A 57,671-nucleotide genomic window follows, 5' to 3' on the forward strand; every position below is an offset into this window, starting at 1 on the left:
TCACCAGCACCCGTATCGGGCCATGACGATTCGCCAGACGTTGCGCGGGTAAAGGCAGTGCCAGTACATCAGTGCGAACCGGATTTCCCACCACATCGGCGGCGGGAAACGCGCCCGGAAACGCCTGCAATACTTTCGTAGCGATTTTCGCCAGCCATTTATTGGTCAGCCCGGCAATACCGTTCTGCTCATGCAGCACCACCGGAATACCGCAGCTCCAGGCCGCTAAGCCGCCAGGACCGGAAACGTAGCCACCCATGCCCAGCACAACATCCGGCTGCCAGGCTTTCATGATGCGACGGGCCTGACGCCATGCATTAAAGATGCGCAGCGGTGCCAGCAGCAACGCCTTCATGCCTTTACCACGTAATCCGCTGATGCGGATGAAGTCGATGTCGATGCCGTGCTTTGGCACCAGATCGGCTTCCATACGGTCGGCAGTGCCTAACCAGCGGACCTGCCAGCCCTGTTCCATCAGATGATGGGCGACAGCCAGACCGGGAAAGACATGTCCGCCGGTTCCGCCTGCCATCACCATCAATCGCTTACCGCTCATCGACCACCTCGGGTAAACGCCTGCGCTTTCGCCAGGCGCGTTTCATAATCTATGCGTAATAAAAAGACGATGGCAGTCGACATAATGATCAGACTTGACCCACCGTAACTGATCAGCGGTAAGGTCAGACCTTTGGTCGGTAACATACCGGCTGCCGCACCGACGTTAACCAGCGCCTGGAAGCTAAACCAGACTCCGATTGAACAGGCTAAAAAGCCGGAAAAACGCTGATCCAGTTCCAGAGCACGACGGCCAATCGACATCGCACGAAAAGCGACGAAGAATACCATTAAAAGTGCCATTACCACACCGACGTAGCCGAGTTCTTCCCCGATGATGGCGAAAATAAAGTCGGTATGCGCTTCGGGCAGATATTCCAGCTTTTGCACGGAGTTACCGAGCCCCTGGCCCCAGAATTCCCCACGACCAAATGCCATCAGTGACTGGGTCAGCTGGTAGCCGCTACCAAAGGGATCTTCCCACGGGTTCCAGAACGAAGTCACACGGCGCATACGGTAGGGTTCTGCAATGATCAGCAGGATCACCGCAAAGATGCCGGAACCGATGATTGCCAGAAACTGCCACAATTTGGCCCCCGCCAGGAACAGCATCGCCAGGGTCGTCACAAACAGCACAACCACCGTACCGAGATCCGGCTGCGCCAGCAGTAACACGGCCAGCACCACCATCACGCCCATCGGCTTACAGAAGCCCCAGAAGTTGTTACGCACCTCTTCCACTTTGCGCACCAGATAACTGGCGAGATAGCAGAACAGAGAGAGCTTCGACAGCTCTGCAGGCTGAATACGCAGCGGACCCAGCGCGATCCAGCGCGATGCACCGTTAACCGAGCTACCGACTACCAGAACAATCAGCAGCATCGCGACCGTGACCATCAGCATCACGTTGCTGTAGCGCTGCCAGAAATCCATCGGCACCCGCAGCGTGACCAGCGCCATACATACAGCCAGCACGATGTAGAAGGCATCGCGCTTGGCAAAATAAAAGAGATCGTCATTCAGACGCTGACCCACCGGCATTGAAGCCGACGTCACCATCACGAAACCAATCACCGCCAGGCCCAGCGTCAGCCATAGCAGTGTGCGGTCATAGAGCACCAGCGAAGAGTCATCACTTTCGCGTGCGCCCATGACCCAGTCTTTCAGGCGTCCTGAGAAATATCCCGCCAGTCCGGCGCCAGGAATACGCATCAGCTCAGCTCCTTCGCCAGTTGCGCGAACTGCTCACCGCGCTGCTCAAAGTTACGGAACTGGTCAAGGCTGGCGCAGGCTGGCGACAGCAGAACCATATCGCCTGCTTTAACCTGCGGCGCAATCTGCTCCATCGCCTGGCGCATGGTCTCAGTGCGCACGGCGATCTCCGGACGCAGCGCCGCCAGCGCATCGCCATCGCGACCAAAGCAGTAAAGGCGCACATTGTCGCCCTGCAGCCAGGGGATCAGCGGCGTAAAGTCGGCCGACTTGCCATCACCGCCCATCAGCAGCCACAGCGTTCCCTTCACCTGCAGGCCATTCAGCGCTGCTTCGGTGCTGCCGACGTTGGTGGCTTTGGAGTCATTGATCCAGCGCACGCCCTGATGCTCATGAACCAGCTGGAAGCGATGCGCCAGACCGTTAAAGTGCGTTAAGGCGGCCAGACTGGAGGCGCGTGGCAGACCCACCGCATCGGCCAGCGCCAGCGCAGCCAGCGCATTGGTGTAGTTGTGCTGTCCCACCATCTTCATTTCAGCCGTGTTCAGGACCTTCTCGCCTTTCACCCGCAGCCAGATACTGCCCTGCTGCTTGTTAAGGTGGTAGTCCCCGAAATCGACACCAAAGCTGACGCAGCGGGTGTCCGCGCCGCGTACCGGCATCGTCAGGGCATCATCGGCGTTAACGATGCAGACCTGTGCATTCTCATAGACCCGCAGCTTAGCAGCGCGATACTGCTGCATACCCAGCGGATAGCGATCCATATGATCTTCGCTGACGTTAAGTATGGTTGCCGCCGCGGCTTTCAGACTGTGCGTGGTCTCCAGTTGGAAACTGGAGAGTTCCAGTACATAGAGTTGCGCCGGTGACTGCAGCAGACTCAGCGCGGGCAGACCAATATTGCCGCCGACGCCCACCTGCCAGCCTGCGGCTTTCGCCATTTCACCCACCAGCGTAGTCACCGTGCTTTTACCGTTGGAGCCGGTGATCGCCACGATCGGCGCCTGCGCCTCGCGGCAAAAGAGCTCAATGTCACCGACAATTTCAATGCCGGCTTCGACGGCTTCGCTGAGAATCGGATGCGCCAGCGCGACACCAGGGCTGGCAACAATCAGATCGGCCGCCAGCAGCCAGTCGCCGTTGATGCCGCCCAGATGGCGTTCAACCTGCCCGGGCAATTTATCCAGCCCCGGCGGCGAGACACGGGTGTCCATCACGCGAGGCGTTACGCCCTGCGCTAAAAAGAAATCAACACAGGAGAGCCCGGTGAGGCCCAGCCCGATGATGACGACTTTTCTACCCCGATAGTCAGCCATGATTAACGCACCTTCAGCGTGGCCAGGCCAATCAGCACCAGCATTAGCGAAATAATCCAGAAGCGCACAATGACGCGCGGTTCCGGCCAGCCCTTAAGTTCATAGTGGTGATGGATCGGCGCCATGCGGAAAATACGCTGGCCGCGCAACTTAAACGATCCCACCTGTAGGATCACCGACAGCGTTTCAACCACAAACACGCCACCCATGATCACCAGTAAAAATTCCTGACGCAGCAACACCGCAATGGTGCCCAGCGCGCCGCCCAGTGCCAGCGAACCCACGTCGCCCATAAAGACCTGAGCCGGATAGGTGTTGAACCACAGGAAGCCCAGCCCTGCCCCGACAATGGCGGTACAGACAATCACCAGCTCACCGGCGTGACGCAGATAGGGAATATGCAGATATTCAGCAAACTTCACGTTACCGGTGGCCCAGGCAACCAGCGCAAAGCCCGCGGCGACAAAGACGGTTGGCATAATCGCCAGCCCATCCAGGCCATCGGTCAGATTGACCGCATTACCCGTTCCGACAATCACAAAGTAAGCCAGCAGCACATAAAACAGACCTAGCTGCGGCATGATGTCTTTGAAAAAGGGCACGACCAGTTGGGTCGCGGGGGTATCTTTACCCGCCGCATAGAGCCCGAACGCGACGCCCAGCGAAATCACCGACATCCAGAAATATTTCCAGCGGGCGATCAGGCCTTTGGTGTCTTTGCGTACCACTTTGCGGTAGTCATCGACAAAGCCGATGATGCCAAAGCCGATTAACACGAACAGCACGCACCAGACATAGGGATTCGACGGATATGCCCACATCAGCACCGAAATGGTGATGGAGGTCAGAATCATGATGCCGCCCATGGTCGGCGTGCCGCGCTTACTGAAATGCGATTCCGGGCCATCGTTACGGACGACCTGGCCAATCTGTAATTTCTGCAGCCAGGCGATCAGGCGCGGCCCCATCCAGAGAGAGATGAATAACGCGGTCAGCAGGCTGACAATGGCGCGAAACGTCAGATAGGAAAAGACGTTAAATCCCGAATAAAAAGCGACCAGATGCTCGGCCAGCCAAACTAACATGTTCCTTTCTCCTTTAAGCTCTGTACTACCTGCTCCATGGCGGCACTACGTGAACCTTTTATCAGGACGGTAATTTCTGAGTGTTCGGACAACAATTGACGCAAACGTTCAGTCAGCGCAGTCTTATCGCTGAAATGTTCGCCAACTTCACTGCTTTCACTGATGAAATGGCTGAATTTTCCGGTGCTCAGCACGCGATCAATGCCTGCGTCACGTGCCGCTTGCCCCACTTCGCGGTGACAACTTTCGGTCTCTTCACCCAGTTCCGCCATATCACCCGTGACCAGCACCCGGTAACCCGGCATCTCTGACAGGACCTGAACAGCTGCTGTCATCGAACCGACGTTAGCGTTGTAGCTGTCATCCAGCAGCAGCTGATGCGCAGAGAGGCGAACCGGGAACAAACGACCTGGCACCGACTGCAGGTTTTTCAGCCCCTGCTGAACGGCGCTAAGCGGTGCATCCACTGACAGAGCCAGTGCCGCCGCCGCCAGGGCGTTGGCGATGTTATGCCGACCCGGCAATGGCAGCACGATCTCAGCTTCGCCACGCGGCGTTATCATCACAAAATGGGTACCATCCTGAGCAATGCGGATATCACGGGCGGAGAATTCACACTCTGCCGCCTGCGGTGAGAAACGCCACACGGTTTTATCCTGCAGCGTGCTCTGCCAGTTGGGCCAGTCATTGCTCTCTGCGTTCAGAATCGCAATGCCGTGAGCCGGTAAGCCCTGGAAAATCTCGCCCTTGGCCTTAGCGACACCGGCCAGCGAACCAAAGCCTTCCAGATGCGCCGCGGCCAGGTTATTCACCAGCGCGCTTTCCGGTTGAACCAGTCCGGTGGTGTAGGCGATTTCGCCCTGATGATTCGCACCGAGTTCGATGACCGCATACTGATGTTCTGCGGTCAGTCGCAACAGCGTCATCGGTACGCCATAATCGTTGTTGAGATTGCCTGCGGTGTAGAGCGTTTCGCCACACTCACGCAGAATCGCCGCCGTCATCTCTTTAACCGAGGTTTTGCCGGAGGAGCCGGTCAGCGCCACTACACGGGCGTTCGACTGCTGACGAACCCATGCGCCCAGCCTGCCAAAGGCGAGACGGGTATCTTCAACCACCACCTGTGGCACAGCGACAGGTAAATGCTTACTTACCAGTAGCGCCTGTGCGCCATTCGCAATGGCATCGCCGGCGAAGTCGTGCGCATCAAAGCGTTCGCCCACCAGCGCAACAAACAGGCTGCCCGCCGTGACTTTGCGGGTATCGGTGGTCACGTCACTCAGCGTTAAATCGCTGCCGTGCAGCGTGCCGCCGGTGATCTCTGCCAGGGTTTTTAATGAAACCGGAATCATGCAACGCCTCCCAGCAGTGCCGCAACGGTGGCACGATCGGAGTAGTCGAGACGGCGATTGCCGATGATCTGATAATCTTCATGGCCTTTGCCAGCCACCAGCACGATATCGTCGGGCTGCGCCTGCATAATAGTGTTAGTGACCGCCTGCGCACGACCAGAGACCACGCGGGCGCGGCCTGGGTCCAGCAAACCGGTCAGAATATCTTTTACAATCGCCTGCGGATCTTCGCTGCGCGGATTGTCATCCGTAATCACCACCACATCCGCATATTGCTCAGCAATCGCGCCCATTAACGGGCGTTTGCCTTTGTCACGGTCACCGCCGCAGCCAAACAGGCACCAGAGTTTTCCTTTGCAGTGCAGACGTGCCGCTTCCAGCGCTTTTTCCAGCGCATCCGGGGTGTGGGCATAATCCACGACAACCGTCGGTTTTCCTGCGGCGCTGAACACTTCCATACGCCCGTTGACCGGCTGCAACTGCGGTGCAACGCTGATTAGCGTCGCCAGCGGATAATCCAGTGACAGCAGCGTCGCCAGCGCCAGCATCAGATTGCTGACGTTGAAGGCACCCATCAGCGGACTGTCGATTTCGCCGTTGCCCCAGCTGGAGCTGAAACGAATATGTGCGCCGTTATCGTGGTAATCCACCGCATCGGCTTTAAGCCAGCGCCCGTGGCAGCCCGGCTGGAGGTTATCCTCCATGGTGACCGCAACGGCATCAGGTAAGCGCGCCAGCCAGCGACGACCGACTTCGTCATCCGCGTTAAGAATCGCCTGCCCGACCTGATGCTCAGAAAAGAGCAGCCATTTAGCTGACTCATAGCTCTGCATATCACCGTGGTAATCGAGGTGATCGCGGCTGAGATTGGTGAAGACCGCTGCGGCAAACGGCAGCGCAGCGACGCGATGCTGAACCAGTCCGTGTGACGAGACTTCCATTGCGGTCAGGGTCGCCCCTTTTTCAGCCAGATCGTGCAGCAGATGCTGAACATCAACCGCTGAACCCGTGGTATTTTCTGCCGCCGCTAAGTGACCTACCAGCCCATTTCCGACGGTGCCCATCACCGCGCTGGTCTCACCCAGTAGCGTCGCCCACTGCGCCAGCAACTGGGTGGTGGTGGTTTTACCGTTGGTGCCGGTGACGCCAATCAGCTTCTGTTTTTCGCCCGGCTGCTGATAAAAACGGCCTGCCAGGGCCGAAAGGCGCTGATGCAGCTGCGCCAGATAGATAACCGGTACGCCGTGCATTTCACGGATTTCGCCGTCGACCGCTTCACCCTCAGCTTCCGCCACCACAGCGGCAACGCCCTGCGCAATTGCCTGCGGAATGAAACGGCGTCCATCAACCTGATGGCCTGCAACAGCGACAAACAGATCGCCAGAAGCCGCAATGCGGCTATCCAGGGTCATGTCACGCAGTGGGCGCGCCGGCGCGCCTGGCACCCAGGGGCCGAGTAAATCGCGCAGGTTACGATCTGTCACTTGATTCCTCACTTCTGTTAGTCACCAGCTCATTCTTGTCATTGGTCGGTAACGCGTCCGGCTCGATGTTCATGGTACGCAGTACGCCACCCATGATGGCTCCAAATACCGGTGCAGAGACCGCACCGCCGTAATACTTGCCGGCCTGGGGATCGTTAATCACCACCACCAGCGCGAATCGGGGATGACTGGCAGGCGCGACGCCTGCGGTGTAGGCAATGTATTTATTGACGTAGCGTCCGTCCGGCCCGACCTTTTTCGCCGTACCGGTTTTTATCGCAATGCGATAACCCTTGATTGCCGCTTTGACGCCACCACCACCGGGCAGCGCCACGCTTTCCATCATGTGCATCACGGTTTTCACCAGTGACTCATCGAAAACGCGTTGTCCCGCGACGGGCGGATCCACTTTGGTGATCGACAGCGGGCGATTAATGCCATAGCTGCCAATCGTTGCGTAGACTCGCGCTAACTGTAACGGCGTTACCATTAGCCCGTAGCCGAAAGAGAAGGTGGCCCTCTCTATGTCAGACCACCGTTGTTTTTTAGGGTATAAGCCACTGCTTTCCCCGACCAGCCCCAAATTGGTCGGTTTGCCCAGTCCAAAGCGCGCGTAAGTTTCTACCAGCGCTGAGGAAGGCATCGCTAACGCCAGACGTGAAACACCGACGTTACTCGACTTCTGTAAAACCCCTGTCAGGGTCAATTCGTTGTAGCGCGCCACATCTTTGATCTCATGACCATTGACGCGGTACGGCACGGTATTCAGGACACTGTTCTCTCTCACCACACCACGCTGCAGCGCCGTCATCACCACCATCGGCTTCACGGTAGAGCCAGGTTCGAAAATGTCGGTGATGGCGCGGTTACGCATCAGATCTTTTGGCGTGTTGCCGAGATTGTTCGGGTTGTAAGCCGGGCTGTTGGCCATCGCCAGCACTTCACCGGTATTGACATCCACCAGCACCGCCGTACCCGATTCCGCTTTGTTAAAGGCAACGGCGTTATTCAGTTCACGGTAAACCAGCGCCTGTAATCGCTCATCGATGCTCAGCGTCAGGTTATGAGCGGCCCGGCTGTCCACCGAAGAGATATCCTCGATGACCCGACCATACCGATCTTTGCGCACCGTCCGCTCGCCGGGTGCACCGGTCAGCCACTTATCAAAGCTCTTCTCGATGCCTTCAATGCCCTGCCCGTCGATGTTAGTAAAGCCAATGAGATGGGAGGTGACCTGCCCGGCAGGATAGTAACGGCGCGACTCTTCGCGCAGATGAATACCGGGAAGTTTGAGTTTTTTAACGTAGTCACCGATAGCCGGATTGACCTGGCGCGCCAGATAGACAAAGCGGCCTTTGGGATTGGCATTCACGCGGGCGGCCAGCTGATCAAGGGGAATAGAGAGCGCATCGGAAAGCGCCTTCCAGCGGCTGTCCAGCGTCACGCCGCCACCGGCGTGCAGCTCTTTGGGATCGGCCCAGATAGCGTTGACCGGCACGCTGACTGCCAGCGGGCGTCCGGCGCGATCGCTGATCATACCGCGTGAGGTGGGCACCGCCTGAACACGCAGCGAGCGCAGATCGCCCTCTTTTACCAGCTTGCCAGGATTAATCACCTGCAGCCAGGCCACACGTGACAACAATCCACCCAGCGCCAGTAAAATACAGCCGCACAGCAACGCAAAACGCCAGCTTACAAAGCTGGCTTTATCTTCCGGTTTCTTCAATTTCAGCGTTCTGCCTGTGCCGCTCATTCGCTATCTGAGGTCCTTATTTCTGCACCACGATATTTTCTTGTGAAGGATCAACGTGCTGCAGTTGCAGCTTCTCGGTGGCGATGCGTTCAACACGGCTGTGATCGCCCAGTGCATTCTCTTCCAGGATCAGGTTGCGCCACTCGATATCGAGTGCGTCACGCTCCAGCACCAGCTGTTCGCGCTGCGCGGTTAACAGTCGTGTTTTATGGGTGGTAGTCACCACCAGCACGGCAGAAACCACCACAGCGATCAGCAACAGCACCGGAATCTTGCCTTTTCGCAGCAGATCCCCGCCGATAACGGCAGGCAGACTGTGACGCTCATTACCGATCATGCGTCGGTTTTCTCCGCGATACGTAATACCGAGCTGCGCGCACGTGGGTTCTCAGAGACTTCAGCATCACCCGGCGACATTTTGCCGAGCAACTTCAGTTCACGCCCACCCAGGGCACGCAGCTGATGTTCAGTCATGGGAATCCCAGGCGGCACCTGCGGCCCGCGACTCTGATCGCGCATAAAGCGCTTCACCAGCCGATCTTCCAGTGAATGGAAGCTGATAACAGAGAGGCGGCCCTGCGGGGCCAGCACTTCAACAGCGCCTTTCAGGGCAATATCGATCTCTTCCAGTTCGCTATTAATCCAGATACGAATCGCCTGGAAGCTGCGCGTAGCCGGATGCTTAAACTTATCTTTTACCGGCATGGCGATTGAGATCACCTCAGCCAGTTCCCGGGTCCGGGTCATCGGCTGTTCACGATTACGCTCGACAATGGCCCGGGCGATGCGTTTGGCGAATCGCTCTTCACCGTAGGTCTTCAGGACAAACGCGATATCCGCCTCTTCTGCGTGCAGCAACCATTCTGCGGCGGAGTGCCCGCGCGAAGGGTCCATTCGCATATCCAGCGGTCCGTCACGCATAAAGGAGAAGCCACGTTCGGCGTCATCCAGCTGCGGTGATGAAACCCCCAGGTCCAGCAAAATGCCGTCAATCTTTCCGACCAGATCCCGTTCAGAGACATACTCTGCCAGCGCAGAAAAAGGGCCATGAATAATTGAAAAACGCGGGTCGGTGATCTCTGCGGCAGCGGCGATAGCTTGCGGATCACGATCGATGGCGATCAGCTTTCCCTTCTCTCCCAGCTGCGAAAGAATCAGGCGTGAATGGCCACCACGACCAAAAGTGCCGTCGATGTAAATACCGTCTTCCCTGATATTGAGGCCGTTAACCGCCTCATCCAACAGCACGGTGGTATGTTTGAAATTTTCCTGCATAGCTATAGCGACAAGTCCTGCAACCGCTCAGATAAAGGCTCCTGAGCCGACTGTTCTGCGTCAATATCGTCCCTGACTTGTTGATACCAGGTCTGTTCATCCCACAGCTCAAACTTATTGAACTGTCCAACCAGCATCACTTCTTTGGTTAATTTTGCGTGCTGCCGAAGCGTATTCGCCAGCAGCAGGCGGCCTGCATTATCCATCTGACATTCACTGGCATGCCCCAGCAGCAAACGCTGCACGCGGCGCTCAAGTGGATTCATACTGGAAAGGCGTGCCAGCTTTTTTTCAATGATTTCCCATTCGGGCAGGGTATAAAGCAACAGGCATGGCTGGTGGAGGTCGATGGTACAGACCATCTGCCCCTGAGACTCCCCAATCAGCAAATCGCGATATCGCGTAGGTACGGCGAGCCGCCCTTTGCTGTCGAGATTGACTAACGTTGCTCCGCGGAACATGCCAGTCTCTTCTCCTCATCACCCGTTTACGCCACTTTATCCCACTTTTTACCACGAAACGAGTTTAAGGATCCCATGAAATCCTTGTCAAGCCGGAGCGGCAGGTGAATATCACTCTTTACAGAGTGAAGAATTAATCTCTGGCGACGATATAAACGAATAAAAGGGGAAAGTAAAAATTAAGCCGATGAATACCTGAATAAAAAAAACGACCCGGGAAAAAACGACTAAAAATGAAACAATGTAAAGGGCTAAATATTAATCGTGGTTTCTGAGACAGCGGCGGCATTTTAGGGGATTTCCGAAAGGAAGCCCAGCGGCTTCAGGCCAGACGGGAAAGTAAGTTTGTTGAAGTTGTAAGCAGATAATAAAAATAACCCTTTCTGCTTTGTTAGATTTGATGAGCAGAATTTACGCTTTTTTACGTCGACCTGTTTATTTAATCAGTTAAATCGTTAAATAAAATGGGCGGGCAGCGTAATACTGCCCGTGACTCATTTAACTTTTCGGCTTAATTGTCCGCGACGGTATAAATTACGGCGAATGCGGGTTAACCCGGGTTTTGGTTTTCTGGGTTCATCCAGCGAGGCTAAAACTAATTCCAGCACGCGCTCTGCCACGTCACGATGACGCTGACCTACCGCCAGCACCGGACACTCAAGAAAGTCCAGTAATTCGTGGTCGCCAAAGGTGGCGATGGCCAGCTCGGTCGGAAGCCGTCCGTCTCGTTTCAGCGTCACATCCATCACACCCTGCAGCAAGCCAAATGAGGTGGTAAAAAGCGCCTCCGGCATCGGGTGATCTTCAAGGTATTGTTCAAACAGTGCCGCGGCGGCTGTGCGTTCGAAGCTATTGCAGTAGATATAGTCAATCGGCCGGGGATCGTCTTTCCATGCATCGCGGAAACCCAGCTCGCGCAGGAAACTTACCGACAGCTCGGGTAACGCACCGAGGAACAGCACATTTTTGACCTCAAGCTGACGCAGTTCAGCCGCCAGCATATGGGCATCGTCCTGATCGGCACCCACTACGCTGGTGAAATGTTCACGATCCAGCGCGCGATCTAACGCAATAATCGGCAGGGGATCGTTGATCCAGCGCTGATAAAAGGGATGCTCTGGCGGTAACGAGGTAGAGACGATGATCGCATCGACCTGCCGCTGTAACAGATGCTCAATGCAGCGCATCTCGTTATCGGGCTGATCTTCAGAACAGGCGATCAGCAGCTGATAGCCGCGCTGACGGGCCTGCCGCTCAAGATAGTTCGCAATACGGGTATAACTGGTATTTTCCAGATCGGGGATCACTAACCCAATTGAGCGCGTACGCCCGGCGCGCAGCCCGGCAGCCACCGCATTGGGGTGATAATTATGCTCACGTACCACCGCCATGACTTTCTCAACGGTTTTGTCGCTGACACGATACTGCCGCGCTTTGCCATTGATCACATAACTGGCCGTGGTGCGCGACACGCCTGCCAAACGCGCAATTTCATCCAGTTTCACGATAACCCCACCATCAAATCCGCTTTTACGGCAGAAATAGCCGCAGTTAAGCTATGGATAACTCATGGCTATCATCTAACAGCAGAAAAGTGCGCGGAGCAACCGCTTTTCTGAATGTAACTCGCCTGGCGCATAAAAAATAAAAAAACCCGGCATTTCGCCGGGTTAGGTGAGGATTGATGATGACGCTGCGTGATTAACGCATGATACGATCGCCGCGTGAAACGCCGACGATACCGGAGCGTGCCACTTCAACAATTTCGGCAACATCGCGGACGGTACTCAGGAAGGCGTCCAGTTTGTCACTGGTGCCTGCCAGCTGAACCGTGTACAGCGTCGGCGTCACGTCGATGATCTGACCGCGGAAGATCTCGGCGTTACGCTTCACCTCTTCACGTCCGTAGCCGCTCGCCTGAATCTTCACCAGCATGATTTCGCGCTCAACATAGGCGCCCTGCCCCAGCTCGGTAACGCGCAGCACATCTACCAGCTTGTGCAGCTGCTTTTCAATCTGCTCCAGCACCTTCTGATCGCCCACCGTCTGAATGGTCATCCGCGACAGCGTAGGATCATCCGTTGGCGCCACGGTCAGGCTCTCAATGTTATAGCCGCGCTGCGAGAACAGGCCGACGACACGGGATAATGCGCCGGATTCGTTCTCCAGCAGAACTGATAAAATACGACGCATAATTATGTCCTCTCCGTTTTGCTCAACCACATCTCATCCATGCTGCCACCGCGAATCTGCATCGGGTAAACATGCTCGCTACCGTCAACGGTGACATCCACAAATACCAGACGTCCCTTCGCCAGGGTTTCCAGCGCCAGCGCCAGCTTCTCTTCCAGCTCAGCCGGGTGCTCAATCGCGATCCCGACGTGGCCGTAGGCTTCCGCCAGACGCACGAAGTCAGGCAGTGACTCCATATAAGACTGGGAGTGACGACCGGAGTAGATCATATCCTGCCACTGCTTCACCATGCCCAGCACCCGGTTATTCAGGTTCAGCACCAGCACCGGCAGATCGTACTGCAGCGCGGTGGAAAGCTCCTGAATGTTCATCTGGATACTGCCATCGCCCGTTACGCAGATGACTGTTTCATCCGGCAGCGCCATCTTCACACCCAGCGCAGCGGGCAGGCCAAAGCCCATGGTGCCCAGACCGCCGGAGTTGATCCAGCGGCGCGGTTTATCGAAAGGATAATAGAGCGCAGCAAACATCTGGTGCTGGCCCACATCCGATGTCACATACGCATCGCCTTTGGTCAGACGGCTGATGGTTTCAATCACCGCCTGCGGCTTGATTTTGTCGCTGGTGCGATCAAATTCCAGGCAGTGACGACTGCGCCAGCCCTCAATCTCCTGCCACCAGTCGTGCAGGCTCTCAGCGCGCTGGCTTTCGCTTTGCGCCAGTAACTCCAGCATCTGCTGCAGTACCTGCTTCGCATCACCGACAATCGGGATATCCGCCGCCACCGTCTTAGAGATAGAGGTCGGGTCGATATCGATATGCATCACCGTGGCGTTGGGACAATACTTCGCCAGGTTGTTGGTGGTGCGGTCATCAAAGCGCACACCGATACCAAAAATCAGGTCGGTGTTGTGCATGGTCATGTTGGCTTCGTACGTGCCGTGCATACCGAGCATGCCAACGCACTGACGATGAGTGCCAGGGAACGCGCCCAGGCCCATCAGCGAGGTCGTCACCGGAATGTTCAGGCTTTCGGCCAGCTTTAACAGTTCCGCTTCGCAGCCTGCGGTAATGGCACCACCACCGGCGTAGATCACCGGCTTCTTCGCGGCCAGCAACGTGGTCAGCGCACGCTTAATCTGACCTTTATGGCCCTGAATAGTCGGATTGTAGGAGCGCATGCTCACCGTATCCGGCCAGTGATAAGGTAACTTGTTGGCCGGATTCAGAATATCTTTCGGCAGATCGATCACCACCGGCCCCGGACGTCCGGTGGAAGCCAGCCAGAACGCCTTTTTCAACACGGTTGGGATCTCTTCGGTACTTTTCACCAGGAAGCTGTGCTTCACTACCGGACGAGAGATGCCGACCATGTCGCACTCCTGAAAGGCGTCATAGCCAATCAGCGACGAGGGAACCTGACCCGAGAGGATCACCAGCGGAATCGAGTCCATATAGGCGGTGGCGATACCGGTAATCGCATTAGTTGCGCCGGGTCCGGAGGTGACGAGCACCACGCCGACTTCACCGGTGGCGCGCGCCAGGCCGTCAGCCATGTGCACCGCACCCTGCTCATGACGCACCAGAATGTGATCGATACCCCCGACGGTTTGCAGCGCATCATAGATATCCAACACTGCGCCACCCGGATAACCGAATACCTGCTTAACGCCCTGATCGATTAACGAACGGACGACCATTTCGGCTCCTGACAACATCTCCATCTTCTGCCTCCAGGCTTGCGGACCCGGCTCTGTTAATACGCCCGTTAACGCGTACCACAAAGCCCCGGTGCCTGCTTTGCCAATCAAAATCTTATGTTTATGCATGACAGCGGAAACAACTGCCGCTGTCCGGTTACAGAGAAATCTGTTGAGTTTATTTTTCTGAGAGTAGGTCGATTACCATAACCGCAGTTAACCGGGCAGGCAAACCGCAAACCCACGTAAATTAAAAGGCAGGGGCGTAAAGGCTCTGCCCGATAAGAATTGGCTGCGCGGATTAAACTAATTACGCGGCAGAACCGCAGAGGAAAATGCTGATTAAGAAATTATTTTCAGCGTGATCTAAGAAATAACGAAAACTTATTACCCGACTGCCCTGGCCCACAATCGCCTGACACTTTTCTTTTCTGGCGTAATTAACCAGTAAATCGTTGAAGCGCATTCGATTATGCTAAAGAGCAGGTGATATATCCTGTATCCTCGTGAGGCACCCTTCCGATAAAGCCTTTGATTTTCAACACAATAAAATCAAACACCCGCAGAATCAGTGCTCATTCCCGGGTCGATTGCCTCCGCAGCCACTACGGCGCTGTTCATTACGCTGCCTGACCGTTAAATAACAGAATATCTTCCTCTGGCACCACTAAGAATACCCCTGCATTGAAGGTTGACATCCCTGAGTGATTCCAGTACCAATATGTACAGCACAACATTTTATAAGGTTTGAATCCATGTTTCGTTCTGTTCGCCTTCTCGGTCTACTACTAAACGCACTCAGCTTGCGCGGTAGACTTGTGGGCGGAATCAAACACTGATTCAAACCTGCTGAAAGTTAAAAACCCGCGCCTGTCGCGGGTTTTTTTATGCTCGTTGCCAGGCCAGAAAAAGCATAAGGATGATTACGATGAGCCAGCAAGTCATTATTTTCGATACCACTCTGCGCGACGGTGAGCAGGCATTACAGGCCAGCCTGAGTGTGAAAGAAAAATTGCAGATTGCTTTAGCGCTGGAGCGCATGGGCGTGGATGTGATGGAAGTCGGTTTCCCGGTCTCCTCACCGGGCGACTTTGAGTCTGTGCAGACCATTGCGCGCACCATTAAAAACAGTCGGGTTTGCGGTCTGGCACGCTGTGTGGAAAAAGATATTGATGCGGCGTACGAATCACTGCGCGTTGCCGAAGCCTTCCGTATTCATACCTTTATCGCTACCTCACCGATGCACATCGCCACCAAACTGCGCAGCACGCTGCCGGAAGTGATTGAGCGTGCGGTGCATATGGTGAAACGTGCGCGTAATTATACCAGCGACGTTGAGTTCTCCTGCGAAGATGGCGGCCGTACCCCGATTGATGACCTGTGCCGGATGGTAGAAGCCACGATTAACGCCGGTGCCACCACCATCAACATCCCGGATACCGTTGGCTACACCCTGCCAGGCGAGTATGCCCACATCATCGGCGAGCTGATGAATCGTGTTCCTAACATCGATAAAGCGATTATCTCTGTTCACACCCACGATGACCTGGGTATGGCAACCGGCAACGCCCTGGCTGCCGTACAGGCGGGCGCGCGTCAGGTTGAAGGAACGATGAATGGCCTGGGTGAACGTGCCGGTAACTGTGCGCTGGAAGAGGTGATCATGGCGATTAAAACCCGCCAGCAGATCATGAACGTGCATACCAATATCAATCATCAGGAAATCTACCGTACCAGCCAGATGGTCAGCCAGATCTGCAACATGCCGATCCCGGCGAACAAGGCAGTGGTCGGCTCTAACGCCTTCGCTCACTCCTCGGGTATTCATCAGGATGGCGTGCTGAAGAACCGCGAGAACTATGAAATCCTGACGCCGGAATCGATCGGCTTACACAAAATCCAGCTGAACCTGACCTCACGTTCTGGCCGCGCGGCGGTAAAACATCGTATGGAAGAGATGGGCTATGCCGAGCAGGATTACAATCTGGATACGCTGTATGACGCCTTCCTGAAACTGGCCGATAAAAAAGGTCAGGTTTTCGATTACGACCTGGAAGCGCTGGCCTTCATCAACAAGCAGAATGAAGAGCCGGAACATTTCCAGCTGCACGAATTTAACGTCCAGACCGGTTCCAGCATCACCGCCACCGCCTCTGTCAATCTGGGCTGCGGCGATGTCGCTAAATCGGATGCAGCCACCGGTAATGGCCCGGTTGACGCGGTCTACCAGGCGATTAACCGTATCACCCAGTTCGACGCTGAGCTGGTTAACTACAAGCTGACCGCGAAAGGCCACGGCGAGAATGCGCTGGGTCAGGTCGATATCGTCGTGAGCTACAACGGCCGCAAGTTCCACGGCATTGGTCTGGCGACCGATATTGTGGAGTCCTCCGCCAAAGCGATGGTCAACGCTCTGAACAATATCTGGCGTGCCCGTCAGGTTGAACAAGAATTGCAGCGCAAATTTAAAGATCAGAAGGAAACCGTATAACCATGTCCAGCTCATCTCATATCGCAGTTTTACCCGGTGATGGTATCGGCCCGGAAGTGATGGCGCAGGCTATGAAAGTGCTGGATGCCATTCGTCAGCGCTTTGATATCCAGATCACCACCCAGGAGTATGCGGTCGGCGGCATTGCTATCGATCAGCATGGTGAACCCCTGCCACCCGCAACGGTTGCAGGCTGCGAGCAGGCCGACGCGATTCTGTTTGGTTCCGTTGGCGGCCCGAAGTGGGAGCACTTACCGCCGGCATCACAGCCGGAGCGCGGTGCGCTGCTGCCGCTGCGCAAACATTTTAAGCTGTTCAGTAACCTGCGTCCGGCTGCACTCTACAGCGGACTGGAGGCGTTTTGCCCGCTGCGCGCCGACATTGCTGCCAAAGGCTTCGACATTCTGTGCGTGCGTGAACTGACCGGCGGCATCTACTTTGGTCAGCCGAAAGGACGTGAAGGCAGCGGCCCGGAAGAGCGTGCATTTGATACCGAGGTTTATCACCGTTTCGAAATTGAGCGCATCGCCCGCATCGCGTTTGAATCGGCGCGCAAACGCCGTAACAAAGTCACCTCGGTTGATAAAGCCAACGTGCTGCAGACCTCCGTGATGTGGCGTGAAATCGTCAACGAAGTGGCCAAAGAGTACCCGGACGTGCAGCTGAGCCACATCTATATCGACAACGCCACTATGCAGTTGATCAAAGACCCGTCGCAGTTTGACGTGCTGCTCTGCTCCAACCTGTTCGGTGACATTCTCTCTGATGAGTGCGCCATGATCACCGGCTCAATGGGGATGCTGCCTTCCGCCAGCCTGAATGAAGCGGGCTTTGGCCTGTTCGAACCCGCGGGTGGCTCGGCGCCGGATATCGCCGGTCAGAATATTGCCAACCCGGTCGCCCAGATCCTGTCGCTGTCGCTGCTGCTGCGTTACAGCCTGAATGCCGATGAGGCTGCCGACAGTATCGAACGCGCCATCAGCCGTGCGCTGGAACAGGGCTATCGCACCAAAGATTTAGCCGGTGATGGCCCAGCGGTCAGCACAGATGAGATGGGCGGCATCATTGCCCGCTTTATCGCCGAGGAAAAATAAAAAAATGAAAACCTTATACCAGAAGTTATTTGATGCACATGTCGTCCACGAAACGCCAGAAGAAACGCCGTTACTCTACATTGATCGCCATCTGATCCATGAGGTGACCTCGCCCCAGGCCTTTGATGGTCTGCGCGCGCACGGACGTAAAGTTCGTCAGCCGGGCAAAACCTTTGCCACCATGGATCACAACGTTTCTACGCAGACCAAAGATATCAATGCGTCGGGAGAGATGGCGCGTATTCAGATGCAGGAGCTTATGAAGAACTGCGCTGAGTTTGGCGTACAGCTGTATGACCTGAATCATCCGTTCCAGGGCATCGTCCACGTTATCGGTCCTGAGCAGGGCATGACGCTGCCGGGCATGACGATTGTGTGCGGCGACTCGCACACCGCCACGCACGGTGCGTTTGGCTCGCTGGCCTTTGGTATCGGCACCTCTGAAGTTGAACATGTGTTTGCTACCCAGACCCTGAAACAGGGTCGGGCAAAAACCATGAAGATTGAAGTACTGGGCCAGGCGTCAACCGGCATTACGGCTAAAGATATCGTGCTGGCGATCATCGGCAAAACCGGCAGCGCAGGCGGAACCGGCTATGTGGTCGAATTCTGCGGTCCGGCGATTCAGGCGCTGAGCATGGAAGGTCGTATGACCCTGTGCAACATGGCGATTGAGATGGGTGCGAAAGCGGGCCTGGTGGCACCGGATGAGACCACCTTCAACTATCTGAAAGGTCGTCAGTTCTCGCCGCAGGGTGAGAAATGGGAGCAGGCCGTTGATTACTGGCGCACTCTGAAGTCTGACGAAGGCGCGAAATATGATGCGGTGGTAACGCTGCATGCTGAAGAGATTGCACCGCAGGTCACCTGGGGCACCAATCCGGGTCAGGTCATTGCCGTTGATCAGGTGATCCCGAATCCGGCCTCGTTCGCCGATCCGGTTGAGCGCGCCTCAGCCGAAAAAGCCCTGGCCTACATGAACCTGCAGCCAGGCATCAAACTGACCGATGTGGCGATTGATAAAGTGTTTATCGGCTCCTGCACCAACTCACGCATCGAAGATCTGCGTGCCGCCGCCGCCATCGCCAAAGGCCGTAAAGTGGCGCCTGGCGTGGTCGCCATGGTGGTGCCGGGTTCAGGCCCGGTGAAAGCGCAGGCCGAAGCGGAAGGTCTGGACAAAATCTTCCTGGAAGCGGGCTTTGAATGGCGTCTGCCAGGCTGCTCTATGTGTCTGGCGATGAACAATGACCGCCTGAATCCGGGCGAGCGTTGCGCGTCAACCAGCAACCGTAATTTTGAAGGCCGTCAGGGCCGTGGTGGACGTACTCATCTGGTCAGCCCGGCGATGGCCGCGGCGGCTGCCGTAACCGGCCACTTTGCCGACATCCGTGAACTGACGACAGGAGCTTAAGTCATGGCGAATAAATTTACTCAGCACACCGGCATTGTTGCGCCGCTGGATGCCGCGAACGTCGATACGGACGCAATCATTCCCAAGCAGTTTTTGCAGAAGGTCACCCGCACCGGTTTTGGACAGCATCTGTTCCACGACTGGCGCTTTGAAGATGACGCGGGCACCGTGCCAACGCCCGGCTTTGTGCTGAACAAGCCTGAGTTCAAAGGCACCAGCATCCTGCTGGCGCGTGAAAACTTTGGCTGCGGCTCTTCACGTGAGCATGCGCCCTGGGCGCTGACCGATTTTGGTTTTCACGTGGTGATTGCGCCGAGCTTCGCGGATATCTTTTATGGCAACAGCTTCAACAACCAGCTGCTGCCGGTGAAGTTAAGCGAAGAGGAAGTGGATGAGCTGTTCAGACTGGTTGCGGACCAGCCCGGCATCAGCTTTACGGTAGACCTGGAAGCGCAGACGGTCACCGCTGGCGATAAAGTCTATTCGTTCGAGCTCGACAGCTTCCGCCGCCACTGCATGATTAACGGCCTGGACAGCATCGGTCTGACGCTGCAGCACGAAGCCTCCATTTCGCAGTATGAGCAGAATCAGCCCGCCTTCCTGCGCTAATTGAGTAAAATCAGGGCGACATCGGGTCGTAATGCTGATCAGTTAAGATTACATTTGTAAAGGCTGTCACGGTCAAACGTGGCAGCTTTTTTTCCGGGCGAGCGAGCCGCAGTGCGGGCCAGCGCACCTCTTGCTGCTGCCGGGCCGTCCTCGCGCCGCTCACGCGGTACCTTCGGCTTTGAGCCTCCACTCTCGTGCCCTTCTTAACAATACACACTGAAGTTTCAGAGCAGGCCGGGGCCGGGCAGGGGCAGGCAATCCGCAGCGCTGAACAGAATGAGTCTGCCAGGAGAGCCCGCAGGACGCGGGCGAAAGGCGGGGCGGCACAGGATGTGCCATCCCCGGCGGTCCGTCAGGCAGAAGAATGAAGTGAAGGAACCGCGCAGCGGCGCGAGGACCGCCAGCCCCTGAGCGGCACCAGACTGCGTTATCACCTGTCGCTTAACTGACTGGCATTACGACATCGGGTCGCCCTTCTTCTTTATACGTCGCGCACCCGTGCCGACATCACCAGCGCCACAATAGCCAGCCCGAATGCCAGCCAGTAAACTGCCTCATGTCCCAGTCGCTCACTGAGCGTGCCCTGAATAACGCCAGCCAGAATCATGCCGGTCGAGATCGAGTTGGTGAACATGGTGGTCGCCGCACCAGGCCGTCCTGGCATCAGATCCTGAAACCACAGCATCCCTATGCCAGCAATAATCCCGACAAACACCGCGTTAAACAGCTGCAACACCATCAGCGACGTGCGGGAATTGAATAGCACCAGCCCCAGATAAAACAGTACGCCAGCCGCCACCGCGATCAGCATTAACCGGCGCTTGCCGATACGCCGCGCGTAATGTCCGGCCAGCAGCATCACCGGGATCTCCAGCCCCGCAGCCGTCCCCATTAACAGACCGGCCAGCTTCTCGGGCAGGCCCAGCGTGGTGCTGATATAGAGCGGCATATCGATGATATACATAGTGTTGCAGGTCCACATCGCGACTGAGGCCAGGAACAGTAAACGCACATCCCGATCGCGCCAGCCACTTAGCGGCAGCCCGCCGCTTTGCATAAGGGGCTGCGAACGTGGCACCGACGGCACGGTGAACCAGACCAGCAGGATACAGATCAGAAACAGCGCGGCGGCCACCATAAATAGCGTCACAAAGCCGTAATTCAGTGCCAGCGCGAAGGAGAGCGGCGGCCCAATCACCCACGCCAGCGACAGCTGTGCACGCATCACCGAACTGAACATCACCGCTTCACGCGCCGACTGATCGGCATATTCCCGCGCCAGCGCAAACAGCTGAGGCATTGAGACGCTGGCCAGCGCCGACAGCAGCACGCCCAGCGTCAGCAAGGTCAGATAGTGGCGGGTAAAAGCAAACAGCAGCGCATTGACCAGCGCCATCAGGCAGCAGAAGAGAATGATATGACGACGATCGCCGACGCTGTCAGAGCGCTTTGCCACCAGCATGCTCACCACGATACCGGCCACCGCATTGATGGTGAAAAACAGTCCGACCCAGAAGGGCCGCGCCTGCACCTCGCGCGTCAGAAACAGGCTGAGCGTCGGCGCCTGCAGTGCGCCCGCGATGCCCAGCATGAACGAGGCGACCATAAAAGCGAGGTAAACCGGATTGATGCGGCGCTGCCGCGTTAACAGCGATTTCATACCGAAATCCCTTACAGAACAAACAGAGGGGAGAAAAGAAGGGTAGACGATACCGCGCAACATGAAAAAAGCCAGCAGAGATCATCTGCTGGCGGTGTAAATGCACCCTACTCAGAAAAGCACTCCGCTGAACAGCGAAGTCAGGGTCGAACGCCATTCAGAACTGAATGCCTCCCGCTCTTCCCATAACGTAAAGTTTGCTCTTAAAATAGGGCAAGAAAAACAGAGCGCTTTTCATCGGGAGTTCCTCTTTTATGTCCTCATCACGTCTGAAGCAGCAGTTCATTCGCCTGTGGCAGAGCTGTCAGGGGCAAACGCAGGAGATTACCCTTAGCGAACTGGCTGACCTGCTACACTGCTCGCGCCGCCATATGCGCAATCTGCTCAACCGGATGCAGGCCGCGGGCTGGCTGATCTGGCAGGCGGAAGCCGGGCGCGGCAAGCGTTCACAGCTTACCTTCTGCTATACCGGACTGGCCCTGCAGCAGCAACGTGCCGAGGATTTGCTGGAGCAGGATCGCATCGATCAGCTGGTCCAGCTGGTGGGCGATAAAAATCAGGTACGGCAGATGATCGCCGCGCATCTGGGCCGCAGTTTCCGTCAGGGCAAGCATATCCTGCGGGTGCTCTACTATCGTCCGCTGCTCAATCTGCTGCCCGGTTCGCCGCTGCGGCGCTCCGAAACCCACATTGCGCGACAGATTTTCAACGGCCTGACGCGGATAAATGAGGAAAACGGGGAAATAGAGCCCGATATTGCGCACCACTGGCAGCAGACTTCCCCGCTTCACTGGCGCTTCTTTCTGCGTCCGGCGATTCGCTTTCATCACGGCAGAGAACTGGAGATGGAGGATGTGCTGGCCACGCTTGAGCGTCAGCGCCCTCATCCGCTCTTTTCCCATATCGAGCAGATCGACTCGCCCGCGCCCTGGACGCTGGATATCCGCTTAAGCCAGCCCGACGAGGGATTACCCTGGCTGCTGGGCAGCGTCAGTGCGATGATCCTGCCGCGCGAATGGCCGACGCTGCACGATTTTGCCCGCCAGCCGGTTGGCACCGGTCCTTACCGGGTGATCCGCAATCAGGAGAGTCAGCTGAAGATCGAAGCGTTTGATGACTATTTTGGTTTTCGCGCCCTGATTGATGATGTCTCTATCTGGGTACTGCCCGACATCAGCGATGAGCTGGTCTATGCCGGTGTCCGCCTGCAGGGCGACGGAGCCGATGAGATTCAGGAGGAGAGCCGTCTTGAAGAGGGCTGCTACTATCTGCTGTTCGACCAGCGTTCAGAGCAGGGACGCAACGAGGTGGTCCGGCGATGGGTCAGCTACCTGTTTAATCCTATCGCCCTGCTCAATCACGCCGGTGTCGGCTACCAGCGCTACTGGTTTCCGGCGTATGGCCTGCTGCCGCGCTGGCATCACCGGCGCGACCTGACGCCAGTGGAAAAACCGCCCGGCTTAACGCACCTGACGCTGACCTGGTACAGCCAGCACGTGGAGCATGAAGGCATCGCTAACGCGCTGCGTCCGCTGCTGGCAGAGCATGGCGTCACGCTGGAGACCCGCGAGATCAGCTACGAAAGCTGGTATCAGGGCGAAGCGGAAAGTGATATCTGGCTTGGCAGCGTGAACTTTACCCTGCCGCTGAATTATTCTCTGTTTGCGCAGCTTTATGAGATCCCGTTGCTGCATCACTGTCTGCCGATCGACTGGCACAGCGATGCGGCCCGCTGGCGCGAGAAAACGCTGCCGCTGGCCGAATGGAGTAAACAGTTAGTCGAAGAAGCGGGTCTTCATCCGCTGTTTCACCACTGGCTGCTGCTTGAAGGTCAGCGCAGCATGCGCGGCGTTCGGATGAATACGCTGGGCTGGTTTGATTTTAAATCCGCCTGGTTCGCGCCACCCGCGCTGTGAGGCTTTCGCCCCGGCGCTGAAATGACTAGAATGTGACGTTCTCAACGGGGTGCCGCCTGCCACCAGCAAGCAGCTGAGAGATACCCGTCGAACCTGATTCGGTTAATACCGACGTAGGGATTTGGGAGGCCTCTGTGCTCAGATCCTTTGCGACTCATCCCCTATTCTCCTGAAGGAGCGCAAAGTGTTAAACAAAGTTCTGCCGGTGCTGCTGTTACTCTCCGCCCCCGTTCTGGCGGCTAAGCCGGTTCTCACGGTCTACACCTACGACTCCTTCTCCGCTGACTGGGGCCCTGGCCCGGCGGTTAAAAAAGCCTTCGAGGCGCAGTGCAACTGCGAGCTGAAATTCGTCACACTGGAAGATGGCGTGTCGCTGCTGAACCGCGTGCGCATGGAAGGAAAAAACAGCAAAGCCGATCTGGTACTGGGGCTGGATAACAATCTGGTACAGGCGGCGCAGAAAACCGGTCTGTTTGCCGAAAGTCAGGTCGATTCATCGACATTAAAACTGCCCGGCGGCTGGCACAACACCACCTTCGTGCCGTTTGATTATGGCTACTTCGCGTTTGTCTATGACAAAACCCGGCTGAAGAATCCGCCAAAAAGCCTGAAAGAGCTGGTCGACAGCCCGGAGAAGTGGCGGGTGATCTACGAAGATCCCCGAACCAGCACCCCCGGCTTAGGCCTGCTGTTGTGGATGCAGAAAGTCTATGGCGATCAGGCACCGCAGGCGTGGCAAAAGCTGGCGCAGAAAACCGTGACGGTGACCAAAGGCTGGAGTGAAGCCTATGGCCTGTTCCTCAAGGGCGAAGGCGATCTGGTGCTGAGCTACACCACCTCACCGGCTTACCACATCATCGAAGAGAAAAAAGAGAACTATGCCGCCGCCCCGTTTGCAGAGGGCCACTATCTGCAGGTTGAAGTTGCCGCGCAGTTAGCCAGCAGCAAGCAGCCGGCGCTGGCACAGCAGTTTATGAAGTTTATGGTGTCACCCGACTTCCAGCGCACGATTCCCACTGGTAACTGGATGTACCCGGTAATCGACACGCCACTGCCTGCCGGTTTTAGCGCACTCACTGTGCCCGCCACCGCTCTGCAGTTCTCGCCGGAAGAGGTTGCCAGCCAGCGTTCAGGCTGGATCAGCCAGTGGCAACGCGCCGTCAGCCGCTGATGCCGCGCTGGCTTATCCCCGGTTCGCTCGCCACGCTGCTGTTAATCAGCGTGGCGCTGCTGGCCTTCGGTGCACTCTGGAGCGCCGCGCCAGAGAATGACTGGCGCAGCGTGCTGCAGGATGATTACCTGCATCACGTTATCGCCTTCTCTTTTGGTCAGGCGCTGCTCTCCGCGCTGTTGTCGCTGCTGCCGGCGATACCGCTGGCGCGCGCGCTCTATCGACGCCGTTTCCCTGGCCGTCAGCTGCTGCTGCGTCTGTGCGCCATGACCCTGGTGCTGCCGGTGCTGGTGGCGGTATTTGGTCTGCTCACCGTCTATGGTCGTGTCGGCTGGCTGGCGCAGCTGTGCCAGCTGGCAGGGATTGATTACCACTTCTCTCCCTACGGTCTGTCGGGCATTTTGCTGGCGCACGTCTTCTTTAACCTGCCGCTGGCGACCCGCCTGATGCTGCAGGCGCTGGAGAGCATTCCGGCGGAACAGCGTCAGCTGGCGGCACAGCTCGACCTGCGCGGCTGGCACCATTTTCGTCTGCTGGAGTGGCCATGGCTGCGGCGTCAGCTGCTGCCGACCGGCGCGCTGATCTTCATGCTCTGTTTCGCCAGCTTTGCCACCGTGCTCTCGCTGGGCGGCGGCCCGCAGGCGACGACCATCGAGCTGGCGATTTTCCAGGCGCTGAGTTATGACTACGATCCGGGACGCGCTGCACTGCTGGCGCTGATCCAGCTTGGCTGCTGCGTGACGCTGGTGCTGCTCAGCCAGCGCTTCAGCAAGGCCATTCCCGCCGGAACCAGCCAGCTGAACGGCTGGCGCGATCCGCAGGATTCGCGCGGGGCGCAGCTGGTTGATGCGCTGCTGATCCTGCTGGCGCTGATCCTGCTGCTGCCCCCGCTGGCGGCGGTCATCATCGATGGTCTGCACGGCGGACTGCGCGGCGCGCTGGCGCAGCCTGCTCTCTGGCAGGCGACGTTTACCTCACTGCGCATCGCCACCGGCGCCGGTCTGCTCTGTGTGGTGCTGACCATGATGCTGCTGTGGAGCAGTCGCGAGCTGCGCCTGCGTCAGCGCCCGGCGGCGGCAACCCTTATTGACACCAGCGGCATGCTGATTCTGGCGATGCCAGGCATCGTGCTCGCCACCGGCTTTTTCCTGCTGTTTAACGCCACCATTGGTCTGCCGGCGTCGGCGGACGGGCTGGTGATCTTCACCAATGCGCTGATCGCCATTCCCTATGCGCTGAAAGTGCTGGAGAACCCGATGCGTGACGTCGCGGAGCGTTACGGCAGACTCTGTGATTCGCTGGATATCCACGGCTGGAACCGGCTGCGGCTGATTGAACTGCGGGCGCTGAAACGTCCGCTGGCCCAGGCGCTGGCCTTTGCCTGCGTGCTGTCGATCGGTGATTTTGGCGTGGTGGCGCTGTTTGGTACTGCCGATTTCCGCACCCTGCCGTTCTACCTTTATCAACAGATCGGTGCCTATCGCGGTGCTGACGGTGCAGTGACCGCGCTGCTGCTGCTGCTGCTCTGTTTGTTGCTGTTCACCCTGATGGAAAAATTACCAGGCCGCCATGCTGACACTGAATAACCTCACGTACCTTTATCAGCATCTGCCGATGCGCTTTAGTCTCAACGCCACCCGCGGCGAGCGCATCGCGATCCTCGGCCCCAGCGGGGCCGGTAAAAGCACCCTGCTGAGCCTGATTGCCGGTTTCCTGCCGGTGAAACAGGGCACCCTGATGATTGACGGCCAGGAGCACACCCACAGCGTGCCGGCCAGACGGCCGGTTTCGATGCTGTTTCAGGAGAACAACCTGTTTCCGCACCTCAGCGTGCAGCAGAACATGGCGCTGGGATTGCACCCCGGACTGAAGCTGAGCGCCGGGCAGCGCCAGCAGCTTGCAGCGCTGGCCGATCAGGTGGGATTAGGCGATCTGCTGACGCGGCTGCCGGGCGAGCTGTCCGGTGGACAGCGACAGCGCGTGGCGCTGGCACGCTGTCTGCTGCGTGACCGGCCGGTGCTGCTGCTGGATGAGCCTTTTTCTGCGCTGGATCCCGCGCTACGTGGAGAGATGCTGCAACTGGTGCGTTCGGTGTGTGACGCGCGCAGCATCACGCTGCTGATGGTGTCGCACAGTCTGGAAGATGCCCAGCAGATTGCGCCGCGCAGCGTGGTGATTGTGGATGGCCGGGTTTACTGGGATGGCGAGACCCGGCAGTTACTGTCGGGCGACACGCGGGAGGCCGACGTGCTCGGCATCCCGCGTCGTTAAGCGATTCAGGCGAAGAAAACCTGCCACAGCAGATGACGGAAAATGGGCATCATCGGATGGAACTGAATACCGACGAAAGCCGCGACGGCAATCACCAGCCCCAGCGGCCCTGCCCAGCGCAGGCGCTCAGGCGGCAGCCAGGCCGATGCCCAGTCGCGACTCTTGCCGCTGCGCCACCAGCGCCAGCATAACCACACACCCAGCCAGATCAGCAGTGCTGCGCCGAGTAACAGCCATTTAAAGCTGCCGCCCTGCGCGGCTTTGGGCACATCGATCGCCACACCCGCCAGAATACCGGGCAGCAGATAGAGCGGCGGCCAGAGAATGCAGCCGATAATGTTCGGCGGCAGGAATTTACGCACCGGCAGCTCCAGCATACCGGCCGCCAGCGGGATCAGCGGACGCGTGGGGCCAACAAAGCGTCCGACCAGAATCGTAAACATGCTGTGCTGATGCAGGGCGTGCTCGGTTTTATCCAGCAGGCCTTTATACTTTTGCAGATACTTCCAGCGGTGCAGCGGCCCCTGAAATTTCCAGCCGATGCCGTAGGAAACCCAGTCACCAATCAGGCAGCCCGCAAAGCCCGCCGCCCAGGCCGGATAAAGGCCAAGTTCGCCACTGCCGACCAGCGCGCCCAGACTGGCCATCATCACCGTACCTGGCAGCAACAGCCCGACCAGCGCCAGCGACTCCAGAAACGTCACCAGCGCAACGGCAAACAGCGCCCACTCCAGGGACTGCGTAATCAGTTGTTGAATCCAGGCTTCCATAATCATCCTAAGTAAAAGCAGAAGGCTGGATTGTCCTGAGCCAGCCACACAGCGTCAAGGCAAGAATTGTAGGACAATGTTGACAAAAGCGGGTGGCGGGAACTGTATAAATATCCATGTTATACTGAAGCGGTTTTCTCATCCTGAAATGCTGAGTCCGGAGAACATCTGAATATGCCCCGTGCAGGTTTTCTGCTCACCCGCCACTGGCGCGACAGCCCGCATGGCACCGAAATTATCCTCTGGCTCGCGACCGATGCGGGCGCGCAGCGCGTGGTGCTGCCGGTGCAGGAGTCCGTCGCGTTTATTCCTGAGGAATTTCAGGCGCAGGTCAGCGAATTACTGAAAGATGAACGTCAGTTTCGGATTCAGTCGCTGGCGCTGAAAGATTTTCGGCGTCGCCCGGTTTTTGGCCTCTACTGCCAGCAGAACCGCCAGCTACAGCGCATTGAAAAACGGCTGCGCGAAGAGGGTATTCCGGTCTATGAAGCCGATATCCGTCCGCCGGAGCGCTACCTGATGGAGCGTTTTATTACCGCGCCGGTCTGGTTTGACGGCGAGCAGCGCGGTGACAGCGTGGTCAATGCACGGCTCAAACCCCATCCCGACTATCGCCCGCCGCTGAAATGGGTCTCGCTGGACATTGAAACCACACAGCATGGCGAGCTTTACTGCATCGGGCTGGAGGGATGCGGTCAGCGCCAGGTCTTTATGCTCGGCCCGGCCAACGGTGATGCCAGCACGCTGGATTTCGAGCTGATCTATCTCGACAGCCGGCCGCAGTTACTTGAAGCGCTGAACCAGTGGTTTGCAGAGCATGATCCGGATGTCTTAATTGGCTGGAACGTCGTGCAGTTTGACCTGCGGGTATTGCAAAAGCATGCCGATCGTTACGGCATTCCGCTGCGTCTGGGACGCCAGCAGGCCGCGCTGGAGTGGCGTGAACATGGCTTCAAACCCGGCGTATTTTTCGCTCAGGCCAGTGGCCGGTTGATTATCGATGGCATTGACGCGCTGAAATCGGCGTTCTGGGATTTCCCCTCATTCAGCCTGGAGTCGGTGTCGCAGCAACTGCTGGGAGAAGGAAAAGCGATTGATAATCCCTGGCAGCGTATGGAGGAGATCAACTGGCGTTTTGCCAACGATAAACCGGCGCTGGCGCGCTACAACCTGAAAGACTGCGAACTGGTGACGCGCATTTTTCACAAAACGGCGATTATGCCGTTTCTGCTGGAACGCGCGGCGGTCAATGGACTGGCGGTGGATCGCCACGGCGGTTCGGTAGCGGCCTTTGGTCATCTCTATATTCCGCGGATGCATCGCGCCGGGTTTGTCGCCCCGAACATGGGTGATGTAGCCCCGGAAGCCAGTCCTGGCGGTTATGTGATGGATTCGCGCCCCGGCCTGTATGACTCAGTGCTGGTGCTGGATTACAAAAGCCTCTACCCGTCGATTATCCGCACCTTCCTGATTGACCCGGTGGGTCTGGTGGAAGGGCTGGCCCATCCTGATGATGCCGATTCGATTGAAGGTTTCCGTGAAGCGCGTTTTTCGCGGCATACCCACTGCCTGCCTGCGATAGTTGAACAGATCTGGCTGGGTCGCGAAGCGGCGAAAAAGCAGAATAATCAGCCGCTGTCCCAGGCGCTGAAAATCATCATGAACGCCTTCTACGGCGTGCTGGGCACCAGCGCCTGCCGCTTCTTTGATCCGCGGCTCGCCTCCTCTATTACGCTGCGCGGTCACGCCATCATGCAGCAGACCCGAACGCTGATTGAGGCGGAAGGCTACGACGTCATCTATGGCGACACCGACTCCACCTTTGTCTGGCTGAAGTCGGCGCACAGTGAAGAAGATGCCGCCGCGATTGGTCAGCAGCTGGTGCAGAAAGTGAACGCCTGGTGGCGCGACCATCTGCAGCAGACGCAGGGGCTGACCAGCACACTGGAACTGGAGTATGAAAATCACTTCTGCCGTTTTCTGATGCCCACCATTCGCGGCGCGGAACAGGGCAGCAAGAAACGCTACGCCGGACTGATTCGTGACGCCGCCGGTGAGCGCATGGTCTTTAAGGGGCTGGAGTCGGTGCGAACAGACTGGACGCCGCTGGCAAAAGCATTCCAGCAGCAACTCTACCACCGTATCTTCCACCGTCAGCCGTGGCAGGATTATATCCGTACAACCGTGGCGCAGCTGCTGGCGGGTGAACTCGACGATCAGCTGATCTACAAAAAGCGGCTGCGGCGTCCGCTGAAAGAATATGAACGAAACGTGCCCCCGCACGTGCGCGCCGCCAGGCTGGCCGATGAGCACAATCGTAAATTAAACCGGCCCTTGCAGTACCAGAATGGTGGCCGGATCCGTTATGTCATCGCCACCGCAGGCCCCGAGCCACTGGAGGCGCGCAGCACGCCGCTGGACTATGACCACTACGTGACGAAGCAACTTCAGCCGGTTGCAGAGGGGATTCTGCCTTTTGTCGAGGGGGACTTTGCTACACTTATTACCGGACAGCTGGGGCTTTTTTGACAGGTGACGAACGTCCTGCCATCCAGTACCATAGCGCCCTTCCTGAAACTCACCGCTCTTAAGTACGCTCCAGGCCTTGTTGTCTGGCGGTAACGCTATTGCCTGAGCTTTGGGAACACCTCTAAAAACGTTAAAATTCGAGCAAAAAATATATGGTTTTTACATTAGGTCAGCGCTGGATTAGTGATACGGAAAGTGAACTGGGACTGGGCACCGTGGTGGCGATCGATACCCGCATGATCACCCTGCTGTTTCCGGCCACGGGGGAAAACCGCCTCTACGCCCGCAACGATTCGCCGGTTACCCGCGTCATCTTTAATCCGGGTGATACCATCACCAGCCACGAAGGCTGGCAGATGCGCGTCGATGAAGTACGCAACGAAAATGACCTGATGACCTATATCGGTACCCGTCTGGATACCGAAGAGAGCGAAGTGATGCTGCGCGAAGTCATGCTCGACAGCAAGCTGGTGTTCAGCAAGCCGCAGGATCGCCTGTTTGCCGGCCAGCTCGACCGGATGGATCGTTTTGCCCTGCGCTTCCGCGCCCGTAAATACCAGAGTGAGCAATATCGTCTGCCAATCAGCGGCTTACGCGGCATGCGCACCAACCTGATCCCTCACCAGCTGCATATCGCCCACGATGTCGGCCGTCGCCATGCGCCGCGCGTCCTGCTGGCCGATGAAGTTGGCCTGGGTAAAACCATTGAAGCCGGGATGATCATCCAGCAGCAGCTGCTGGCTGGCCGCGCCGATCGCGTCCTGATCGTGGTGCCTGAAACTTTACAGCATCAGTGGCTGGTCGAGATGCTGCGCCGCTTCAACCTGCGCTTTGCGCTGTTTGATGACGATCGCTATACCGAAGCGCAGCACGACAGCGATAACCCATTTGAGACGGAGCAGCTGATTATCTGCTCACTGGACTTCGTGCGCCGTAACAAGCAGCGTCTTGAGATGCTGGCCGATGCCGAATGGGATCTGCTGGTGGTCGATGAAGCGCACCATCTGGCCTGGTCAGAAGGCGAGCCCAGCCGTGAATATCAGGTTATCGAACAGCTGGCTGAGAAAACCGCCGGGGTTCTGCTGCTGACCGCAACGCCGGAGCAGTTGGGCATGGAGAGTCACTTCGCCCGTCTGCGTCTGCTCGACCCTAATCGTTTCCATGACTTTGCCGCCTTTGTTGAAGAGCAGCAGCATTTCCGTCCGATTGCCGATGCCGTCACCGCGCTGCTGGCCGATAAAGCGATCTCCCAGGAGGAGATGAACCGGATCAACGATCTGGTCGGCGAGCAGGATATTGAGCCACTGCTCCAGGTCGCCAACAGCGACCGTGACGGCAAGCTGGAGGCGCGTCAGGAGCTGATCTCCATGCTGATGGACCGCCACGGCACCAGCCGCGTGCTGTTCCGTAACACCCGTAACGGGGTTAAAGGCTTCCCGAAACGCGAACTGCACCAGATCCGCCTGCCGCTGCCTGCGCAGTATCAGACGGCGATTAAAGTCTCCGGCATTATGGGCGCGCGCAAAAGTGTAGAAGAGCGGGCGCGTGACCTGCTCTATCCGGAGCAGATTTATCAGGAATTTGAAGGCGACAGCGGCACCTGGTGGAACTTCGATCCGCGCGTGGAATGGCTGATGGGCTATCTCACCACCAACCGCAAAGAGAAAGTGCTGGTGATCTGCGCCAAAGCGGCCACCGCGCTGCAGCTGGAGCAGGTACTGCGTGAACGCGAAGGTATCCGTGCAGCGGTGTTCCACGAAGGTCTGTCGATCATTGAACGTGACCGTGCTGCCGCCTGGTTCGCCTCAGAAGAGAATGGCGCGCAGGTGCTGTTGTGCTCCGAGATCGGTTCTGAAGGCCGTAACTTCCAGTTTGCCAGCCGTCTGGTGATGTTCGACCTGCCGTTTAACCCGGACCTGCTGGAGCAGCGTATCGGTCGTCTGGATCGTATTGGCCAGGCGCACGACATCCAGATTCTGGTGCCGTGGCTGGAGCAGACCGCACAGGCGGTGCTGCTGCGCTGGTATCACGAAGGGCTGGACGCGTTTGAACATACCTGCCCGACCGGCCGGACAATCTATGACAGCGTCCATTCGCAACTGATCGGCTATCTGGCCGCGCCGGAAAACAGCGAAGGTTTTGATGCGTTTATCACCGACTGCCGTAAACAGCATGACGCGCTGAAACTGCAGCTGGAACAGGGTCGCGATCGCCTGCTGGAGCTGAACTCCAACGGCGGCGAATCGGCTCAGCTACTGGCCAATGCCATCAGCGAGCAGGATAACGACACAGGCCTGGTGAACTTCGCGCTCAACCTGTTTGATATCGTTGGTATCAATCAGGAAGATCGCAGCGATAACCTGATCGTGCTGACCCCTTCCGACCACATGCTGGTGCCCGATTTCCCTGGCCTGCCGGAAGATGGCTGCACCATCACCTTCAACCGCGATCAGGCGCTGTCGCGCGAAGATACCCAGTTCATTACCTGGGAACATCCGCTGATCCGCAACGGTCTGGATCTGATTCTGTCGGGCGATACCGGCAGCAGCGCACTGTCACTGCTGAAGAACAAGGCGCTGCCGGTGGGGACGCTGCTGGTCGAGCTGATCTATGTGGTTGAAGCACAGGCACCGAAGCATCTGCAGCTGACCCGGTTCCTGCCGCCAACGCCAATCCGTCTGCTGATGGATACCAAAGGCACTAACCTGGCGGACAAAGTGGAGTTCGAAAGCTTTAACCGTCAGCTGAATGCGGTTAACCGTCATACCGCCAGTAAACTGGTGAATGCGGTGCAGCAGGATGTGCATGCGATTCTGACCCAGGGCGAAGAGAGCGTGGTCAGCGAAGCGCGTGCGGTGATTGATGCAGCGCGTGCCGAAGCGAACGAGAAGCTGGGCGCAGAACTCTCCCGTCTCAACGCGCTGAAAGCGGTCAACCCGAACATCCGTGACGATGAAGTCGAGGCGCTGGAAAGCAACCGTGAACAGGTGCTGGAAAGTCTCGATCAGGCCAACTGGCGTCTCGACGCACTGCGCCTGATTGTGGTGACACACCAGTAAGCTCAGGGGCCGCATGGCCCCTTATTTTTGGAAAGCCCCATGGAACCTTACAATCCACCGCGTGAACCCTGGCTGCACATCCTTTATCAGGATGCGCACATCATGGTGGTGAACAAACCCAGCGGTCTGCTCTCGGTACCCGGTCGGCTGGACGAACATAAAGATAGCGTGATGACGCGGGTTCAGCGTGATTTCCCGCAGGCCGAATCTGTCCACCGACTGGATATGGCGACCAGCGGCGTAATGGTCGTGGCGCTGACTAAGGCTGCTGAGCGCGAGCTGAAACGACAATTCCGTGAGCGGGAGCCTTCCAAGACTTACGTGGCCTGCATCTGGGGTCATCCGGCGAAGGAAGAGGGATTGGTTGATCTGCCGCTAATTTGCGACTGGCCAAATCGTCCGAAGCAGATGGTCTGCTTCGAAACCGGCAAAGCCGCGCAGACGGAATATCAGGTGCTGGAATATCGTGCGGATAACAGTGCGCGTGTTTCGCTGAAACCGATTACCGGCCGCTCACACCAGCTGCGGGTGCATATGCTGGCGCTGGGCCATCCGATTCTGGGGGATAACTTCTATGCGCATCCGGAGGCCAAAGCGATGGCGCCCCGTTTACTGCTGCATGCGGAGTCACTGACCATTACCCATCCGGCATTTGGTAATGCCATGACATTTCGTCAGCCCGCCGATTTTTAAGGTTTACTGCTCGCCAGTCAGTCACCGTGGCCTCCTCTGTTGCAGAAGCGGCCACGGAACATGGTGTTTACTTAAAGCCTTTCTCTTTGCGAATCAGATCGTATGCCGCCTGGATTTCCTGGGCTTTCTGCTTCGCCATCTCCATCATCTCTGGCGGCAACCCTTTCGCTACCAGCTTGTCAGGATGATGTTCGCTCATGAGTTTGCGGTAGGCGCGTTTGATGGTGGTGGCGTCGTCGCTGCTCTTCACACCCAGCACGCTACAGGCATCTTCCAGCGTTGGCCCGCGCTGCGCCTGCTGAAAACCGCCTGAACTGCGCTGACCACCGCCAAACTGCTGGCCACCTTCCATCATGCGCAGGAACTGATCGAACTGACCGCGTGAAATGCCCAGCTCTTCGGCAATCACATAGAGCACCTGTCGCTCATTAGGATGCAGTGAACCGTCGGCAAAGGCGGCCTGAATCTGGATCTCCAGGAACATCCGAATCAGATCAAACCGGCCAAAACAGGCGCTGCGCAGTTCACGCAGTTTGCTGCGTAACGGATAATCCGCCTGCTTGCCTTCGCGGAACGCGCGCTGGGCAGCCGAGCGAGAGTCACCGTGCAGCTGCATCCGCTCCATTAACAGCGAAGCAATCTGAATATCTGCTTCCGTGACGCGCCCTTTTGACTTGGTCAGATGGCCCATCACCTGAAAGGTGGTGCTGAAAAACAGCGTCTGTCGGGTCTGATTATTTGAGAAGTAAGCCTTGCCTTGCGCGCCGCGTACTTTGTCAATCATATGGCCAATGATCAAACCGATCACAATACCCCAAAAGCCTGCGCCGGAAAGTAATCCCACCGCCAGACCCACAACTTTTCCCCAGTAGCGCATAAACTCCTCAATTCGCCATGCTTGCGGCTGAAAATTGCATTATCATACCTGTCATTTATCTCAGCGCCTAACGGCAACGCTGACTGACCAGGATTAACACTGGCGCAACGCCGGGCAGTAAGTTAGTCTCTGACCCGATTGTCGGCATGATGCCAGTTTTCATGGAATTCTCGATACCGCGTATGAAAAAACATATACCTACCCTGCTGGCCACACTGATCGGCGCAGCCATTAGCCAGCAAGCCTTTGCCGACGATTTGATGTCGCAGTGTATGTTAGGCGTGCCGAGTTATAACCGCCCGCTGGTGAATGGCGATACGAATCAGATGCCCGTCACCATTCACTCCGACGCCGCCAAAGGGAACTATCCCAACGATGCGGTATTCACCGGTAATGTGAATATTGAGCAGGGCAACAGCCGTATGCAGGCGGATGAAGTCCAGCTTCATCAGCGTCAGCAGGAAGGCCAGACCGCGCCCGTACGTACCGTCGATGCGCTGGGTAATGTGCACTACGATGACAATCAGGTCATCCTGAAAGGTCCGAAAGCCTGGTCAAACCTCAACAGCAAAGATACCAACGTCTGGAATGGTCAGTACCAGATGGTAGATCGTCAGGGACGCGGCGTCGCAGATCAGATGAAGCTGCGCGGCGATAACCGCTACACCATTCTGGAAAACGGTACCTTTACCTCCTGTCTGCCCGGCTCCAACAGCTGGAGCGTGGTGGGTTCAGAGGTCATCCAGGATCGCGAAGAGGAAGTGGCGGAGATCTGGAACGCCCGCTTTAAGATCGGATCCGTTCCGGTGTTCTACAGCCCCTATCTGCAGTTACCGATTGGCGATCGTCGCCGCTCCGGTTTCCTGATCCCGAATGCAAAATATGGCAGCAACAACGGCTTTGAGTTCATGCTGCCCTATTACTGGAACATCGCGCCGCAGGCCGATGCGACCATCACGCCGCACTACATGAGTAAGCGCGGCATGCAGTTCCAGAACGAATTCCGTTATCTGACCACGCTGGGTGCAGGTCTGGTTGAATTCGACTACCTCGGCTCGGACAAACAGTACGATAACGACAAAGCGGTGCGCGGCATTGCCGAAAATGACAGCTCCGATCGCTGGCTGTTCTACTGGCGTCATGCCGGTGTCTATGACCAGAACTGGCGTTTCAGCGCGGACTATACCAAGGTCAGTGATAAGTACTACTTCAACGATCTCGACTCGAAGTACTACAGCTCGACCGACAACTACGCCACGCAGAAATTCAGCATCGGCTATGCGGACACCAACTGGGACGCCACGCTCTCCACCAAAGATTTCCAGGTGTTCGGCGATACCACCAGCAATAACGTCTACCGCGCCATGCCGCAGCTGGACGTCAATCTCTATCAGAACGATATCGGCCCGTTTGATGGCCGGGTTTATGCCCAGGCGGTGAAGTTCACCAACGTCAGCAGCCGCTATCCCGAAGCGACCCGTTTACATGTTGAGCCAACGCTGAACCTGCCGCTGTCAAACGGCTGGGCCAGCCTGGATACCGAAGCGAAGTTCCTGGCGACCCATTACCAGCAAACTAACGTTGATTATTACAACAATAACTTTGCGAACAATAACGGCAAAAGTGGCGATCTGGATGAGTCTGTCAACCGCACCCTGCCGCAATTTAAAGTTGATGGCCGTCTGGTGTTTGACCGCGATATGAACTCGGCGGTGGGTTACACCCAGACGCTGGAACCGCGCGTGCAGTACCTTTATATCCCGTATCGTAATCAGAGCAATATCTATCCGTACGACTCAACGTTGCTGCAAACCGACTACACCGGTCTGTTCCGCGATCGTACTTATAGCGGCCTGGATCGCATCGCTTCCGCCAATGAAGTGGCTACCGGCGTCACCTCGCGTATTTATGATAACGATCTGGTTGAACGTTTTAACGTTTCTGTAGGTCAAATCTACTCGTTTACCCCTTCTCGTACTGGTGTGAATCAAACCAGTAAAGAAGATGATACCGGCAGCCTGATCTGGGCTGGCGATACATACTGGAAAATCAGCGATCGCTGGGGCGTCCGTGGTGGGCTGCAATATGACACCAAACTCGACAACGTCTCCCAGGGCAATACCGTACTGGAATACCGTCGTGATGCCGACCGCATGGTGCAGCTGAGCTACCGTTACAGCAGCCCGGAGTATGTTGCGACCGCGCTGAACGATAGCAGCCTGGTCACAAATCCTATCTACAAAAATGGGATTTCACAGGTAGGTACCACGGCCAGCTGGCCGATTGCCGATGCATGGTCTGTGGTAGGCGCTTACTACTACGATACCCGCAACACGCGTCCGGCTTCACAACTGGTTGGCCTGCAATACAGCTCATGCTGTTACGCTATCCGGGTCGGTTATGAACGCAAAATTAACGGTTGGGAAAACAACGACAGTAAGTATGACAACCAAATCTCATTCAACATTGAGCTGCGTGGTCTGAGTCCGAACTATGGCTTAGGCACCAACGATATGCTGCGTCAGGGCATTATCCCTTACCAGCCTGCTTTCTGATGTTGTGATGTTTGACAGGCAATCCCGCAGTGCGGAACCAACAATGGATAAAGTATGAAGAACTGGAGAATGCTGATTCTTGGTGTGGCAATCAGTGCCAACACCGCGTTCGCAGCACCACAAGTCGTTGATAAAGTTGCAGCCGTGGTCAATAACGGCGTGGTTCTTGAGAGTGACGTGGATGGCATGATGAGCACCGTTAAATCTCAGGCCCAGCAGGCTGGTCAGCAGTTGCCGGATGATAAAACGTTGCGCCATCAGATTCTGGAACGTCAGATCATGGACAACATCATTCTGCAGATGGGTGATAAAGCGGGAATTCAGATCAGCGACGAGCAGCTGGACCAGGCTATTCAGAACATCGCTGCGCAGAACAAGATGAGCCTTGATCAGCTGCGTAGCCGTCTGGCTTATGACGGCATGAACTACAGCGTGTATCGTTCTCAGATCCGCAAAGAGATGACTATCGCCGAAGTGCGCAACAACGAAGTGCGTCGTCGTGTCACGATTCTGCCGCAGGAAGTGGATACGCTTGCTACCCAGATCGGCTCTCAGAACAGCCAGGGTACTGAACTGAACGTCAGTCATATTCTGCTGCCGCTGCCGGAAAACCCGACGCAACAGCAGGTCGATGAGCAGGAAACGCTGGCGAAACAGCTGGTTGGCGAACTGAAAAATGGCGCTGACTTTGGCAAGATGGCCGTGACCTACTCTGCCGACTCCCAGGCGCTGAAAGGCGGCAACATGGGCTGGGGTAAAATCGAAGAGTTACCGACCCTGTTTGCTCAGGCACTCTCAAGCGCCAAAAAAGGCGATATCGTCGGGCCGGTGCGCTCTGGTGTGGGCTTCCACATCCTGAAAGTGAACGACCTGCGTGGCGAGAGCAAAAATGTCTCGGTCACCGAAGTCCATTCGCGTCACATTCTGCTGAAGCCATCGCCGATCCTGACAGACGATCAGGCACGCGCACAGCTGGAGCAGATTGCTAACGATATCCGCAGTGGCAAAACCACCTTTGCGGCGGCGGCTAAACAGTATTCTGACGATCCGGGTTCGGCGAACCAGGGCGGCGACCTCGGCTGGACCTCTCCGGAAGTCTTTGACCCGGCGTTCCGTGACGCGCTGCTGCGCCTGCAGAAAGGCCAGACCAGCCAGCCGGTTCACTCCTCTTTCGGCTGGCATCTGATTCAGTTGCTGGATATCCGTCAGGTGGATAAAACCGATGCGGCCCAGAAAGAGCGTGCTTACCGTATGCTGTTTAACCGTAAGTTCGCGGAAGAAGCGCAGACCTGGATGCAGGAACAACGTGCCAGTGCCTACGTGAAGATTCTGGATGGCAATGCGCAGTAATGCCCGTGTGGTGATCACGCCCGGCGAACCTGCCGGGATTGGTCCCGATCTTACCGTTCAGCTGGCCCAGCAGTCGTGGCCGGTTGAACTGGTGGTCTGCGCCTCGCCTGCCCTGTTGCAGCAGCGTGCGGCGCAACTCGGTCTGCCGCTGACCCTGCGGCCCTACCAGCCTGGTGTGGCAGCCGAGCCACAGCAGGCGGGTACACTGACTATCCTGCCAATTGAAACGGCAGCGCCGGTCACACCCGGCGAGCTTTGCGTCGCCAACAGCGACTATGTGCTGGCCACGCTGACGCGCGCCTGCGACGGTTGTCTCGACGGTGAATTCGCTGCCCTGATTACCGGCCCGGTGCATAAAGGCGTGATTAACGATGCCGGCATCGCCTTTACCGGCCATACCGAATTCTTCGCCGATCGCGCAGGCGGCCATCGGGTGGTCATGATGCTGGCGACAGAAGAGCTACGAGTCGCACTGGCCACCACCCATCTGCCGCTGAAAGATGTGCCCGCTGCGGTAACCCGTGAATGTCTGCATGAAGTGATTACGATTCTGCATCGTGATCTGCAGCAGAAGTTTGCGATTGCCGAGCCGCATATTTACGTCTGTGGTCTTAACCCTCATGCCGGCGAAAGTGGTCACATGGGTCGGGAAGAGATCGAGACCATCACGCCGGCACTCAATGAACTGCGTCAGCAGGGCATTAATCTGACCGGCCCGCTGCCTGCGGATACCCTTTTCCAGCCCAAATATCTGCAATACGCCGATGCGGTGCTGGCGATGTATCACGACCAGGGCCTGCCGGTACTCAAATTTCAGGGGTTTGGCCGGGCGGTAAATATCACCCTGGGCCTGCCCTTTATCCGGACTTCAGTTGACCACGGCACCGCGCTTGAACTCGCTGGCCTGGGTCAGGCTGAGCCGGGCAGCTTCATCACGGCGCTTAACCTCGCCATCACTATGATCAAGAGCAGTAATGAATAATCGCGTCCATCAGGGGCACTACGCCCGTAAACGTTTCGGGCAGAACTTCCTGAACGATCAGTACATTATCGACAGCATTGTCTCTGCCATCCATCCTCAGCGCGACGAAGCGCTGGTGGAGATCGGCCCAGGCCTGGGTGCCTTAACCGAGCCAGTAGGCGAACGCCTCGATAAATTAACGGTGATAGAGCTGGACCGCGATCTCGCTGCGCGTCTGGAAACGCATCCGTTCCTTGGCCCGAAACTGACTATCTTCCAGCAGGATGCCATGACATTCGACTTCGCCGCGCTGGCGCAGGAGAGAGGCCAGCCGCTGCGGGTATTTGGTAACCTGCCGTACAATATTTCGACCCCGCTGATGTTCCACCTTTTCAGCTATACTGGTTCGATCAAAGATATGCACTTCATGCTGCAGAAAGAGGTGGTTAATCGTCTGGTTGCCGGTCCGGGTAACAAGACTTATGGTCGTCTGACGGTGATGGCGCAGTACTACTGCCAGATCATTCCGGTGCTGGAAGTGCCTCCGCACTCTTTCACGCCACCACCGAAAGTGGACTCTGCCGTGGTGCGTCTGGTGCCGTATGCCGAGCCGCCGTATCCGGTCAGCGATGTGCGTATCCTGAGCCGTATTACCACTGAAGCGTTCGGCCAGCGTCGTAAAACGCTGCGCAACAGCCTGAGCCACATGGTGGCCGCCGGTGCGCTGGAAGAGTTATCCATAGATCCAACCCTGCGTGCCGAGAACGTCTCGGTGGCGCAATATTGTCAGCTGGCGAACTGGCTGGCGAATCATCAGGGAAAATCGCAGGAGTAAGTCATGAGTGAAACGGCCCGCGTCTCCGTCCATGTGCAAAGCCAGTACGTCGCCTCACAATCCTCACCGGATGATGATCGCTACGTCTTCGCCTATACCATTACGATACGCAATCTGGGCCGTTCCTCAGTGCAACTGCTGGGACGCTACTGGTTGATTACCAACGGTAACGGCCGCGAAACGGAAGTTCAGGGTGAAGGCGTGGTCGGTGAACAGCCGCTTATCGCGCCAGGCAATGAATTTCAGTACACCAGCGGTGCCGTGATCGAAACACCGATGGGCACCATGCAGGGGCACTATGTGATGGTCGACGAACAGGGCGACACCTTTCACGTAGAGATCCCGGTGTTCCGCCTCGCCATTCAGACCCACATTCATTGATTCACACGCTTTTTGCCCGTTAAGTCGGGCACCTTCCTGATGGATAAAACGTTATGAGCACATACCTGATTGGCGACGTTCACGGTTGCTACGATGAATTACGTGCATTGCTGCAACAGGTCGACTTCAATCCTGAGCAGGATACCCTGTGGCTGACCGGCGACTTAGTGGCGCGCGGTCCTGGCTCACTGGAAGTATTACGCTACGTAAAATCGCTGGGCGATGCGGTGCGTCTGGTGCTGGGCAATCACGATTTGCATCTGCTGGCGGTCTACGCCGGCATCAGCCGTAACAAGCCTAAAGATCGCCTGACCCCGTTGCTGGAAGCGGATGATGCGGATGAGCTGATCAACTGGCTGCGTCGTCAGCCGCTGTTACAGGTTGATGAAGAGAAAAAGCTGGTGATGGGACACGCCGGTATCACGCCGCAATGGGATATTGAGACCGCGAAAAAGTGCGCGCGTGAAGTCGAAGCGGTTCTCGCCAGCGACAGTTATCCGCTGTTCCTGGATGCCATGTATGGCGACATGCCGAACAACTGGAGTGAGGATCTGACCGGCCTGGCGCGTCTGCGCTTCAGCACCAACGCCCTCACCCGCATGCGCTACTGCTTCCCCAACGGCCAGCTGGACATGATCTGCAAAGATGCCCCGGAATCGGCGCTTCCGCCGCTGAAACCCTGGTTTAACATTGAGGGGCCGGTCGCACGTGACTACACCATCGTCTTTGGTCACTGGGCCTCGCTGGAAGGCAAAGGCACGCCAGAGGGCATTATCGGGCTGGATACCGGCTGCTGCTGGGGCGGAACGCTGACCCTGCTGCACTGGGAGACACAACGCTATGTGGTGCAACCTTCTAATCGCGAAAAAGCCCTGGCCTCCAGCGACAGTCTGGCACCGCCCACGCTATAACGGCGATGCTGGCCATCAGGCCAGCATCCTGTTTTATGCGCCGATAATTCCGCCATCTTCACGGGTGATCATAATCACCGACGACCGCGGACGCGGACTGTTGTCTGGGAAGTGCGAGTCACCCTCTTCGCCGGGATGCTGCACATTCACGAACAGCGTTTTGTAATCGGGCGTGAAGGTAATACCGGTCAGCTCGCACGATTTTGGACCGACCATAAACCGGCGGATCTCGCCACTATCAGGATCACCCACCAGCATCTGATTATTCCCCTGCCCCTGATAATCCTCTTTGTTGCTGTATTTGCCATCGGTCAGGATCCATAACCGCCCCTGCGCATCAAACCCCAGCCCATCCGGACTGTTAAAGGTATTCTCAGCGGTGATGTTCGGTGTGCCGCGATAGATCCCCTCAGGATGTGCTATCGGGTTGCCACACAGCGCATAGATATCCCACTCAAACGTCTGCGCGGTAGCATCGCCCTTCTCATCCCAGCGAATAATCTGACCGTAGATATTTTTTGGCCGCGGATTCGCTGCATTGACCGGCATGCCTTCATTTCCGCGCTTGTTGTTGTTGGTCAGAGTGCAGTAGGCACGGCCGTCATGCGGGTTAACCGCAATCCACTCCGGCCGGTCCATTCGCGTTGCGTTGACCACATCTGCCGCGGCACGCGCATTGATCAAAACATCTGCCTGGCTATTGAATCCCTTTTCAGCGGTGAGTCCATTTTCGCCCCACTTCAGCGCCAGCCAGCGCCCGGTGCCTTTAAGCGGTGTGCCCTGCGCATCGCCGTTGAACTGCGCCACATAGAGCGTGCCCTTATCAAGCAGTCCGTGATTGGCTTTAGCATCATCCGGAGTGACCTTGTCATCTGAGACAAATTTATAGATATATTCGCCGCGCTCGTCGTCGCCCATATAAACCACCAGCTGGCCGGTTTTCGCGACCGTCACGGCGGCATTCTCGTGCTTGAAGCGGCCCAGCGCGGTCCGCTTTACCGGCACGGAGTGAGGATCGAAAGGATCGATTTCGACAATCCAGCCGTGACGGTTGAATTCGTTGGGATTCTTAGCGATATCGAAGCGGGGATCAAAGTCGGCCCAGTTGCGCTCCGGCTCAGCGGCATTCAGGGTATAGCGCTTCTGCTGTGGGGTCGGCGTAAAGTCCGCCTGATGGGTGCCAAAGTAGGTGTCGTAGTTCTCTTCACAGGTGAGATAGGTGCCCCACGGCGTTTTGCCGTTGGCGCAGTTACCAAAGGTGCCCAGGACATGCATTCCCTGCGGATCGGCGGCAGTCTGCAGCGCTTTATCCCCCGCTGCCGGACCGGAGAAGCGCATCGGGGTATTGGCGGTAATGCGGCGGTTATAGTCAGAAGGACGTACCACCTGCCAGCGATTGTCCTCACCCCGTTTGACTTCAACGATGGAGATACCGTGCGCCGCCTGCGACTTTTTGACATCTTCCAGGCTGGTCGCTTTACTGCCGCCGTGGGCGAACAGCGTCGGCTCATTCACATATTCATTGTTAATCGCCATCACGCCGCGATGGTCATTAATCGCGAAGAAGCTCATACCGTCGTTGTTGTCACCGAACTGCTTTTCCTGGTCTTCGGCGCTGTTGTTGCCCTGCGGATCAAACGCGGCTGCGCCATTCACCAGCGGATCACCCCAGGAGATCAACACGTCGGCGCGATAGCCAGGGGCTACCACAATCTCATCGGCCGTGGACGCGGCAATCGCCTGAAAGCCCAGCAGTGGGCTGCCCGCAGGCTTCTCCTGCGCCAGTGCACTGCCCGAGAGCGTCAGGCCGCCGCTGAGAAAGCCGGTCAGGCCGATAGCACCGGAACCGGCAAGGAATTTACGACGCAGTGGATCAGGCAGGCGGTCAGTGCTTAATGCGGAGAGTTCGATTTTCATTAGTGATTGCTTCCTTTGTGTCGATCCCAGAAAAGAAGCAATGCTAATGAATAAAGATGACAGCCAGGTTACAGCCCGGCAGGGGTGGGATTAGCGACGACGGTCAAGGATCTCAAAGCAGTAGCTGTGGGAATTTTGCTCGTCAGCGTCGTGGAATTCGCTGAACGTTGACTGCCACTCATCCGGCTCGTAATCCGGAAACTGCGTATCACCTTCGACTTCCGCATCAATGTGCGTCAGATAGAGACGATCGGCACGCTTCAGCATCTGCTCATAGACGCGGCCACCGCCAATCACCATGATCTCTTCAGCGTCACCGGCTGCCTGTAACGCCTCATCCAGCGAAGTGACCCAGGTAACGCCTTGGGTGGTGCCCGGCTGGCTGCTGACCACGATATTCAGTCGGCCAGGTAACGGACGGCCAATAGATTCAAAGGTCAGTCGGCCCATAATCACCGGTTTCTTCAGCGTATGGCGCTTGAACCACGCCAGATCTGCAGGCAGGTCCCACGGCATGGCGTTCTCCATTCCAATAATGCGATCTGCTGCTAATGCCGCGATAAGACTAATCATGTTAACCACTCACTGAAAAAAATTGGCGCCATGATACGTAAAGGTGAAACTTTCGTCGATAGGGGGAAAGGTCTAATTGCGTAAAGCTTTTCATGACGTCGTTTTTCACGGCCTGCGCAGCGTTTTTCACCGCCTAATCGCGTCAGTTTGCCGCAGCTCGCCAGCGATCGGCCTCAGGCTGGCACAAAAGTCGTGCGCAAAAGAAAACGGCTCCCGGAGGAGCCGTCAGGGTTATCAGAAGTCGTAGCGCAGACGCACCAGATTCATATCACCCAGGTTATCGGTGCTGGAGGTAAACACATGTTCGTAATCGACACGGAAACCGTAGTCGAGGAACAGCACCACACCCAGACCGTTGTCGATGCGCTGATAATCACGGCCTGTCGCATACTCAATGCGATCGCCCATGACATACGGCTGTACCGCTTTCAGACCATACTGCCCCACCGGAATCTTGTAACCGGCGAAATATTCAATGCCCCACGCGTCGCCGGCAAAGTAGTCATGCACATCTTTGCGTTTGGTGGTCATGAAGTTCTCATACCAGCCACCGCCGGCTGACAACGTCCAGTTACCTGGGGTCCAGCTCAGCGCGGTGCCGTAAATGTTCTGATCGTAATCGCGGCTGTCGCCGTTGTTCGGGTTACGCATCGCCGCGCGGGTGTAGTTCCACGCCGTGCCCCAGCTCAGATCGTCCGTGATGTGGTAGTCCACACCCAGCGAGCCGCCGCCTTTGCGCTTATAGCGCAGGCCGTTGCCTGGCAGATACTCGTTATCTTCGAACAGATAAGAGGCGTAAAGATCCGCATCGCCGAAGCTGTTTTTATACTTCAGCTGTTTGCGTGAGCGGTAAGATCCGTCGTAGTCGCCATTGATCCCGTTACCCGGAGCCTGGCCGACCATGTCGTAATCCCAGATATCGGTCTTGGCGCCCACGGTATCGTAATAGACGCTGTTCTGCTGACCAAAGGTAAGCTGGCCCCAGGTTTTGCTTTTCAGACCGGTGTAGAGCTGACGACGCGTGGTGTTATTGGCACCGTCCGCATAGTGACGATCCCAGCTGAAGACCGCCGGGACGTTAACGCCCAGCTCGTAGTAGCTGATCCAGCTGACGTCATCAAACAGGTAGTAGTCAGCGCCGAAACGGAAACGGGTGCCGCCGTCAAAACCGTCGCGCTTGTAGGATTTGTCATCCACGCCGGTCTGATGATTGAACTGAGCACGAATGCTGCCGCCAAAAGTAAAGTTAAGACGGCTAAGCGGATCGCCTGCCTGCGGATCCTGTTTTAACAGGGTAATTTCCGCCTGGCTGGCGAAAGGAAGAATTGCCATCAGTGCAGCCACTGCACTCAGAGAAAAAGTACGCATTTTCATTTTTTATTTATGTCCTGATACGCTCCAGTGATGAGCGGCAGGCATAGTACTGACGAAAAATCCGCACAGGAAGTGTTTATATTATAAATTTGTGCGAACCGGCCTTATTCGCACCTATAGCTAAAAAATTAAGCCAAATCAGTCACTTTAACGCAAACTCTTTGCTTTTTATGGACCCTGTTTTCGGATTATCGCCAATAAGATGGTCAAAAAAAAACGGCTCCCGCAGGAGCCGTTTTTCACATTACATCGACTTACATCGCCTTGATCTGGGCATGCATCTCCTGAACGGAGATAACCTGTTCCGTCGGGTCAGCATTCAGCGCCATCGCGGTGGCGAAGCCGCCGTTCAGCGTGGTGTCGTAGTGCACTTTATACTGCAGAGCACTGCGGCGAATCAGTTTCGAATCTTCAATCGCCTGACGACCCGCCGTGGTATTAACGATGTAGCTATACTCGCCGTTCTTCAGACGGTCCTGAATGTGCGGACGCCCTTCGTGCACCTTGTTCACCAGGCGCGGATTGATGCCCGCTTCGCCCAGCACAACCGCCGTGCCGTGAGTCGCATCCAGTTCGAAACCAAACTTCTGCAGCTTAGCGGCCAGGTCGACAATACGTTTCTTGTCGCCTTCACGCACCGACAGCAGCGCACGGCCCGACTTCTTCATGTTGCTCTGTGCGCCCAGCATCGCTTTAGAAAACGCCTCAGCGAAGGTGCGGCCCACGCCCATGACTTCACCGGTAGAGCGCATTTCTGGCCCCAGAATCGGGTCAACGCCCTGGAACTTGTTAAACGGCAGCACCACTTCTTTGACAGAGTAGTAAGGCGGAATCACCTCTTCAGTGACGCCCTGCTCTGCCAGCGTTTTGCCTGCCATCACGCGCGCGGCAACTTTCGCCAGCGGGACACCGGTCGCTTTAGAGACGAACGGCACGGTACGCGCCGCGCGAGGGTTAACTTCGATCAGGTAGACTTCGTTGTCTTTCACCGCGAACTGGACGTTCATCAGGCCACGAACGTTCAGCTCAAACGCCAGCTTCTCAACCTGCTGGCGCATCACATTCTGAATCTCCTGACTCAGGGTGTAGGCCGGCAGTGAACAGGCGGAGTCACCGGAGTGGACGCCAGCCTGCTCGATGTGTTCCATGATGCCGCCAATCAGCACCCGCTCACCGTCGCAAATCGCATCAACATCCACTTCGACCGCATCATCCAGGAAGCGATCCAGCAGCACCGGTGCATCGTTGGAAACCGAGACCGCCGTCTGGAAGTAGCGCTTGAGGTCGATCTCGTCGTAGACGATCTCCATGGCACGGCCACCCAGCACATAAGAAGGACGCACCACCAGCGGATAACCCAGACCCGCGGCTTTCTCAACCGCCTGCTCCAGTGTCGCCACCGTGGCGTTGGCGGGTTGCTTCAGGTTCAGGCGATCAACCGCCTGCTGGAAACGTTCACGGTCTTCAGCACGGTCGATGGAATCCGGGCTGGTGCCGATGACCGGTACGCCTGCGGCTTCCAGCGCACGCGCCAGTTTCAGCGGAGTCTGACCGCCATACTGCACAATCACACCTTTTGGCTGCTCAATGCGCACAATCTCCAGCACATCTTCCAGCGTGACCGGCTCGAAGTAGAGGCGATCAGAGGTGTCGTAATCGGTCGAGACTGTTTCCGGGTTACAGTTGACCATAATGGTCTGGTAACCATCTTCACGCAGCGCCAGGGCGGCGTGAACGCAGCAATAGTCGAATTCGATACCCTGACCGATACGGTTTGGCCCACCGCCCAGAATCATGATTTTTTCGCGATCCGGACTTGGATTGGCTTCGCACTCCTCCTCATAGGTGGAGTACATATAGGCGGTGTCTGTCGCGAACTCTGCGGCGCAGGTATCCACGCGCTTATAAACCGGGTGCAGGTTAAACTGCTGACGCAGCTTGCGGATTTCGCTCTCCGCCACGCCCGCCAGTGTCGCCAGCCGTGCATCAGCAAAGCCTTTACGCTTCAGGGCGCGCAGGAACGTCTCATCCAGGCTATTAACCCCTTCACGGGCAACCTGCTCTTCCAGCCGCACCAGCTCTTCGATCTGCACCAGGAACCAGCGGTCAATATTGGTCAGGTTGAACACGCCATCCACTGACATGCCGGCACGGAAGGCGTCCGCGATGTACCAGATGCGGTCTGAACCGGCATCTTTCAGCTCACGGCGGATGCGGGTTAATGCTTCCGGGTCGTCGAGGTGGACTTTCGGGTCGAAGCCGTTAGCGCCTACTTCCAGGCCGCGCAGCGCTTTCTGCATGGATTCCTGGAAAGTACGACCAATTGCCATCACTTCCCCGACCGACTTCATCTGCGTGGTCAGGCGATCGTTGGCACCGGCAAATTTTTCGAAGTTGAAACGCGGGATCTTGGTGACAACGTAGTCGATGGAAGGCTCGAACGAGGCTGGCGTTAAACCGCCGGTGATATCATTCATCAGCTCGTCGAGGGTATAGCCGACCGCCAGTTTGGCCGCCACTTTAGCAATCGGGAAACCGGTCGCTTTGGAGGCCAGCGCCGAGGAGCGTGACACGCGCGGGTTCATCTCAATGACAATCAGGCGGCCATCTTTCGGGTTAACCGAGAACTGCACGTTGGAGCCACCGGTTTCAACACCGATCTCACGCAGTACCGCCAGCGAGGCGTTACGCATGATCTGATACTCTTTGTCGGTCAGCGTCTGGGCAGGTGCCACCGTGATGGAGTCACCGGTGTGGATCCCCATCGCATCGAAGTTTTCAATTGAGCAGACGATGATGCAGTTGTCGTTTTTATCGCGCACCACTTCCATCTCATACTCTTTCCAGCCAATCAGCGACTCATCAATCAGCAGCTCATTGGTCGGTGAGAGGTCGAGACCGCGTTCGCAAATCTCTTCAAACTCTTCGCGGTTGTAGGCGATGCCGCCACCGGTTCCGCCCATAGTAAATGAGGGACGGATAATGCAGGGGAAACCGACATCTTCAGCCACGGCCAGCGCTTCTTCCATGGTGTGCGCAATGCCGGAGCGCGCGGTATCCAGACCGATGCTTTTCATCGCCACGTCGAAACGACGACGATCTTCTGCTTTGTCGATCGCATCAGCCGTTGCGCCGATCATGGTGACGCCAAACTCTTCCAGCACGCCATGACGTTCCAGCTCCAGCGCACAGTTCAGCGCTGTCTGACCGCCCATGGTCGGCAGTACCGCGTCCGGGCGCTCTTTTTCGATGATTTTGCGCACTACTTCCCAGTGAATCGGCTCAATGTAAGTCGCATCAGCCATTTCCGGGTCGGTCATGATCGTCGCCGGGTTGGAGTTCACCAGAATGACGCGGTAACCCTCTTCACGCAGCGCTTTACACGCCTGCGCACCGGAATAGTCAAATTCGCAGGCCTGGCCGATCACAATCGGACCGGCACCAAGAATCAGGATGGATTTTAGGTCTGTACGTTTTGGCATGAATTAGCTCCTGATTACTTCGCTTGCAGACGGAATGCGTCAATCAATTCAATAAAGTGGTCAAACAGCGGCGCAGCATCGCCTGGGCCCGGGCTCGCTTCCGGGTGTCCCTGGAAGCTGAATGCGGGCTTGTCAGTGCGGTGAATGCCCTGCACGGTTTTATCGAACAACGAAATGTGAGTTACACGCAGGTTAGCGGGAAGATTGTTCTCATCAACCGCAAAACCGTGGTTCTGCGCGGTGATCATCACGCGATTGTTATCGAGATCTTTCACCGGGTGGTTGCCGCCGTGGTGGCCCAGTTTCATCTTCACGGTCTTAGCCCCGCTGGCCAGCGCCAGCAGCTGATGACCCAGACAGATTCCGAACACCGGGATCTCTGTTTTCAGGAAGGCCTGAATCGCGCTGATGGCGTAGTCGCACGGCTCCGGGTCGCCAGGACCGTTAGAGAGGAAGATGCCATCCGGATTAAGCTTCAGTACTTCTTCGGCAGGCGTCTGTGCCGGAACGACGGTCAGACGACAGCCGCGATCGACCAGCATCCGCAGAATGTTGCGCTTGGCACCGTAATCGTAAGCCACCACATGGTAAGGCAGTGATTCAGCGTCGGCCTGCTCTGGCAGCCCTCCCTCCAGCGTCCAGCTGCCCTGCTGCCAGCTGTAGGTCTCAGTGGTGCAGACCTCTTTCGCCAAATCCATCCCTTTCAGTCCCGGGAACGCCTGAGCTTTTTGCAGCGCCAGCGCGGCATCCGGATTATCGCCCGCAATGATGCAGCCGTTTTGTGCACCTTTCTCACGCAGCAAGCGCGTCAGCTTGCGGGTATCGATATCGGCAATCGCCACGATGTTGTTGCGCTGCAGGTAGGCGGATAAGCCTTCTTCACTACGGAAGTTGCTGGCAATCAGCGGCAGGTCACGGATAACCAGGCCCTGCGCATGAATCTGGCTGGATTCTTCGTCGGCGGTATTGGTTCCGACATTACCGATATGGGGATAAGTGAGAGTAACGATTTGGCGGGAATAGGAAGGATCAGTGAGGATTTCTTGATAACCGGTCATTGAGGTATTGAAAACGACTTCTCCCACTGCCGACCCTGTTGCCCCGATGGCCCGACCGTGGAATTGGGTTCCGTCTTCCAGAACCAAGAGCGCTGACTTAATCAAAACATCCTCCAGGGAATAAACAGTCACAATATCTGCATATTAATTCAAAATAGCCGCCTGAATCAATGCAAAAACCGCCTGAATTGTCGATTTTTGGCAAATTGCGCGCATTCTAATGATCGCCCTGGCCATTGTCTACCCTGCGGCGGGATTTTTTCACCCTTATCTGCCTTCTGAGGAAAATAACGGGCATAAGCAGCAAAAAGAGAGGAAAACTCGGCGGAATAATCGTTTGCCAGGCAGCATAAAAGCAAAACAGATGCAGCGCGGCCTTTATTTTTGACCAAATGGTCAAAAATAGCTTCCAACAGAGCAAATAAATGAAGAAAACAGGCAAAAACAGGAGTCAGAGATAACTTTTATATCGGGAAGGCATATTTTAGATAAAACTAAGGGCAATGAAAACATTGCCCCTTTTCAATCAAGCGATTATCGATTGAAACAACCACATCACGATGGTTCACAACACTTACAACATCGACAAATCCAGCACATCCCGCATGTCAAACAGGCCAGATTTCTTATCTTTCAACCATAAAGCGGACTTAACCGCGCCATTTGCAAAGGTCATACGGCTTGAAGCCTTGTGGGTTATCTCTACGCGCTCGCCGATATCTGCAAACATCGCAGTATGCTCACCGACGATGTCACCCGCGCGTACTGTCGCAAAACCGATGCTCTGCGGCTGGCGTTCGCCGGTGTGGCCCTCACGTGTATAGACCGCATGCTCGTCCAGTTTCCACTGCATCGCATCGGCAATCGCCTCACCCATCGCCAGCGCGGTTCCGGAGGGCGCATCCACTTTATGGCGGTGGTGCGCTTCAACGATCTCAATATCCGCGTACTCCCCCATCACTTTGGCAGCCTTCTCCAGTAGCTTCAGCACCAGGTTAACCCCCACGCTGAAGTTAGCGGCGAACACAATGGGGATATCTTCTGCCGCGGCCCGAATGGCCGCTTTGCCTGCTTCATCAAAACCGGTGGTGCCGATCACCATCGCTTTGCCCTGCTCACGGCAGATCGCCATATACTCCAGCGTGCCTTCCGGGCGGGTGAAGTCGACCAGCACATCAAAATCGTTAATCACCGCGCGTAAATCGTCAGCGATGATGATGCCATTTTTTCCGATGCCCGCTAATTCACCAGCGTCGCTGCCGGTCAGCGATGAGCCTGGGCGAGCCAGTGCCGCACCCAGTTCTGCGCCTTCTGCCTGCTGCGTCGCCTGAATCAGATTACGGCCCATACGGCCCGGCGCGCCCACAATAGCAATGCGGATTGTGTTCATATTTATTCATTCCTAAAACAAAACTATGCATCCAAAGCGTCATCAGGTTAACGATGAGTTAACAGTCACGCCACTATTAATCCGTGATAATAAGAATTTTATGCGAGCCGCCCGTGATTATCAGTAAAAGCAATCACCGCAGCAAATAACGACTTTTTTTGTCAGATTCAAAAAACAAAAAAGGCCGAACAGAGTCGGCCTTTTTATCAGTAATATCGCAGAGTTACTGCACGTTACGCACTTCGACACGCAGCTCTTTGGGCACTTCGAAGACAATATTCTCTTCACGGCCAATCAGCTCAATTGCCGCTTCGCCGCCCAGTTCACGCAGCCGCTGGATCACCTGCTGCACCAGAATATCGGGCGCTGACGCGCCTGCGGTGACGCCGATGCAGGCCACGCCTTTTACCCACTCTTCCTGAATATCATCCGCAGAGTCGATCAGCTTCGCCAGCTTACCGGCACGCTGAGCCAGCTCAGCCAGACGGTTAGAGTTAGAGGAGTTCTTCGACCCCACCACCAGCACCACTTCCGCATCTTTAGCCAGAGTACGAACCGCTTCCTGACGGTTGGTGGTGGCGTAGCAGATATCATCTTTACGCGGCCCGATAATCGCCGGGAAGCGCTGGCGCAGAGCATCAATGATGTCAGAGGTGTCGTCCACAGAGAGCGTGGTCTGCGTCATGAAGCTCAGATTGTTTTCGTCTTTCACTGTCAGTCTGAAGACATCTTCCGGTGACTCCACCAGATACATGCCGCCATTAGGGTTGTTGTACTGCCCCATGGTGCCTTCAACTTCCGGATGACCCGCATGACCAATCAGTATTGCCTCAACGCCTTTACGGCTGGCGCGAGCCACTTCCATATGCACCTTAGTCACCAGCGGACAGGTAGCGTCAAACAGCATAGTCAGATTGCGCGCTTTGGCTTCGGCACGCACCGCCTGAGAAACACCGTGCGCGGAGAAGATCAGAATCGCGTTATCCGGCACTTCACTGATCTCTTCAATGAAGATGGCACCGCGCTCACGCAGGCTGTTTACCACGTAACGGTTATGCACCACTTCGTGACGGACATAGATTGGCGCGCCATACATCTCCAGCGCGCGCTCAACAATACTGATGGCACGATCAACGCCAGCGCAGAAGCCGCGCGGATTAGCTAACAGGATTTGCATCGTTGGCCTCCAGTGCGGGATCGATTTCCAGCACCTCTACATCAAACTGAATACGACGACCTGCCAGCGGATGGTTGAAATCCACAGTGATAGAGTCACCAGAGATTTCACGGATCACGCCAGGCATTTCACTGCCGCCCATGCCGCTGAACAGCATGATGGCTCCCACTTCCGGCTCACCCGCATCGATAAAGTCCCGACGCGAGAAATACTGGATCAGGTCAGGGCTGACGCCGCCAAAGGCGTCGTCCGGTTCCAGGGTAAACTGTTTAGTTTCACCCGCTTTCAGCCCCAGCAGTGCCTGCTCAAGTGCCGCAGAGAGGCTGCCATCACCGAGACGGAACAGCGCGGGCTTGCCGTTTGCACGGGTCGATTCCGCCGTCGAGCCATCTTCCAGCTTCAGCGTAAAATGCACCAACACCGCGCTTTCGCGCTGTACGGACTCAGTCATCACTTACCCTTTCTGTTTAGCCTGTTTGCCGTTCGGGCTGAAAAAGCCCTCCAGCACCACCAATGCAGCACCGATACAGATGCCGCAGTCAGCGATATTAAATGTAGCGAAGTGCCAGTTACCGACATAGAAATCGATAAAATCGACCACAAAGCCATGGTATGAGCGATCAAACAGATTGCCTATCGCGCCGCCGATGATCAGGGCATACGCGATGTTAGCGATCTTCTGACTGGCATGATTACGATACATCATCACGACCAGTGAGATCACGATAGCCAGCGCAATACCGGCAAAGAACCAGCGCTGCCAGCCGCCTTTGTCCGCCAGGAAACTGAACGCCGCGCCGTAGTTGTGCGCGTAGAACAGGTTCAGGTAGGGCATCAGTGGCTGGGTTTCATGCAGCATCATGTTGTTCATCACCCACTGCTTACTGGCGAAGTCGACAACAATCACCACCAGCACCAGCCACAGCCAGCGCAATCCGGTTGATAAAATAGGTTTACGCATCAGGCAAATTCACGCTGTTCGCCGTCACCGGCTACGTTAGTGTAACAACGACCACAGACCTCAGCATGCTCAGGATTCTGTCCGACGTCGGTAGTGTAATGCCAGCAGCGCTGACATTTCTCGCCTTCCGCCTTGTGCAGCGCGATTTTCAGACCTTTCAGCAGCTCACTCTGCTGCGCTTCGTCGTTCGCCAGGGCGTAATCAGCCACCTGTGCGCCAGAGGTCAGCAGCACAAAGCGCAGCTCATTACCCAGCGCCTGCAGTTTAGCCGCCAGCTCCGGATCGGCATAGAGCGTAACCGTTGCTTCCAGTGCGCCACCGATACGTTTATCCGCACGCGCCTGCTCGATCACCTTGTTCACTTCGCCACGCACTTTCAGCAGCTCAGCCCAGTAGGCGTCATTCAGCGCTTCATCTTCAGCCAGGCCAAACAGCCCCTGATACCACTCTTCGGTGAAGACATACTGCGCACGTTCGCCCGGCAGGTAGCCCCAGATCTCATCCGCCGTAAAGGACATGATCGGTGCCATCCAGCGTACCAGCGCTTCGACGATATGCCACAGTGCGGTCTGGCAGCTGCGACGCGCAAGGCCATCGCCTTTCGCGGTGTACTGACGATCCTTGATGATGTCGAGATAGAAGCTGCCCATCTCAATTGAGCAGAACTGCATCAGACGCTGGATCACTTCGTGGAAATCGTAGTTCTCGTAAGAGGCAACGATATCGGCCTGTGCCGCCTGAGCGCGACCAACGGCCCAGCGATCCACCACCACCATCTCTTCCGGTTTCACCAGATCGGTCGCCGGGTTAAAGCCGCTGAGGTTAGCCAGCAGGAAACGCGCGGTGTTACGGATGCGGCGATAGGCATCGGCAGAACGTTTAAGGATCTCATCGGAGACCGCCATTTCGCCCGAGTAATCGGTTGATGCCACCCACAGGCGCAGAATATCGGCGCCCAGTTTGTTCATCACATCCTGCGGCGCAACCGTGTTACCGATCGATTTCGACATCTTGCGGCCCTGACCATCCACGGTGAAACCGTGCGTCAGTACCTGACGATAAGGCGCTTTGCCCTTCATCGCCGTGGAGATCATCAGCGAGGACATAAACCAGCCGCGATGCTGATCGGACCCTTCCAGATAAAGGTCAGGCGCATGTCCGCCAAATTCCGGACGCGCATCAACCACGGAATAGCTGGTTGAACCGGAGTCAAACCAGACATCCAGCGTATCCGGCACTTTTACGTAATGATCGGCATCGTCGCCCATCAGTTCGCGCGGATCGAGATCCCACCAGGCCTGAATCCCCTCCTGCTCAACGCGTTGCGCCACTTTTTCCATCAGCGCCAGCGTGTCCGGGTGCAGCTCTTCGCTCTCTTTATGAACGAACAGCGCCATCGGTACGCCCCAGGTACGCTGACGAGAGATACACCAGTCAGGACGGTTCGCCACCATCGATTCGATACGCGCCTGGCCCCAGTCCGGGATCCACTGCACGCCTTTGATCTCCTTCAGCGACTGCGCACGCAATCCTTTCTGATCCATGCTGATGAACCATTGCGGCGTGGCGCGGAAGATGATCGGCGTTTTATGGCGCCAGCAGTGCGGGTAGCTGTGCAGCAGTTTCTCAACGTGCAGCAGCGCGCCCTTCTCTTTCAGCAGCTCAACGATCATGTCGTTGGCTTTAAAGACGTTGACCCCATCCAGCGTCGGATAGGTGCCTGGCAGATAGCGGCCATCCGGTCCGACCGGATTGGCGGTTTCGATGCCATATTTCTGACCGATAACATAGTCATCCGGACCGTGGCCAGGTGCCGTGTGGACTGCACCGGTACCCGCTTCCAGGGTGACGTGATCGCCCAGCACCACCAGCGACTCAAGCGCCAGGAACGGATGCTGGAATTTCTGTAGCTCCAGCGCCGCGCCTTTGCATTCGCCCAGTACCTGCCATTCGCTGACGCCCGCGCGCTTCATCACGCTCTCGACCAGATCTTTTGCCAGGATCAGCGCGCGACCGTCGATCTGCAGCAGCTGATACTCAAATTCCGCGTTTAACGAGATGGCGCGGTTAGCCGGCAGCGTCCACGGTGTCGTCGTCCAGATCACCAGTGAAATCGGACCATTAACCTGTGCCACACCAAACGCCTGACGCACCGCGTCGGCATCAATGGCGTTGAACATCACATCAATCGACGGTGACGTTTTGTCGTAATACTCCACTTCCGCTTCTGCTAAGGCAGAACGGCAATCCAGGCACCAGTGCACGGGCTTCGCGCCTTTGTGCAGGTGGCCGTTGCCGATGATTTTACTCAGCGCACGAATGATGTTGGCTTCGGTACCGAAATCCATGGTCAGGTAAGGACGATCCCAGTCGCCCAGCACGCCCAGACGGATAAAGTCCGCCTTCTGGCCTTCAACCTGTTCCGCGGCGTATTTGCGGCACGCTTCGCGGAATTCAGCAGCGGTGACTTTCTCGCCTGGCTTGCCGATCATCTGCTCAACTTTGTGTTCGATTGGCAGACCGTGACAGTCCCAGCCCGGCACATACGGCGAGTCATAACCCGCCATGCCTTTCGACTTAACGATAATGTCTTTCAGAATCTTGTTAACGGAGTGACCAATATGAATGCTGCCGTTCGCATACGGAGGGCCATCATGCAGGATAAAGGTTTTTTTCCCTTTTTTGGCTTCGCGGATGATGCCGTACAGGTTGTCGGCATACCAGCGTTGCAACATTCCCGGTTCGCGTTTGGCCAGATCGCCACGCATCGGGAATCCCGTTTCCGGCAAATTCAGGGTAGATTTATAGTCACTCATCAGATTCTCGATTCCGTTTTTCGCTCAGGTTAAAGCAGCCCAAAGAACTGCCGGGCCGTTACCACATCGTTCGCAATTTGTTCTTTCAACGCCTCCAGTGAGGCAAAGCGCTGCTCGTTTCGTATTTTCTGTTTCAGCACCACATCAATGTGACGACCATAGAGATCCATATTGATGTCGAGCAGGTGAACTTCAAGCTGCTGGCGTAAACCTTTTACGGTCGGACGGGTGCCGATATTGGCGACACCTGGCAGTGGCTCGGGCGTCAGACCCCGTACCTCCACCGCATAAACCCCTTTCACCGGCGAGACGCTGCGGCGTAAAGGGAGGTTCGCCGTGGGGAAACCCAGCGTGCGTCCCAGTGCATCACCGTGCACAACGCGGCCGGAAATAGTGAAAGGGTGACCAAGCAGCGACTGCGCCAGCGCTAAATCATCCACGGCCAGCGCCTGACGCACGGCAGTACTGCTGATTCGCTTACCGCCATCACAGAAGGTTTCGGTACTGACGACCTCAAAGCCGTACTCCGCACCGGCTTTCTGTAATAACAGGAAATCACCCTGGCGACCAGCGCCGAAGCGGAAATCATCGCCTACCGCAAGGTACTTTACGTCCAGCTTTTCGACTAACAGGTCACTGATAAAACGCTGGGCGGATAAGGCCGCAAAGCGACGGTCGAACCGCACGCACAACACTTTATCGACGCCGGCTTCCGCCATGTATCGCAGTTTTTCACGCAAACGCGTCAGACGAGCCGGCGCTTTGTCACCGGCAAACAGCTCCAGCGGCTGTGGCTCAAAAACCATGACCACCACCGGCAGATTACGCTTACGTCCCTCTTCACACAGCCGCGACATCAGCGCCTGATGCCCACGGTGCACGCCATCGAAATTACCAATGGTCAGAACGCAGCCGCGATGCTGCTCGTTAAGATTATGAATACCGCGGATAAACTTCATGGCTGGCCCAAACCGGTGGAAATCGGCGGATTAT

General features: G+C 56.6%; 46 protein-coding genes and 1 riboswitch (1 of these 47 only partly in view). Of the genes, 19 read left to right on the forward strand and 27 right to left on the reverse strand.

Features of this window, described 5'->3' with window-relative positions; translation table 11 throughout:
* From murG to ilvI, 13 genes are all read right to left on the reverse strand, one after another.
* Positions 1-556, reverse strand: partial view of an undecaprenyldiphospho-muramoylpentapeptide beta-N-acetylglucosaminyltransferase gene (murG, locus tag NR195_RS16645; RefSeq protein ID WP_022625408.1) — the 5' portion only. It extends 503 nt beyond the left edge of the window; the window shows 556 of its 1,059 coding nt (coding positions 1-556); it begins with the start codon at positions 554-556; its stop codon lies off the left edge, out of view.
* Positions 553-1,767 (reverse strand): cell division protein FtsW, encoded by a 1,215-nt coding sequence (gene ftsW, locus NR195_RS16650; RefSeq protein ID WP_010253879.1) that lies wholly within the window; start codon positions 1,765-1,767, stop codon positions 553-555. The genes murG and ftsW overlap by 4 nt, the downstream gene beginning before the upstream one ends.
* Positions 1,767-3,083, reverse strand: a complete 1,317-nt coding sequence (gene murD / locus NR195_RS16655) for a UDP-N-acetylmuramoyl-L-alanine--D-glutamate ligase (protein ID WP_010253876.1) — start codon at positions 3,081-3,083, stop codon at positions 1,767-1,769. Before murD ends, ftsW begins: the two co-directional genes overlap by 1 nt.
* A 2-nt stretch (positions 3,084-3,085) precedes the next feature.
* Positions 3,086-4,168 (reverse strand): phospho-N-acetylmuramoyl-pentapeptide-transferase, encoded by a 1,083-nt coding sequence (gene mraY / locus NR195_RS16660; RefSeq protein WP_003854755.1) that lies wholly within the window; start codon positions 4,166-4,168, stop codon positions 3,086-3,088.
* Positions 4,162-5,520, reverse strand: coding sequence for a UDP-N-acetylmuramoyl-tripeptide--D-alanyl-D-alanine ligase (gene murF, locus NR195_RS16665; RefSeq protein WP_033787382.1), 1,359 nt, complete (start codon positions 5,518-5,520; stop codon positions 4,162-4,164). The genes mraY and murF overlap by 7 nt, the downstream gene beginning before the upstream one ends.
* Entirely contained in the window at positions 5,517-7,004 is a 1,488-nt protein-coding gene (murE, locus tag NR195_RS16670) for a UDP-N-acetylmuramoyl-L-alanyl-D-glutamate--2,6-diaminopimelate ligase (RefSeq protein WP_010671822.1), read from the reverse strand. Before murE ends, murF begins: the two co-directional genes overlap by 4 nt.
* Positions 6,991-8,757 carry a peptidoglycan glycosyltransferase FtsI gene (locus NR195_RS16675; protein WP_010671821.1) on the reverse strand — a complete coding sequence of 589 codons (1,767 nt, stop codon included), beginning with the start codon at positions 8,755-8,757 and terminating at the stop codon, positions 6,991-6,993. Before NR195_RS16675 ends, murE begins: the two co-directional genes overlap by 14 nt.
* Positions 8,758-8,773: 16 nt before the next feature.
* On the reverse strand, positions 8,774-9,094 hold the full coding sequence (gene ftsL, locus NR195_RS16680; protein ID WP_003854764.1) for a cell division protein FtsL: 321 nt from the start codon (positions 9,092-9,094) through the stop codon (positions 8,774-8,776).
* A complete protein-coding gene (gene rsmH / locus NR195_RS16685; protein ID WP_010253859.1) occupies positions 9,091-10,032 on the reverse strand; it encodes a 16S rRNA (cytosine(1402)-N(4))-methyltransferase RsmH in 942 nt (313 codons plus the stop codon). The genes ftsL and rsmH overlap by 4 nt, the downstream gene beginning before the upstream one ends.
* Before the next feature lie 2 nt (positions 10,033-10,034).
* Positions 10,035-10,493, reverse strand: a complete 459-nt coding sequence (gene mraZ / locus NR195_RS16690) for a division/cell wall cluster transcriptional repressor MraZ (RefSeq protein ID WP_009092149.1) — start codon at positions 10,491-10,493, stop codon at positions 10,035-10,037.
* Positions 10,494-10,987: 494 nt separating this feature from the next.
* Complete coding sequence (gene cra / locus NR195_RS16695) at positions 10,988-11,998, reverse strand: catabolite repressor/activator (RefSeq protein ID WP_010253851.1); 1,011 nt, start codon at positions 11,996-11,998, stop codon at positions 10,988-10,990.
* Positions 11,999-12,194: 196 nt separating this feature from the next.
* Positions 12,195-12,686, reverse strand: a complete 492-nt coding sequence (gene ilvN, locus NR195_RS16700) for an acetolactate synthase small subunit (RefSeq protein WP_003854770.1) — start codon at positions 12,684-12,686, stop codon at positions 12,195-12,197.
* A gap of 2 nt (positions 12,687-12,688) precedes the next feature.
* Positions 12,689-14,410 (reverse strand): acetolactate synthase 3 large subunit, encoded by a 1,722-nt coding sequence (gene ilvI, locus NR195_RS16705; RefSeq protein ID WP_010671820.1) that lies wholly within the window; start codon positions 14,408-14,410, stop codon positions 12,689-12,691.
* A gap of 731 nt (positions 14,411-15,141) precedes the next feature.
* On the opposite strand from ilvI, the gene leuL reads away from it, so the two are divergent.
* The 5 genes from leuL to leuD all read left to right on the forward strand — a co-directional run bounded on the left by leuL (position 15,142) and on the right by leuD (position 19,991).
* Complete coding sequence (gene leuL, locus NR195_RS22985) at positions 15,142-15,225, forward strand: leu operon leader peptide (protein ID WP_099257765.1); 84 nt, start codon at positions 15,142-15,144, stop codon at positions 15,223-15,225.
* A gap of 89 nt (positions 15,226-15,314) precedes the next feature.
* On the forward strand, positions 15,315-16,877 hold the full coding sequence (gene leuA / locus NR195_RS16710) for a 2-isopropylmalate synthase (protein ID WP_010253843.1): 1,563 nt from the start codon (positions 15,315-15,317) through the stop codon (positions 16,875-16,877).
* A 2-nt stretch (positions 16,878-16,879) separates the two neighbouring features.
* Positions 16,880-17,971 (forward strand): 3-isopropylmalate dehydrogenase, encoded by a 1,092-nt coding sequence (leuB, locus tag NR195_RS16715; protein ID WP_187496052.1) that lies wholly within the window; start codon positions 16,880-16,882, stop codon positions 17,969-17,971.
* Positions 17,972-17,975: 4 nt separating this feature from the next.
* The gene (gene leuC / locus NR195_RS16720) at positions 17,976-19,382 is read left to right on the forward strand and encodes a 3-isopropylmalate dehydratase large subunit (protein ID WP_010671818.1); all 1,407 of its coding nucleotides are present in this window, start codon (positions 17,976-17,978) and stop codon (positions 19,380-19,382) included.
* 3 nt (positions 19,383-19,385) lie between these two features.
* Positions 19,386-19,991 (forward strand): 3-isopropylmalate dehydratase small subunit, encoded by a 606-nt coding sequence (leuD, locus tag NR195_RS16725; protein ID WP_010253835.1) that lies wholly within the window; start codon positions 19,386-19,388, stop codon positions 19,989-19,991.
* Between the two features lie 481 nt (positions 19,992-20,472).
* On the opposite strand, the gene NR195_RS16730 is transcribed toward leuD, so the two are convergent.
* Positions 20,473-21,651 carry an MFS transporter gene (locus tag NR195_RS16730; protein ID WP_010253833.1) on the reverse strand — a complete coding sequence of 393 codons (1,179 nt, stop codon included), beginning with the start codon at positions 21,649-21,651 and terminating at the stop codon, positions 20,473-20,475.
* A gap of 254 nt (positions 21,652-21,905) precedes the next feature.
* On the opposite strand from NR195_RS16730, the gene sgrR reads away from it, so the two are divergent.
* The 4 genes from sgrR (at position 21,906) to thiQ (ending at position 27,009) form a co-directional block, all read left to right on the forward strand.
* Positions 21,906-23,567 (forward strand): HTH-type transcriptional regulator SgrR, encoded by a 1,662-nt coding sequence (gene sgrR / locus NR195_RS16735; RefSeq protein ID WP_111534790.1) that lies wholly within the window; start codon positions 21,906-21,908, stop codon positions 23,565-23,567.
* 35 nt (positions 23,568-23,602) lie between these two features.
* A riboswitch (TPP riboswitch) is annotated at positions 23,603-23,705 on the forward strand.
* Between the two features lie 46 nt (positions 23,706-23,751).
* The gene (thiB, locus tag NR195_RS16740; protein WP_010253828.1) at positions 23,752-24,738 is read left to right on the forward strand and encodes a thiamine ABC transporter substrate binding subunit; all 987 of its coding nucleotides are present in this window, start codon (positions 23,752-23,754) and stop codon (positions 24,736-24,738) included.
* Positions 24,714-26,324 (forward strand): thiamine/thiamine pyrophosphate ABC transporter permease ThiP, encoded by a 1,611-nt coding sequence (gene thiP / locus NR195_RS16745; RefSeq protein WP_124889688.1) that lies wholly within the window; start codon positions 24,714-24,716, stop codon positions 26,322-26,324. The genes thiB and thiP overlap by 25 nt, the downstream gene beginning before the upstream one ends.
* On the forward strand, positions 26,308-27,009 hold the full coding sequence (gene thiQ / locus NR195_RS16750) for a thiamine ABC transporter ATP-binding protein ThiQ (protein WP_061901764.1): 702 nt from the start codon (positions 26,308-26,310) through the stop codon (positions 27,007-27,009). Before thiP ends, thiQ begins: the two co-directional genes overlap by 17 nt.
* A 5-nt stretch (positions 27,010-27,014) precedes the next feature.
* Here thiQ and NR195_RS16755 read toward each other — a convergent pair whose 3' ends face one another.
* Positions 27,015-27,779, reverse strand: a complete 765-nt coding sequence (locus NR195_RS16755; protein WP_010253821.1) for a DedA family protein — start codon at positions 27,777-27,779, stop codon at positions 27,015-27,017.
* A gap of 168 nt (positions 27,780-27,947) precedes the next feature.
* On the opposite strand from NR195_RS16755, the gene polB reads away from it, so the two are divergent.
* From polB to rluA, 3 genes are all read left to right on the forward strand, one after another.
* Positions 27,948-30,308, forward strand: coding sequence for a DNA polymerase II (gene polB, locus NR195_RS16760; protein ID WP_095522737.1), 2,361 nt, complete (start codon positions 27,948-27,950; stop codon positions 30,306-30,308).
* A 152-nt stretch (positions 30,309-30,460) separates the two neighbouring features.
* Positions 30,461-33,367: an RNA polymerase-associated protein RapA gene (gene rapA / locus NR195_RS16765; RefSeq protein ID WP_256844730.1), complete on the forward strand. Its 2,907-nt coding sequence runs from the start codon at positions 30,461-30,463 to the stop codon at positions 33,365-33,367.
* Positions 33,368-33,406: 39 nt separating this feature from the next.
* The gene (gene rluA, locus NR195_RS16770) at positions 33,407-34,060 is read left to right on the forward strand and encodes a bifunctional tRNA pseudouridine(32) synthase/23S rRNA pseudouridine(746) synthase RluA (RefSeq protein WP_010253813.1); all 654 of its coding nucleotides are present in this window, start codon (positions 33,407-33,409) and stop codon (positions 34,058-34,060) included.
* Between the two features lie 67 nt (positions 34,061-34,127).
* On the opposite strand, the gene djlA is transcribed toward rluA, so the two are convergent.
* Positions 34,128-34,937, reverse strand: a complete 810-nt coding sequence (gene djlA / locus NR195_RS16775; RefSeq protein ID WP_089414578.1) for a co-chaperone DjlA — start codon at positions 34,935-34,937, stop codon at positions 34,128-34,130.
* A 182-nt stretch (positions 34,938-35,119) separates the two neighbouring features.
* Between djlA and lptD the strand changes: the two genes are divergently transcribed.
* The 6 genes from lptD to apaH are packed head-to-tail and all read left to right on the forward strand — an operon-like array spanning position 35,120 to position 41,930.
* Positions 35,120-37,492, forward strand: a complete 2,373-nt coding sequence (gene lptD, locus NR195_RS16780) for an LPS assembly protein LptD (protein WP_010253807.1) — start codon at positions 35,120-35,122, stop codon at positions 37,490-37,492.
* A gap of 54 nt (positions 37,493-37,546) precedes the next feature.
* Positions 37,547-38,842 carry a peptidylprolyl isomerase SurA gene (surA, locus tag NR195_RS16785; RefSeq protein ID WP_256844731.1) on the forward strand — a complete coding sequence of 432 codons (1,296 nt, stop codon included), beginning with the start codon at positions 37,547-37,549 and terminating at the stop codon, positions 38,840-38,842.
* Complete coding sequence (gene pdxA, locus NR195_RS16790; protein WP_010671813.1) at positions 38,832-39,824, forward strand: 4-hydroxythreonine-4-phosphate dehydrogenase PdxA; 993 nt, start codon at positions 38,832-38,834, stop codon at positions 39,822-39,824. The genes surA and pdxA overlap by 11 nt, the downstream gene beginning before the upstream one ends.
* Complete coding sequence (gene rsmA / locus NR195_RS16795; RefSeq protein ID WP_003854805.1) at positions 39,817-40,638, forward strand: 16S rRNA (adenine(1518)-N(6)/adenine(1519)-N(6))-dimethyltransferase RsmA; 822 nt, start codon at positions 39,817-39,819, stop codon at positions 40,636-40,638. Before pdxA ends, rsmA begins: the two co-directional genes overlap by 8 nt.
* Before the next feature lie 3 nt (positions 40,639-40,641).
* Positions 40,642-41,019 (forward strand): Co2+/Mg2+ efflux protein ApaG, encoded by a 378-nt coding sequence (gene apaG, locus NR195_RS16800; RefSeq protein ID WP_003854807.1) that lies wholly within the window; start codon positions 40,642-40,644, stop codon positions 41,017-41,019.
* Positions 41,020-41,072: 53 nt separating this feature from the next.
* A complete protein-coding gene (apaH, locus tag NR195_RS16805) occupies positions 41,073-41,930 on the forward strand; it encodes a bis(5'-nucleosyl)-tetraphosphatase (symmetrical) ApaH (protein ID WP_010253765.1) in 858 nt (285 codons plus the stop codon).
* Positions 41,931-41,963: 33 nt separating this feature from the next.
* On the opposite strand, the gene NR195_RS16810 is transcribed toward apaH, so the two are convergent.
* From NR195_RS16810 to carA, 5 genes are all read right to left on the reverse strand, one after another.
* Positions 41,964-43,847, reverse strand: coding sequence for a PhoX family phosphatase (locus NR195_RS16810; protein ID WP_010253756.1), 1,884 nt, complete (start codon positions 43,845-43,847; stop codon positions 41,964-41,966).
* Positions 43,848-43,937: 90 nt separating this feature from the next.
* Positions 43,938-44,420, reverse strand: coding sequence for a type 3 dihydrofolate reductase (gene folA, locus NR195_RS16815; protein WP_256844732.1), 483 nt, complete (start codon positions 44,418-44,420; stop codon positions 43,938-43,940).
* 234 nt (positions 44,421-44,654) lie between these two features.
* Complete coding sequence (locus NR195_RS16820) at positions 44,655-45,794, reverse strand: porin (RefSeq protein WP_010253747.1); 1,140 nt, start codon at positions 45,792-45,794, stop codon at positions 44,655-44,657.
* A gap of 254 nt (positions 45,795-46,048) precedes the next feature.
* Entirely contained in the window at positions 46,049-49,276 is a 3,228-nt protein-coding gene (gene carB, locus NR195_RS16825; RefSeq protein WP_010253739.1) for a carbamoyl-phosphate synthase large subunit, read from the reverse strand.
* A 14-nt stretch (positions 49,277-49,290) separates the two neighbouring features.
* Entirely contained in the window at positions 49,291-50,439 is a 1,149-nt protein-coding gene (gene carA / locus NR195_RS16830) for a glutamine-hydrolyzing carbamoyl-phosphate synthase small subunit (protein WP_033756525.1), read from the reverse strand.
* Between the two features lie 115 nt (positions 50,440-50,554).
* Between carA and NR195_RS16835 the strand changes: the two genes are divergently transcribed.
* The gene (locus NR195_RS16835) at positions 50,555-50,722 is read left to right on the forward strand and encodes a hypothetical protein (RefSeq protein WP_256844733.1); all 168 of its coding nucleotides are present in this window, start codon (positions 50,555-50,557) and stop codon (positions 50,720-50,722) included.
* Between the two features lie 186 nt (positions 50,723-50,908).
* Here NR195_RS16835 and dapB read toward each other — a convergent pair whose 3' ends face one another.
* The 6 genes from dapB to ribF all read right to left on the reverse strand — a co-directional run bounded on the left by dapB (position 50,909) and on the right by ribF (position 57,637).
* Entirely contained in the window at positions 50,909-51,724 is an 816-nt protein-coding gene (gene dapB / locus NR195_RS16840) for a 4-hydroxy-tetrahydrodipicolinate reductase (protein ID WP_010253726.1), read from the reverse strand.
* 223 nt (positions 51,725-51,947) lie between these two features.
* Positions 51,948-52,901 (reverse strand): 4-hydroxy-3-methylbut-2-enyl diphosphate reductase, encoded by a 954-nt coding sequence (gene ispH, locus NR195_RS16845; protein WP_010253724.1) that lies wholly within the window; start codon positions 52,899-52,901, stop codon positions 51,948-51,950.
* Complete coding sequence (fkpB, locus tag NR195_RS16850) at positions 52,882-53,352, reverse strand: FKBP-type peptidyl-prolyl cis-trans isomerase (RefSeq protein WP_010253720.1); 471 nt, start codon at positions 53,350-53,352, stop codon at positions 52,882-52,884. Before fkpB ends, ispH begins: the two co-directional genes overlap by 20 nt.
* 3 nt (positions 53,353-53,355) lie before the next feature.
* On the reverse strand, positions 53,356-53,862 hold the full coding sequence (lspA, locus tag NR195_RS16855; RefSeq protein WP_010253719.1) for a signal peptidase II: 507 nt from the start codon (positions 53,860-53,862) through the stop codon (positions 53,356-53,358).
* Positions 53,862-56,678, reverse strand: a complete 2,817-nt coding sequence (ileS, locus tag NR195_RS16860) for an isoleucine--tRNA ligase (RefSeq protein WP_010671810.1) — start codon at positions 56,676-56,678, stop codon at positions 53,862-53,864. Before ileS ends, lspA begins: the two co-directional genes overlap by 1 nt.
* Positions 56,679-56,707: 29 nt before the next feature.
* On the reverse strand, positions 56,708-57,637 hold the full coding sequence (ribF, locus tag NR195_RS16865; RefSeq protein ID WP_010253714.1) for a bifunctional riboflavin kinase/FAD synthetase: 930 nt from the start codon (positions 57,635-57,637) through the stop codon (positions 56,708-56,710).
* Positions 57,638-57,671: the final 34 nt, after the last annotated feature.

The sequence above is a fragment of the Pantoea sp. Ft-CA_14 genome, from assembly GCF_024520875.1.
GTDB lineage: Bacteria > Pseudomonadota > Gammaproteobacteria > Enterobacterales > Enterobacteriaceae > Pantoea > Pantoea agglomerans.

What these genes read in the sequence shown, in the direction of transcription:
- leuC (WP_010671818.1), top strand. Translation starts at nt 17,976, where the DNA reads ATGAAAACCTTATACCAGAAGTTATTTGATGCACATGTCGTCCACGAA.
- rluA (WP_010253813.1), top strand. Translation starts at nt 33,407, where the DNA reads ATGGAACCTTACAATCCACCGCGTGAACCCTGGCTGCACATCCTTTAT.
- djlA (WP_089414578.1), bottom strand. Translation starts at nt 34,937, where the DNA reads ATGCGCTACTGGGGAAAAGTTGTGGGTCTGGCGGTGGGATTACTTTCC.
- sgrR (WP_111534790.1), top strand. Translation starts at nt 21,906, where the DNA reads ATGTCCTCATCACGTCTGAAGCAGCAGTTCATTCGCCTGTGGCAGAGC.
- NR195_RS16835 (WP_256844733.1), top strand. Translation starts at nt 50,555, where the DNA reads ATGATCGCCCTGGCCATTGTCTACCCTGCGGCGGGATTTTTTCACCCT.
- murD (WP_010253876.1), bottom strand. Translation starts at nt 3,083, where the DNA reads ATGGCTGACTATCGGGGTAGAAAAGTCGTCATCATCGGGCTGGGCCTC.
- leuB (WP_187496052.1), top strand. Translation starts at nt 16,880, where the DNA reads ATGTCCAGCTCATCTCATATCGCAGTTTTACCCGGTGATGGTATCGGC.
- ribF (WP_010253714.1), bottom strand. Translation starts at nt 57,637, where the DNA reads ATGAAGTTTATCCGCGGTATTCATAATCTTAACGAGCAGCATCGCGGC.
- NR195_RS16730 (WP_010253833.1), bottom strand. Translation starts at nt 21,651, where the DNA reads ATGAAATCGCTGTTAACGCGGCAGCGCCGCATCAATCCGGTTTACCTC.
- ispH (WP_010253724.1), bottom strand. Translation starts at nt 52,901, where the DNA reads ATGCAAATCCTGTTAGCTAATCCGCGCGGCTTCTGCGCTGGCGTTGAT.
- ilvN (WP_003854770.1), bottom strand. Translation starts at nt 12,686, where the DNA reads ATGCGTCGTATTTTATCAGTTCTGCTGGAGAACGAATCCGGCGCATTA.
- apaH (WP_010253765.1), top strand. Translation starts at nt 41,073, where the DNA reads ATGAGCACATACCTGATTGGCGACGTTCACGGTTGCTACGATGAATTA.
- fkpB (WP_010253720.1), bottom strand. Translation starts at nt 53,352, where the DNA reads ATGACTGAGTCCGTACAGCGCGAAAGCGCGGTGTTGGTGCATTTTACG.
- ilvI (WP_010671820.1), bottom strand. Translation starts at nt 14,410, where the DNA reads ATGGAGATGTTGTCAGGAGCCGAAATGGTCGTCCGTTCGTTAATCGAT.
- lspA (WP_010253719.1), bottom strand. Translation starts at nt 53,862, where the DNA reads ATGCGTAAACCTATTTTATCAACCGGATTGCGCTGGCTGTGGCTGGTG.
- rsmH (WP_010253859.1), bottom strand. Translation starts at nt 10,032, where the DNA reads ATGCAGGAAAATTTCAAACATACCACCGTGCTGTTGGATGAGGCGGTT.
- murF (WP_033787382.1), bottom strand. Translation starts at nt 5,520, where the DNA reads ATGATTCCGGTTTCATTAAAAACCCTGGCAGAGATCACCGGCGGCACG.
- ftsL (WP_003854764.1), bottom strand. Translation starts at nt 9,094, where the DNA reads ATGATCGGTAATGAGCGTCACAGTCTGCCTGCCGTTATCGGCGGGGAT.
- leuA (WP_010253843.1), top strand. Translation starts at nt 15,315, where the DNA reads ATGAGCCAGCAAGTCATTATTTTCGATACCACTCTGCGCGACGGTGAG.
- NR195_RS16755 (WP_010253821.1), bottom strand. Translation starts at nt 27,779, where the DNA reads ATGGAAGCCTGGATTCAACAACTGATTACGCAGTCCCTGGAGTGGGCG.
- dapB (WP_010253726.1), bottom strand. Translation starts at nt 51,724, where the DNA reads ATGAACACAATCCGCATTGCTATTGTGGGCGCGCCGGGCCGTATGGGC.
- leuL (WP_099257765.1), top strand. Translation starts at nt 15,142, where the DNA reads ATGTTTCGTTCTGTTCGCCTTCTCGGTCTACTACTAAACGCACTCAGC.
- ileS (WP_010671810.1), bottom strand. Translation starts at nt 56,678, where the DNA reads ATGAGTGACTATAAATCTACCCTGAATTTGCCGGAAACGGGATTCCCG.
- thiQ (WP_061901764.1), top strand. Translation starts at nt 26,308, where the DNA reads ATGCTGACACTGAATAACCTCACGTACCTTTATCAGCATCTGCCGATG.
- pdxA (WP_010671813.1), top strand. Translation starts at nt 38,832, where the DNA reads ATGCGCAGTAATGCCCGTGTGGTGATCACGCCCGGCGAACCTGCCGGG.
- surA (WP_256844731.1), top strand. Translation starts at nt 37,547, where the DNA reads ATGAAGAACTGGAGAATGCTGATTCTTGGTGTGGCAATCAGTGCCAAC.
- lptD (WP_010253807.1), top strand. Translation starts at nt 35,120, where the DNA reads ATGAAAAAACATATACCTACCCTGCTGGCCACACTGATCGGCGCAGCC.
- folA (WP_256844732.1), bottom strand. Translation starts at nt 44,420, where the DNA reads ATGATTAGTCTTATCGCGGCATTAGCAGCAGATCGCATTATTGGAATG.
- leuD (WP_010253835.1), top strand. Translation starts at nt 19,386, where the DNA reads ATGGCGAATAAATTTACTCAGCACACCGGCATTGTTGCGCCGCTGGAT.
- ftsW (WP_010253879.1), bottom strand. Translation starts at nt 1,767, where the DNA reads ATGCGTATTCCTGGCGCCGGACTGGCGGGATATTTCTCAGGACGCCTG.
- NR195_RS16675 (WP_010671821.1), bottom strand. Translation starts at nt 8,757, where the DNA reads ATGAGCGGCACAGGCAGAACGCTGAAATTGAAGAAACCGGAAGATAAA.
- apaG (WP_003854807.1), top strand. Translation starts at nt 40,642, where the DNA reads ATGAGTGAAACGGCCCGCGTCTCCGTCCATGTGCAAAGCCAGTACGTC.
- mraY (WP_003854755.1), bottom strand. Translation starts at nt 4,168, where the DNA reads ATGTTAGTTTGGCTGGCCGAGCATCTGGTCGCTTTTTATTCGGGATTT.
- rsmA (WP_003854805.1), top strand. Translation starts at nt 39,817, where the DNA reads ATGAATAATCGCGTCCATCAGGGGCACTACGCCCGTAAACGTTTCGGG.
- NR195_RS16810 (WP_010253756.1), bottom strand. Translation starts at nt 43,847, where the DNA reads ATGAAAATCGAACTCTCCGCATTAAGCACTGACCGCCTGCCTGATCCA.
- carB (WP_010253739.1), bottom strand. Translation starts at nt 49,276, where the DNA reads ATGCCAAAACGTACAGACCTAAAATCCATCCTGATTCTTGGTGCCGGT.
- rapA (WP_256844730.1), top strand. Translation starts at nt 30,461, where the DNA reads ATGGTTTTTACATTAGGTCAGCGCTGGATTAGTGATACGGAAAGTGAA.
- NR195_RS16820 (WP_010253747.1), bottom strand. Translation starts at nt 45,794, where the DNA reads ATGAAAATGCGTACTTTTTCTCTGAGTGCAGTGGCTGCACTGATGGCA.
- mraZ (WP_009092149.1), bottom strand. Translation starts at nt 10,493, where the DNA reads ATGTTCCGCGGAGCAACGTTAGTCAATCTCGACAGCAAAGGGCGGCTC.